The organism is Blastococcus sp. TF02A-26, from assembly GCF_003319125.1.
Classification (GTDB): Bacteria; Actinomycetota; Actinomycetes; order Mycobacteriales; family Geodermatophilaceae; genus Trujillonella.
Genome location: NZ_QOHG01000008.1, coordinates 56,002 through 111,216, shown reverse-complemented (window position 1 = coordinate 111,216; position 55,215 = coordinate 56,002). Strand labels below are relative to the sequence as shown.

Sequence of the window (55,215 nt, the reverse complement as noted above, 5' to 3'; positions counted from 1 at the left end):
GGGTTGGTCGTCCACCCCCGGGCACCGCCGTGTCTCAGGCCGCGGCGTCCGGTCGACGGGTGCGCCGGGTGGGGGTCCGGGTCACCCGACGATGTCCTCGATCTCGGTCATCGCCTCGTCGAACGCGTCGTCCGGACTGGTGTCCTGCGTGGCCACGTTGGTGAGCGCGGAGCTGAACGCCTCCTGGATCTGCGTGTCGTACCGACTGATCGGGGTGAACCGCAGCTCGGCCGCGGCCTGCCCGAAGATCTGGCCGACCGGCGCGCCGTTGAAGTACTCGTTCGTCGCGCCGGAGACCTCGGGGTCCTCGGCGGCCACCCGGCTGGACGGGAAGTGCGCCTCGCGGGTGAACATCTTGATCTGCTGCTCCGGCGCGGTCAGCCACTGGACGCGCGCGATGGCCTCCTCGCGGTGCTCGGCGGACTCGGGGACGCCCAGCCAGGACCCGCCCCAGTTGGTGCTGCCGCCGGGCAGCGTCGCGACGTCCCACTGGCCCGAGGCGTCGTCACCGGCCTGGGAGGTGATGTAGCCGAGCATCCAGGCCGGGCAGGCCACGGTCGCGAACCCACCGTTGGCGAAGGCGCTGTTCCACTCGTCGCCGAACTGGGTCAGCCCGGCGGTGAGCCCCTCCTCGGCCGCGGCGCTCGCGTCCTCCCAGGCGGCCTGCACGCCGTCACTGGTGTCCGGGATCGGCTGCCCGTCCTCGTCGGCGTAGGCGAACTCGCCCTGGTAGACCGCCGCCGAGAAGATGCTGGCCGGGCTGTCGACGAACGACGTCCCCTCCGCCCGGCCCGGCGCGGCCGCGTACCGGCGGCCGAGCTCCAGATATCCGTCCCAGTCGGCCCACAGGGCGCTGAGCTCGTCCCGGTCGGTGGGCAGGCCGGCCTGCTCGAACAGGTCGCGGCGGTAGCACATCCCCTCCGGACCGGCGTCGGTGCCGAGCCCGATCACCCGGCCGTCCTCGCTGGTGGCCGGCTCGACCTTCCAGTCGTAGAAGTGGCCCAGGGTCTCGTCGGCGCCGTCCAGGGCGGCGAAGTCCACGAAGGCGTCGGCGTGGTTCTCGGTCAGGTCGGCGACGAACCCGATCTCGATGCCCTGGACGTCGGCCAGGCCGGAGTTGGCGGCCAGGCGGGTCTGCAGCGTCCGGTAGTAGTCGGCGGAGCGCTCGACGGAGGTCTCCTCGATGCGGATGTCCGGGTTCAGCTCCATGTACTCGTCGTAGAGCCCGGCCTCCTCGAAGCCGAACGTGCCGAACAGGCCGACGTTCAACGTGATCCGGCCGTCGTCCTCGGCGTCGGAGCCGCCGCACCCGGTGGCGAGCAGGGCGACGGCGAGTCCCACGCCGAGCGCCGCCCGGGACTTCCTGAGAACGGTCATCAGACCTCCTGGTCGTTCCCCGCGGACCTCTGCGTCCGCTGTGGGCTGAAGTGTGAGAGCGCTCTCACGAGGTCGGAGCACAGAGTGATGCGAGTCACTCAGCCGTGTCAAGAGGACCGGGCAGAGAGGTGGAGGAGGTTGCGTCGACGTGCCAACCTGTCCCCGCCGTGTCCTGTCCGGGGCACCCCGGCCGGGGAGGAGGAACCGCCCATGACGATCGGTGGACGCACGTCGCCGACGCTGGACGAGGTCGCCGAACTGGCCGGCGTCTCGCGCGCCACCGTCTCCCGCGTCATCAACGACTCGCCCCGGGTCAGCCCCGAGGCCCGCGAGGCGGTGCACAGCGCCGTCGCGCAGCTGCGCTACGTCCCCAACCGGATGGCCCGCAGCCTGGTGACCCGGCGGACCGACACGATCGCGCTGGTGCTGTCGGAGTCCAACAGCCAGGTCTTCACCGACCCGTTCTTCGCCAGCATGGTCCGGGAGCTGTCGGCCCGGCTGTCGGACACCGACCGCGCGCTCGTGCTGCTCGCCGCCCGCGACCGGGGCGAGCAGGAGAAGGTCGGCCGCTGGGTGCGCCAGGGGCACGTGGACGGCGTCGTGCTGGTGTCACTGCACCGCGACGACCTCCTGCCCGGTCTGCTGCGCGAGTCCAACGTGCCCCTGGTGCTGCTGGGCCGGCCGCTGGACGGCGCCGCCGTCAGCCACGTCGACACCGACAACGCGGCGGGGGCGGCGACCGCCACGGCGTACCTGGTCGCCGCGGGGCGGCGCCGGATCGCCACCGTCACCGGCCCCCTGGACATGATCGCGGGGGTCGACCGGTACGCCGGCTACCGCCGCGGGTTGGCCGACGCCGGCCTGCCCCTGCGCGAGGAGCTGGTGGAGGACGGCGACTTCACCGAGGCCGGCGGCGCGCGGGCGATGCGGGCCCTGCTCGAGCGCGCACCCGACCTGGACGCGGTCTTCGTCGCCTCGGACCCCATGGCCGTCGGCGCGCTGCGCGCCCTGCACGACGCCGGGCGCACGGTCCCCGGGGACGTCGCCGTGGTCGGGTTCGACGACGCGGTCGTCGCCGCCACGTCCGACCCGCCGCTGACCACCGTCGCGCAGCCGCTGGACGAGATGACCCGGCTGATGGTGGAGCTCCTGCTGCGTCAGGTCGAGGGCGACGCCGACGAGCCCGAGGTCCGCATCTGCGACACGCGCCTGGTGGTCCGCGCCTCGGCCTGAGCGCCCGTCCCGCCGGTCAGGGGGTCAGCGCCCGCAGGGCCATCGCGGCGTGGAGCGCGGCACCGGTCGGCAGCGGGCCCTCGTCGAACACCGCGAGGTTGGAGTGGTTCGGCGGCGCCTCGTCGGGGTCGACGCCGGCCGGCCGGGCGCCGATCCACGCCATCGCGCCGGGCACCCGCTCCAGCACGTAGGAGAAGTCCTCGGCCCCCATGAGCGGCTCGGCCATCGGCGGGACCGCGTCGGCGCCCAGCATCTCGACGGCGGTCGCGGTCACCTGCGCGGCGACCTCGGCCGCGTTGGCGGTCACCGGGTAGCCGGGGTCGTGCACGAACTCCGCCGGCATGTCGTGCGCGGCGGCCACGAGCTCGGCGACCCGCCGCACGGCGTCGACGACGTCGGCGCGGCGGCCGGCCGACAGCGTGCGGATCGTCCCCTCCAGGAAGGCGCTGTCGGGGATGACGTTGTTGGTCGACCCGGCCGCGATGTGCGCGACGGTCACGACGGCGGGGTCGGTGACCGGCACGCGGCGGGTGACCATCGACTGCAGCGCCAGCACGATCTCCGCGGCGACCGGGATCGGGTCCCGCGTGCGCGCCGGCTCCGACGCGTGCCCGCCCCGGCCGTGCAGGGTCAGCGTCCACTGGTCGGCGGCGGCCATGATCGGGCCGGGCCGGACGTGCACCGTCCCGCCGGCCAGCGTCGACGACGAGTGCAGCGCGAATGCCCCGGACACCGGCGCTTCGGGGACGACGTCGAGCAGCCCCTCCTCGAGCATGTACCGCGCGCCGTGGAAGCCCTCCTCCCCCGGCTGCACCATGAACACGACCTGCCCGGCGATGAGGTCCCGGCGCTCGGCCAGCAGCCGGGCCGCGCCGACGAGCATCGCCACGTGGGTGTCGTGCCCGCAGGCGTGCATCACCCCGGGGACCTCGGAGGCGAAGGGCAGCCCGGTGTCCTCCTGGACGGGGAGGGCGTCCATGTCGCCGCGCAGCAGGTACGTGGGCCCGGGCCGGGCGCCGCGCAGGACGCCGACGACGGAGGTGGTGCTGCGGCCGACGGTCAGCTCGACCGGCAGCTCGCCCAGCGCCTCCAGCACCGTGGCCTGCGTGCGCGGCAGGTGCAGGCCCATCTCGGGCTGGCGGTGCAGCCGGCGGCGCAGGTCGATCGTGCGGTCGGCGTCGGCCTCGGCGGCGGCCAGGAGCTCGGCTGGAGTCGACATGCGGGTCACTCTGCCCAGGAGGGGCGGCCGGCATCCACCTGCCAGACGACGACGGGGCCGGCGTCGCCGTCCCCGACCGCGATCCGCAGGCCCTCGGGGGCGGGGCCGGTGCCGACCCACAACCGCGCGTCCGGCCGGCCGAGGTCCACCCAGCCCGCGGCCGCGGCGACGACCTCGTGGGCCGCCGGCTCCCCCGGCGCGGCGGTGCGCAGGTAGCACTGCAGCACCCGCGCGCCGTCGTCCCCGGCGACCTCGTCGTGCGCCAGACCGGAACCGGCGCGCAGCACCGCGACGTCCCCCGCGACCAGGTCCGCACCGTCGCCCCAGCGGTGCCGCAGCGACCCGGCGAGGACGACGGCGACGACGTCCACGGCCGTGTGCTCGTGCAGGCCGTACCCGGCGCCGGGGCCCAGCCGGTCGTCGGCGATCCGCAGCAGCGGCCCCAGCGATCCGTCGGTGTTCTCCACCAGGACCCGCGACTCCAGCGCGGTCACGACCGCCGCTCCAGGGCTGCCGGGCCGCCGGGCAGGCCGCCGAGGAGCAGCGCGACGCCCAGCGACCAGCCGATGCCCAGCGCCCAGCCGCCGACGACGTCGGAGAGGAAGTGCACGCCCAGCCACATCCGGGTCAGTCCGACGAGCAGGACCAGCGCGATCCCGGCGGCCAGCGCTGCCCGGCGGGCGGCCGGGGCCAGCCGCGGCCACGCCAGCACGAGGCCCACGGTCACCAGCGTGGCGATCCCCGACGAGTGCCCGCTCGGGTAGCTGAGGCCCCCGTACTCCAGCCCGCCCGCCTCGAACGCCGGCCGGGCCCGGCCGATGAGCTCCTTGAGCCCGCCGTTCAGCGGTCCGATCAGCACGATCGCGGTCAGCACCCACGCGAGCGGGCGCCACCGCCGCTGCACCGCCAGCCAGACGAGGACCGGGGCGAACACCGCGAGGCGGAACCACATCACGCCCGGCGTGGTCAGCACCTCCAGCAGGCCGTCGAGGGCGCCGGACCGGTCGTCGCCGCTGTAGAGCGCGTGGCTGACCGCGGCGTCGAGCCGGACCTGCGGGTCGAGGTCCGCCAGCACGCCGATCCCGAGCGCGAGCACCACCGCGGCGCACGCCCCGACGACGCCGAGCACCCGGCGGCGGACGTCCGGCGGGGCGCCGGCGAGGAGCGACTGCACCGCCCCACTCTCCCCGACTCCCCGGCGCGTGACACGCTGACCGGCGTGGACGACCGCGCCGCCGCGCCCCGGCCCTCGGCCGGCACGCTGCGCCGGCTGGAGCGCGCGTCGGGGGCCATCGCGACGAAGGCCGTGGCGCGGATGGACGACCAGCTTCCCTGGTTCCGCACGATGCCGGCCGACCAGCGGTCCTGGGTGATGCTCGTGGCGCAGGCCGGCATCGCCTCGCTCGTCGAGTGGTGCCGGACGCCGGACCGCCCGCCGCGGCTGACCGGCGAGGTCTTCGGCGCCGCTCCCCGCGAGCTGGTGCGGGCGGTGCCGCTGAAGCAGACCGTGGACCTGGTCAAGGTCACCGTCGAGGTGCTCGACGACCACGTCCGGGAGGTCGCCGAGCCGGGCGACGCCGACGCGCTGCGCACCGCGGTCCTGCTCTTCAGCCGCGAGGTCGCGTTCGCCACCGCCCACGTCTACGCCACCTTCGCCGAGGACCGCGGCGCCTGGGACGCCCGGCTCGAGGCGCTCGTGGTCGACGCGCTCGTCCGGGGGGAGCGGTCGGAGGAGCTGCCGGGCCGGGCGGCGGCGCTGGGCTGGACGACGATGACCCCGGTGACCGTGCTGGTCGGCGGCGCGCCGTCGGACCGGGACGCGCACGCGGCGGCGCGGCGGGCCGCCCGCTCGATGCGTGCCGAGGTGCTGGTCGGGGTGCACGCCGAGCAGCTGGTCGTGGTCCTGGGTGGCGTCGACGACCTGTCGCCGGTCGCCGACCGCGTGGCCGAGGAGTTCGGGCCGGGGCCGGTGGTCGTCGGCCCGGTCGTCGAGGGTCTGGCCCGCGCACCGGAGTCCGCCGCCGCGGCGCTGGCCGGACTGCGCGCGGTACCCGCCTGGCCCGGGGCTCCCCGCCCGTGCCCCGCCGACGCCCTGCTGCCCGAGCGCGCCCTCGACGGTGACCCCCTCGCCCGGGTCGCCCTGGAGGAGCGGATCGCCCTCCCGCTGCAGGCGGCCGGCGGCGAGGTCCTGGAGACCGTCGGCGCCGTGCTGGCCAGCGGCGGCAACCTGGAGGCCAGCGCGCGGGTCCTGTTCGTGCACCCCAACACGGTCCGCTACCGGCTCAAGCGCGCCGCGGACCTGACCGGGTTCTGGGCGACCGACCCGCGCGGGGGCTGGACGCTGCAGGTGGCCCTGGCCCTGTCCCGGCTCGGCGGTGAGCGCTCCCTCTGGGCGTAGAGCCGCAGTGTGCTCTCCACCACGGCGAGCCGCCTGCTGGGGCCTGTCGGCACGCCGTCTTTGGAGGGTTCCTCCAAAGATCACCGGTGTGCTTTCGTGCCGCTCCCCATCCGTGCCGGAGCGCCCGGACTGGCACGGTGGAGGACGTGCTGGCCGTCCTCGCCCCCGGACAGGGTGCCCAGAAGCCCGGGATGCTCACCGAGTGGCTCGAGCTCCCCGGTGCCGAGTCCTTCTTCCGGTGGGCCGGCGCCATCGCCGATGCCGACCTCCTCACCCTCGGCACGACGGGGGACGCCGAGGCGATCAAGGACACCGCGGTCACCCAGCCGCTGGTCGTCGCGATGAGCCTGTTCGTCGCCCGCGAGCTGGGCGGGCTGCCCGGTCCGGTGCAGCACACGCCGCAGGCCGGGCGGGACGTCGTCATCGCCGGCCACAGCGTCGGCGAGCTGACCGCCGCCGCGCTGGCGGGGGTGCTGAGCGTCGAGGCCGCGATCGCGCTGACCGCCGTCCGCGGCCGGGCGATGGCCGCCGCGTGCGCGCTGACCCCGACCGGCATGGCCGCCGTCCTCGGTGGCGACCCCGACGAGCTGACCGCCGCGCTGGACCGGCACGGCCTGGTCGCCGCGAACCTCAACGGCGCGGGGCAGACCGTCGTCGCCGGGCCACTCGACGCGCTGGCCGCCCTCAAGGACGACCCACCGGCCAAGGCGCGGGTGATGCCGCTGTCGGTCGCCGGCGCGTTCCACACCGACTTCATGGCCCCGGCCCGCGAGCAGCTCGAGGGGCTGGTCGGCGGGCTGCGCCCGGCCGAGCCGAGCCGGCTGCTGCTGAGCAACGCCGACGGCGCGGCCGTGACCACCGGCGCCGAGGCGCTCTCCCGGCTGGTCAGCCAGGTCACCAGCCCGGTGCGCTTCGACGCGTGCCTGGCGACCATGCGCGACCTCGGCGTGACCGCCGCCATCGAGCTGCCCCCGGCCGGTGCCCTGGCTGGCCTCGCGAAGCGGGAGTGGAAGGGCTCGGGCGTCGAGGTGCTGGCCGTCAGCGGTCCCGCCGACCTGGACCGCGCCCGCGAGCTCATCGAGGCCGAGCGCGGCCGCGCCGAGGCCCAGTACGCCCCCGACTGGCGGGTCGTGGTCGCTCCCGCCCGCGGCACCGTCGCCCCGGCCGAGATCGCCGAGGGCACGCACGTCCCCGCCGGCGCGCCGCTGGGCTGCATCCGCAGCCGCCGGGAGGAGGTCGGGATGTCCGCGGGCTACGCGGGCGTCCTGGCCGAGTGGCTGGTCCAGGACGGCGACCTCGTCGACGCCGGTGACCCCATCGCCCGTCTCTACCCGGAGGTCACGTCGTGACTGCGATCCAGCTCAAGACGGGCGCCCCCGGCGCGCGGATCCTCGGGTTCGGCGGCTACCGGCCGCGTCGCCGGGTCACCAACGACGAGCTGTCGCAGACCATGGAGACCAACGACGAGTGGATCCAGAGCCGCGTCGGCATCGCCGAGCGCCGCTGGGCCTCCGACGACGAGACGCTCGTCGAGATGGCCGTCGCGGCCGGCGGCAAGGCCCTCGCCGCCAGCGGCGTGGCGCCCGACGACGTCGACATGGTCATCCTGGCCAGCGCCACCCTGGAGCACCCCATCCCGGGGATCGGACCGCAGGTCGCCCACCGGCTCGGCATCACCCGCCCCGGCGCCTTCGACCTCAACGCCGGGTGCGCGGGCTTCTGCTACTCCCTCGAGGTGGCCAGCAACGCCATCCGCTCCGGGTCGGCGCGGCACGTGCTGATCGTCGGCGCCGAGCGGCTCACCGACGTCATCGACCAGACCGACCGGGCCACCGCGGTGATCTTCGCCGACGGCGCCGGTGCCGCCGTGGTGGGCCCCGCGGACGAGCCCGGCATCGGTCCCGTGGCCTGGGGCAGCGACGGCGACCAGTCCTCCGCCATCGAGATGGCCGGCACCGGGCGGATCGCGATGGCCGGCCAGGCCGTCTACCGCTGGGCGACGACGCGGCTCACCGCCACGCTGGAGCAGGCGATGGCCGAGGCCGGCGTCACGGTCGACGACATCGACGTCTTCGCCCCGCACCAGGCGAACCTGCGGATCATCGAGTCGATGCACAAGCGGCTGGGCTTCCCGGAGCGCACCGTCGTCGCGCGCGACATCGTCCGGACCGGCAACACCTCGGCCGCGTCGATCCCGCTCGCGTTGGAGGCCCTGCTCGAGTCGGGCGAGGCGAAGAGCGGCGACCTGGCCCTGGTGCTCGGCTACGGCGCCGGCCTCACCTTCGCCGGCCAGGTGCTGCGGATCCCCTGAGCACGACCCACAGATCCCCCGGTTCACCCCGGGCCGGCACCGGGACCGCCCCGGGCCGACGCACGAACGAGAGAGAGGACCTCAGCGTGAGCGAGGACATCCAGGCTGGTCTTGCCGAGATCCTGGAGGAGGTCGCCGGGGTCGCCCCCGCCGACGCCACCCCCGAGAAGTCGTTCACCGAGGACCTCGACGTCGACTCGCTGTCGATGGTCGAGATCGCCACGGAGGTCGAGAACAAGTTCGGCGTCGCGATCCCCGACGACGAGCTCGCCAACATCAAGACCGTCGGCGACGCCATCAGCTACATCACCGCCAACCGCGGCTGACCCGTTCCTCGGCCGCCCGGTACCGCACACTCCCAGGAAGGACCCGTCATGAGCACCAATGACGACGTCGTCGTCACCGGCCTCGGCGCGACCACGCCGCTCGGTGGCGACGTCGCCAGCACCTGGGACGCGCTGCTGGCCGGGCGGTCGGGGGTCAGCCGCATCACCGACGACTGGATCACCGAGTTCCCGGCCCAGCTCGTCGCGCGGCTGGCCGAGGACCCCGCCTCGACGATCGACCGGGTCCGCGCCCGCCGGCTCGACCGCAGCCAGCAGGTCGCGGTCGTGGCCGCCGAGGAGGCGTGGCGCTCCTCCGGCGCGGCCGACGCGGGCGTCGCCCCCGAGCGGATCGCCGTCGTGTTCGGCACCGGCATCGGCGGCGCGCTGACCCTGCTCGGCCAGGACGACGTCCTGGAGGAGAAGGGCCCCAAGCGGGTCTCGCCCTTCACCATCCCGATGCTCATGCCCAACGGCCCCGCGGCCGCGGTCGGGCTCGCCGTCGGCGCGAAGGGCGGCGTGCACGCGCCGGTCAGCGCCTGCGCGTCGGGCGCCGAGGCCATCCGCTGGGGCCTGGACCTCATCCGGTTCGACCGCGCCGACGTCGTCCTCGTCGGTGGCGCCGAGGCCTGCGTGCACCCGCTCCCCATGGCCGGCTTCGCCGCGATGCGGGCGATGTCGACCCGCAACGACGAGCCCGAGCGCGCGTCCCGCCCGTTCGACAAGGGCCGGGACGGCTTCGTCCTCGGTGAGGGCGCAGCGGCGCTGGTGCTGGAGCGGGGCGACGCCGCCCGCGCCCGGGGCGCCACGATCCACGCCCGGCTGGCCGGCGCCGGCGCCACGGCCGACGGCTACGACCTCGTCGCCCCGCACCCCGAGGGCGAGGGCGCCGGCCGGGCCATCGCCGCCGCCCTGCGCGACGCGGACCTCTCCGCCACCGACGTCGGCCACGTGAACGCGCACGCGACGTCCACGCCGGTCGGCGACACGGCCGAGGCCGCGGCCATCCGCAGCGCCCTCGGCGAGCACGTGCTGGTCACCGCCACCAAGAGCCTGACCGGCCACCTGCTCGGCGCCGCCGGTGCGCTCGAGTCGGTGTTCACGATCCTCGCGCTGCGCGACCAGATCGTGCCGGCCACCGCCAACCTCGACGACCCGGACGACGACGCGGCCGTCCAGGCCCTCGACATCGTCCGCCGCGAACCGCGGAAGGCCCAGCTCACCGCCGCGGTCAACGACTCCTTCGGCTTCGGCGGCCACAACATCGCGCTGGTGTTCACCACCGCCTGAACCCCTGGGGTCCCCGTGACGACGCTCTCCCCCGCCCCGACACTGCCCGCCCCCGACCCGCGTGACCCCGAGGACCGGCTGGCCCGGTTCTTCGACCCCGGCTCGCTGCGACCCCTGGCCGCCCGCGACACCTCGGGCGTCCTCGCCGCCCGCGGGACCGTGGAGGGCTCGCCGGCCATCGCGTTCTGCACCGACGCCACCGTCATGGGCGGCGCGATGGGCCTGGACGGCTGCCGGCACATCGTCGACGCGATCGACACCGCGCTGCGCGAGCGGGTGCCGGTCGTCGGCATCTGGCACTCCGGCGGCGCGCGGCTGGCCGAGGGCGTCACCGCGCTGCACGCCGTCGGCGAGGTGTTCGCCGCGATGGTGCGCGCCTCCGGGCGGATCCCGCAGATCTCGGTGGTGCTCGGCCCGGCGGCCGGTGGCGCCGCGTACGGCCCCGCGCTGACCGACCTGGTGATCATGGGGCCGGCCGGCCGGGTGTTCGTGACTGGGCCGGACGTCGTCCGCTCGGTGACCGGCGAGGACGTCAACCAGGAGACGCTGGGCGGCCCGGACACCCACGGCCGGCGCAGCGGCGTCGTGCACGTGGTCACCGACACCGAGCCGGCCGCCCTGGCCACCGCCCGCCGCGCGGTCGACCTGCTCGCCGCCCAGGGCACCTTCGCCGGGGTGGCCGACGAGCCGGACGAGGACCTCGGGGCGCTGCTGCCCGAGCAGCGGCAGCGGGCCTACGACGTCAAGCCGCTGATCGGCGCGGTGCTCGACGAGCCGGGCCTGGAGCTGCACCCGCGGTGGGCGCCGAACGTGGTCACCGTGCTCGGCCGGCTGGCCGGGCGGACGGTCGGCGTCATCGCCAACAACCCGCTGCGCCTGGGCGGCTGCCTGGACTCGGCCTCGGCGGAGAAGGCCGCCCGCTTCGTGCGGATGTGCGACGCGTTCGGGGTGCCGCTGGTGGTCCTGGTCGACGTGCCCGGCTACCTGCCCGGCGTCGGCCAGGAGTGGGACGGCGTGGTCCGCCGTGGCGCGAAGCTGCTGCACGCGTTCGCCGAGGCCGTGGTGCCGCGGGTGACGCTGGTGACCCGGAAGTCCTACGGGGGCGCCTACATCGCGATGAACTCCCGGTCGCTGGGCGCGACGGCCGTCTTCGCCTGGCCCGGTGCCGAGGTCGCGGTCATGGGCGCCAAGGCCGCGGTCGGCATCCTGCACCGCAAGAAGCTGGCCGCGGTCCCCCAGGCCGAGCGCGACGCCCTGCACGCGGAGCTCGCCGCCGAGCACGAGCGGATCGCCGGCGGTGTCGACCGGGCCATCGAGATCGGCGTCGTGGACGAGGTCGTGGAGCCGGCGCAGACCCGGCGGCGGCTCATCGGCGCCCTGGCCGACGCCCGTCCGGGGCGCGGCGCCCACGGCAACATCCCGCTGTAGGGCGGGCGCCGCACCTGCTGGGATCAGGTGACCTGATCGTGGCGCGTCCTACCTCACGGCAGACGGTGAGGGAGGACGCGCTGCGGTGAGGGAGGACGTCGAGCCCGTCCGTGTCCAGAGGCCCGGACGCACGAAGATCGCCCGGGCGCCGCTTCCCCGACGACGCCCGGACGATCTGTGCTGAGCCTACGACGGCGGGCCGGAGCCCTCACGCCCTCGCGACCGGATCGTGACCCCCGCTCAGACGACCTGGTGCAGCCAGGTGATCGGGCTGCCGTCGCCGGCGTGGCGGTAGACCTCGAGGTCGGCGTCCCAGGCCGCACCGAGGAGCTGGTCGACGCCGTGGCGGAAGGCCTCGGCCGACGTGGCCGTCGCCGCGAGGTGCCGCAACTGCTGCTCGGTGACGATGAGGTCGCCGTTGGCGCTCGTCGGGGCACGGAAGACCCCGTGCCCGGGCACGTACGACATGCGCTCGCCGTCGTTGCCGTGGCTGGCCTCTTCGGTGACCTCGAAGCGCAGCATCGGCCATGCGCGCAGCGCGGCGACCAGCTTGGCGCCCGTCCCGGGAGAACCGGTCCAGGCGACCTCAGCACGGTACGAACCGTGTGCCGCGGGCTGGTCGGCCCACGACAGGGAGACCGGCGCGCCGACGACGCGCTCGAGCGCCCACTCGACGTGCTGGCAGAGCGCCTTCGGGCACGCGTGCACGAAGACGACACCCTGGGTAGACCGTCGCTGCACGAGGCACCTCCATCGACTCGATCTGTCTCGTCTTCCCCAACGGACATATCGATTCGGTGACGCGCTGTGTTCGCGATCGGAGACTCAGGGCTCCGGGCACCAGTGTGCCCGATGGTCCCCCGGTCGCGCCAGTGCGGACGGGGCGGATGGGTCACATGTGACTGTTCGTGACCGATCCGCGCACTCGTCGCAGGTCAGGGGCCATACCACGGCCCGCGGAGCGTCGTCCAGCGGGTCTGCCCTGCGTGCGCGACCCCCACCGTCGCATCGGCACGGCGTGTTCCAAGAACGACACGCCGCGTGGCCTGCGCCCCGCTGCCGGTCACGCTCGGTGATCGGCCGTGGTGTCCCGCGGCGACCAGGCGCCGGCGCCGGCCAGGTCGCGACCCACGCCGTTCCCGCCGGCCGCCTTGGCCCGGTACATGGCCTGGTCGGCCCGCAGGAGGACCTCGTGGTCGTCGTCGCCCGGCCGCACCACGGTCACGCCGACGCTGGCGGTCACCCCGACGGAGCGGCCGGCCCGGGCGACGTTCTCCCGGATGCGGTCGGCCAGCAGCGCCGCGTCGTCCTCCTCGGGGACGGCGGCCAGGACGGCGAACTCGTCGCCGCCGAGCCGCGCGACCGCGTCGGTCTCGCGGACGGCCGCGCCGAGGGCGCCGGTGACCGCACGGAGGACGGCGTCGCCGGCGGCGTGACCGTCGCGGTCGTTGACGCCCTTGAAGCCGTCGAGGTCGACGAGGCACACGACGGCCCGCTCCCCCGCACCTCCGATGACGGCGTGCAGCCGGTCGAGGAACGCCCGCCGGTTGAGGCACCCCGTGAGCGGGTCGGTGGCGGCCAGCGTCTCGTGCGTGCGCAGCAGGGCGGTCTGGCGGTCGTAGGACTCCCACGCGTTGGCCGACGCCAGGGCGCACAGCATCGTGAAGGTCGCCATGACGACGGCGACGAAGAGGCCGGAGACCCGCGGCTCGGGCAGGACGTCGACGGCGAGGTAGGAGACCACCATGAACCCGCCCATGCCGACCACGCCGGCGGGCTGGAAGGCGGCCGACATGAAGCCCAGCGTGAGGAACAGCAGGCAGATCAGGGCGCTGTCGGCCCCGCCGTCGACGCGCGTGCCGATGACGACGAGCACGGTGGTGCCCGCGCTCCAGCCGTAGAAGAGCAACGGCCCCCGGGTGTCCCGCATCATCGCGTGCAGGGGCAGGAGCAGGAGGAACGGGGCTCCGCCGATGGCGAGCGCGGCCGCGGTCAGCAGCGCCGGGTGCAGGTGCCCGGTCGTCGGGGTGAGGACGGCGTAGCCCAGCGAGGCGAAGCCGCCGAGCTCGGTGAGCAGGATCCCGAGGCGCACGTGGTGGACCCAGTAGGCGACGCGGTCGTCGTCCTCGGCGAGGGGGCGGTAGAGGGAGCGCCGCAGGACGGCCCTCACCCGCTCCCCGGCGCGCGGGGGCGCGTCGGCGGCACGCCGTCCCCCGCTGGGTGTGGTCACCCCACCGAGGTCGACGGAACCGGCCGGCAGCTTGACGCCGCTCTCCCCCGCAGGAGGGAGAGCCACGCCACGCCTGACGAGGGCGCGGCCCGGGTAACCGGCGGGCCATGGCGCGACTCGAGGACGCTCCGGGTGGACACGGCATGGCCGACGCGGGCCGCGAGGAGGTCGGCCGGCGGGTGCTGGGCGCCTGGGACGCCTTCATCGCCCAGGTGGAGGCGGTCGACCTGGAGCGGCCCACCCGGCTGCCGGGGTGGCGGGCGCACGAGGTGGCGGTCCACCTCGGCTGCTGGGACGACCACACCGCCCTGGCCGACCTCATCGCCTCGGCGCGGGCCGGGGGCGCGGGCACGCCGCCGGACGTGGACGGCACCAACGCCCGGGTGACGGCGGCCCACCGGGACGCCTCCCGCGACGAGGTGCTCGAGGCCCTGCACCTCAACCGCGAGGCGACGGCGCGCTACCTCGCCGAGGAGCCGGCCGAGCTCGACACCGCCCCGACGGTGGCCACGGTCGGCACCCTGCCGCTGCTGTCGGTCGTGCTGGGGCAGGCCTACGAGCTCGCCGTCCACGGACTGGACCTGGTGCCGCTCGGGGCTCCACCGGTGCCCGCCGAGGTCCTGCAGTCGGGTCTGGCCGCGCTGGCCGACGTGACGGGCGCCCTGGCGTCGTCCTGCGGGATCACCGGCGGCGTGACGCTGACGACGCCCGAGGGCGGCTGGGCGTTCGACGCCGACGAGCGTGGCTGGACCGTGCGCCGGGTGGCCGCCGGGGACCCGCCCGGCACCGCCGTCGAGGCGCCGGCCGCCCTGCTGCTGGAGGCGGCGTCGGGCCGGGTGAACCCGGTGGCGGCGCTGGCCCGGCGGCGGCTGAAGGTGCACGACATCGGCGGGCTGCTCACGCTGGCGCCGATCGTGTCGGCCGCTCCGGGGATCCCCGGCGGTCCGATCCTCTCGCTGGCCGCCCGCACGCTGGGCGGCGCGGGCGGTCTGCTGGGCCGGCTGCGCGGCCGCTGACGACCGTCAGCAGGCGCCGCCCAGCGAGATCCCGACCGAGGACAGCCACGGCACCGGGTTGACCCGGGAGGCGTAGAGCCCGCCGATGTGCACCTCGAAGTGCAGGTGCGGACCGGTGGACTGGCCCCGGTTGCCGACCTCGGCGATCTGCTGCCCGGCCGAGACGACGTCGCCGGCGGAGACGAAGAACTGGTTCACGTGGCCGTAGACGGTGATCGAGCCGTCGGAGTGCTGCACGTAGACCGCCAGCCCGAACCCGTTGGCGGGACCGGCCTGCAGGACGACGCCTCCGGCAGGGGTGAAGACCGGGGTGCCGATCGGCGCGGCGATGTCGACACCGTTGTGCATGGCGCCCCAGCGGCTGCCGTAGCAGGAGGTGACCCGGCCGTTCGTCGGCGCGACCGCACCCGCGGCGGCGGAGAGGTTGCTGGCCCCGGACGCGGCGGCGACCTGCGCGGCGTAGGCGGCCTCGGCGTCGGCCGCGCCCTGCAGGCGCAGCAGCTCGACCTGGGCGTCGCGCAGCCGGGCGTCCAGCTCGGCCTTGCGCGCGCTCACCGCGTCGACGTCGGCCTGCGCGGTGGCGAGGTGCTCGGCCGCGGCGGCCGCGGCGGCGTCCGCGGACTGCCGGGCCTGGTCGAGCTCGGTGACGGCGGCACGGGCGGCGGCGTCGGCCTGGGCGACCTCGGCCTCCGTCGCCTCGTGCTCCCGGAGGACGCCGGCACGCTGGTCGCCCAGGTACTCCAGGGTCGCGGCGCGCTGCAGCAGCTCCTCGGGGCTCTCCGCGTCGAGCAGGACGGCGGCCGAGCCGTACGCGTCACCACCGCCCATGAACACCTCGCGGCCGACGTCGGCCACCTCGTCCTCGGCCTCGACGACGGCCGACTGCGCGGCGGCCAGCTCGGCGGCGGTCCGGTCGGCGGCGACCTGGGCCTCGAGGAGCCGGACCTGGGCGACCAGCGCGGCGTCGGCGGCGGCCTCGGCCTCAACGGTCATCCGTTGCAGCTGCTCCTCGGCGGCACGCACCTCGGCGGAGACGGCCGCCACCTCGGCGGCCACGGCCTCCTGTGCCGCACGGGCCTCGGCGAGGTCGTCGGCGGGGGCCGCGGCGGCCCGTCCGCTCGGGGTGGCGACCAGGACAGCGGCCGCGGCTCCGGTGAGCAGGGCGGCACGGAGGCGGCGGGACAGGACGGGGTGGAACGGGCGGTGCAGGGTCGCCAACGCGGCGGCTCTCCAATTCTGCGGACCACCGGTCGGGAGGACGTCGTCCCCTCCACGTGCCGCTGCCCCCGTGTGCACGCGCGACCCCGGGACGGCGAGTCCCGGCCGTCCCGGCAGGTGGCGGGGACGGATCGGCGGGGCTCGCCGAGGTCCTCGAGGTGCGAGGCGCGTGGCCCGGCGGAGCCGCGAGCGACGGTACGCGAGATCCGGCCCGAGGTCACGGCGAGGTAACGACGAACACGATTCCGCACCTCTGGGTCCGCCGAAGACCTCGCCGCTCCGACCGGCGGCGTGCGTGGCAGGCTGTCGGCGCGGCCGGCCCGGGTCGCACGGGGCGGTAGCTCAGCCGGTCAGAGCATGGGACTCATAATCCCTGGGTCGTGGGTTCGAGCCCCACCCGCCCCACACCGCTACTTGTGTTGTTTCGCCTGATGCTTGACCACGGGGCTTCGGGTGAGGCGCGACAGTGTTGCGGTTGATGGTTGACAGCTGTTTCGGCTGATCCTTGACGCTCCCTCGATGAGGGAGTTGAGCGTGGCGGAACAGCGCTATCTGGCGGTGTTGGCGGTGATCGCCGAGGGCCATCCGGTGAGTTCGGTGGCCCAGCAGTGGGGTGTCTCGCGGCAGACGCTGCATGCCTGGTTGGCCCGGTATGAGGACGGCGGGCTGGAGGCGTTGGCTGATCGGTCGCATCGGCCGGCGTCGTGTCCGCATCAGATGGCGGCGGTGGTGGAGGCGGCGGTGCTGGAGTTGCGGCGTCAGCATCGGGCGTGGGGGCCGCGGCGGCTGGTGGTGGAGCTGGCCCGGCGGCAGGTGACGCCGGTGCCGAGTGAGGCGGGGGTGTATCGGGCGTTGAAGCGGGCCGGGCTGATCGAGCCCGGCGCCCGGCGGCGGCGCAAGGAGGCGTGGAAGCGCTGGGAGCGCGGGGCGCCGATGGAGTTGTGGCAGATGGATGTCGTGGGCGGCATCGGGCTGGCCGATGGGACCTCGGTCAAGGCGCTGACCGGGGTGGATGACCACTCGCGGTTCTGCGTGAGCGCGGTGCTGATGCCGCGGGAACGCACCCGGGCGGTCTGCGACGGACTGGCTTCGGCGTTACGCCGGCACGGGGTGCCGCAGCAGATCCTCACCGACAACGGAAAGGTGTTCACCGGCCGCTTCGGCCATCCGCCGACCGAGGTGCTGTTCGACCGGATCTGTCGGGAGAACGGCATCGAGCACCTGCTCACCGCGCCGCGGTCCCCGACCACCACCGGCAAGATCGAGCGATTCCACCGCAGCCTGCGCGCCGAGTGCCTGACCGGGCAGGTGTTCAGCTCGCTGCGCACCGCTCAGGCCGCGGTCGATGAGTGGGTGGAGTTCTACAACTCGTCCCGGCCACACCAGTCCCTGGACATGCAGACCCCGGCGAAACGCTTCGCGAACGGACCGGCAGCCACCGTGCTGCCCGACCAGCCCGAGCGCACCGGTGAGGACTGGGTGTCTCGCCGGGTGGCCAGCAACCGGGGTCGTCTGCGTGGCCTGGCAGCAGGTCAGCGTCGGCAAGCACCACGCCGGCGCCCGCTGCGACGTGCACGTCACCGACCAGCTCCTGCAGTTCTGGATCGGTAACGACCTGGCCAAGACCGTCGCCCGCACCAGCCGAGGGGAGGTCCGCAAGAAGCGGGCATCGATCCAACGAACGACGTCCTGAGCGTCAAGGATCAACCGACGTAGCTCCGTCAAGCATCAACCGAAGCTGGACAGCCCCACCGGTCCTAACCCCGCCTGTGGAGCACTCGGCGCGAGACCTCCCACCCGGAACTCAGGTGGCGAGATCACCGCCCCGGCTGCACGTCACCCGCCCACGAGCGGTCCGGGCAGTCGCCGGGCGCAGGAGCGCCCGCGCTAGAGCAGCGTCTCGACGTCGGTGAATGTGACCGGCGGGTGTGTGTCGCTGTTCGGGCTGGTCTGGAAAGCGAGCTTCCCGAGCTCAGAGCCCGGCATCGCGACGACCGTGGTGTACGTCGTCGAGGTGCCCGGCACCAGCTGCTGCGGCACGTTGTTGTCCGCGACGGCCCAGGCCCCAGCCTCGTATCGGTTCTCGCCATAGAAGACCTCGTCGGCCACATACAGCGTGCCGTCGGGGAACAGGAACGGCGCTTCTCCGCCGTTCCTGAACTCGACGACGATCGTGACCTGCGTGTCGTCGGGGGGCTCCGGGCCGCCGAACTCAAGGGGGCCGGCGGTCGCAGAGACGATCCGCGCCGTGACGCCGTCGGGCCACTCATACGGGCCGTCGGTGACAGAGACCTCGGCCGGCTCGTTGGCTTCCGCCTCGCCCTCTAGGAGCTCGGCGTCCTGCTCGTCGCTGCAGCCAAAGCCGATGCACTCCTCGGTCGGGCTCGCCGCCGACGGCCTATCGGCGTCGTCGCCGCCACCGCAGCCGCTCAGGACGACCACCGCCGCCAGTGCACTCGCCACAACCAGTCGGCGCATCGGACCCTCCCCCGTGTTGATGAGCGGGACGGTACCGGTCCTCTGCCGGAGACAGCCCGTGCGACTCCGCCTCGGAGCATGTCGGGATCGGCACAGCGGCCAGCTCAGCCGAGCTGGATTGAGGGTCGAGGCGTCAGGTGGGTGGCGACCGGGGCTCATGCCCTGGGCCGGTGACGACCGCTCAGAACCGAACAGTCGGCCAGGCGTCAGTGCCTGCACTGACCAGTTCAGCCGGTGATGGTCGCCCTGCGGCCGACGCTCGGCGAGCCGGTCTCATGATCCCTGGGTCGTGGGTTCGAGCCCCACCCGCTCCACACCGCTACGCGAGCTCCTGGCGGCGGACCATCTCGCCGACCCAGATCGGCACGTACGGCGAGGTGCAGCCCGGGGACGTCGGGTAGTCCTCTAGGACCCGCAGCCGCTCCCCGATGTCGAGCACGCGCGTGCGGTGCTCCGCGTGCTGGATGCCGATGTTCGCCAGGCACTCGTTCATCGCCCACTGCAGCCGGTCCGGGGCGTCCTTCATCTCCGCCTCGATGACGTCGAGCAGCCCAGCCAGATCCAGGCCCTCGGGGCTCTTCCCCACCCGCTCGGTCGTCAGCGCCCAGCCGGCGCTCGCCACCACCGGGTCCGCGTCGGCCAGCCAGGCCACGCGGAGCTCCTCGGCGTGCGGGCTCTTCTTCACCACGTAGTTCACGAGCCAGTCGTGCACCTTGGGCACGCGGGCCTCGCGCAGCATCGCGTCCAGCTCCTCACGACCGAACGCCCTCGGCCGGCAGATCAGCAGCGCCAGCAGCCGCGCCGCGGTGTCGCCGGTCGCCCACAGGTCGACGGCGAGGTCCTGCTGGGTCTTGAGCCGCTTGGCGATCGCGCGCAGGTCGCCGAGCTTCACGCCGTGGTCGTCGCCGTGGCGCTCGTTGACCTCGCGGGTGCGCGGGTCCTCCAGCCCGGCCAGCTCCGCCGTCACCTCGGCCACCGTCGTCCCGGACATCGCGCCCTCCCGTCGTCGGCCGCAGCCTAGGGCCCAGCACTGTCGGTACCAGCGGAGACGATGGGGACATGACCGCCTTCTTCCTCCCGCGCGCCACCGACGACGAGCAGGCGGAGCGGCTGTACGAGGCGCTGGCCGAGTTCGCCGGCTGCGAGCCGGCCCCGCCCGGTCGGCGCGTGCGGTGCGTGCAGTTCGACCAGGACGGCGCCCGCTGGACGGCGGAGGTCGGCGAGGAGCTGCGTGGGGTGCGGACGACGCAGCAGCTGCGCCGGGGCGAGCTGATCGAGCGCACCGAGACGTTGACCTCACCCACCCGCGTGCTGGCGATCTACCCCGGCACGCCGCTCGTCGTGGTCACCGACGCCCAGCCGATCACCGGCGCGTCCTCGGAGTGGGCCAACCCGTTCACCGCCGTCCCCGACCAGGTCGTCCTCTTCACCGGCTGACCGGTCCGACCGGCGGCCGGCGCGGACCACACCGACGATGAGGCGTGCCCATCGACGTCACGTCCGTCCACCCCGCCGCCCCCGCCCGCGTGCACGGCGTCCTCACCGACGAGTCGTTCCTGCGGGAGACGACCACCACGCTCGGCGCCCAGCTGCGCGAGGTCTCCACCGACGGCACGACGACGCGGGTCGCGATGCTCGCCCCGACCGCCGGCATCCCGGCGGTCTTCGCCCGGTTCGTCGCCCGGGAGGTGGCGGTGACCGACGTCCGCCGGTGGCGTCCCGACGGCGACGGCTGGCGCTGCGACCTCGAGGTCCGCGCCGAGGTCTTCGGACGCAGCGTGGAGGTCCTGGGCGAGCGGCGGCTCGAGCCCGTCGGCGACGGCGGCACCCGCTCCCTGGTCACCGCCGAGGCCCGCGTCGACGCGCCGCTGGTCGGCCGGCAGGCGGAGGGCGCGGTGCGCGAGCTCATCCGGGTCGTGCTGCGCCGGGAGGCCGAGGTCCTCGACGCCCGCCTGTCCGCCGGCTGACTCCTCCGGGGACGACGAGGGCCCGGCCGGCGCTGCTGCGCCGGCCGGGCCCGGTGGTCGAGAGGTGGGTCAGTTCGGCGGGCCGACGCAGACGACGGTGCCGTCCTCGCCCTCCTCGCCCTGCCAGAAGGCGCCGATGGTCTCCTCGAACTCGGCGCACTGGCTGAACGGGTCGGACTGGTAGTCGCTGAAGGAGACCTCGTCGTCGCCCAGGCCGATGACCTTGCCGTCGGCGTTGTCGTCGCAGTCGACGATCTCGATCTCGTCGATGCCCTCGGCCTTCACGCAGTCGCCGACCTCGGCCTCGTTGCTGCCGAAGAAGACGAACAGCGCCAGCGCCGCGGCCACCAGGACCACGGCGCCGATGACCGGGATGAGCCACTTCGGCGGGCCGGACTTCGGCTGCTGGAAGGGCTGCCCGGCACCCTGCTGCGGCGGGTACGGGGCGCCGCCCTGCGGCGGGTACGGGGCGCCGCCCGGCTGCGGCTGGTACTGCCCGGCCGGGGTGGCGCCGGGCGGGGTCGCACCACCCGGCGGCGGGGGCGGCGGCGGGTTGTAGCCACCCGAGGACCCGGCCGGCGGCTGGCCCCAGCCGGCTCCTCCGGCTCCCGGCTGCTGGTCGGGGCCGTTCGGGCCCGGCGGCGTGGTCATGCGGTACCTCCTGATCGACGGTGCGGTGCGCGCCACCGTGTCCGGCGGCGCGTCCGTGGCCCGGCCGTCGGACGGCCGGGCGCTTTCCGGGGAGCAGCATCGCAGCAACCCCGGACGACGTCCGCCATGCCTCCGCCCCACGCGCGTCGCGAACCCGCGCCGCAACCCGCCGTCGGGCGTAGCGTCCGCTCCCATGTCGGCCGACGCGGATGCCGGGAACCGCCTGCTGGGCGGCCGCTACGTGCTGACCGAGGTGATCGCCCGCGGGGGGATGGGCGTGGTCTGGCGCGCCACCGACCGGCTGCTGGACCGGCCCGTCGCGGTCAAGGAGGTCACCTACCCGGTGCACGTGACCGAGCACGAGCGCGAGGTGCTCCGCGAGCGGACCCTCCGCGAGGCGCGGAACGCGGCCAGCCTCGACCACCCGCACGTGACCACGGTGTTCGACGTCGTCGAGGAGGACGGCCGGCCCTGGCTGGTCATGGAGCACGTCCCCTCGCGCAGCCTCCAGCAGCTGGTCGAGGAGAACGGGCCGCTGCCGTGGCAGACCGTGGCGCGGGTCGGGCTCGACGTCCTCGCCGGCCTGGTCGCCGCCCACCGGGCCGGCATCGTGCACCGCGACGTGAAGCCGGGCAACGTCCTCGTCGACACCGCCGGCCGCGGGCACCTCACCGACTTCGGCATCGCGACCGCGACCGGCGACTCCTCGCTCACCACCACCGGCACGATGATCGGGTCGCCGTCCTACATGTCCCCCGAGCGCGCCCACGGCACCCAACCGGGAACCGCGTCGGACCTGTGGTCACTCGGCGCGACGCTCTACACCGCGCTGGAGGGCAGGCCCGCGTTCGCCAGGGACGAGCCCATGGCGACCCTCATGGCCGTGGTCTCGGAGCACCCGCCACCGATGCTGCACGCCGGCCCGCTCGAGCCGGTCGTCCGTGGCCTGCTCGTCAAGGACCCCGCCCTGCGGACGACGCCCGAGCAGGCGCAGGCGCAGCTCGAGGCGGCCCTCTCGGGGGCGCCGTCACCGGCGGCCTGGCCCCCACCGCGCCCGCCGTCCCCTGCCCCTGCCCGGCCGGCGGGCGCCGCGGCGGTCGGTGGCGACCGGGTGGAGCGGATCAGTGCCGAGGACCTCAGGGCGCTCGCCGCGGGCTCGGCCGCGCTCATCGGTTCGGTCGCCCGAGACGCCGCCGACCAGGCCCGGCACCTGGCCGACCGGCGCCGCGCCCGGAAGGCCGAACGCGCCGATCGCGCCGATCACCCGAAGCCGTCACGGCAGGCCGCCCCGCCCGTCGCCGCCCCGGCCCGGCCGCGCCGACGACGGTTCCGCTTCCGACGGCGCTGGGTGGTGGTCCCGGTCGTCGTCCTGGTGCTGGCGCTGCTGGCGGTCGTCGTCGGCGCGATCGCGCTCGTCGGGACGGCGCTCGAGCTGTTCTGAGCCCGCGCGCTCCCCCGGCTGCTGCGGCAGGCTCGGGGCATGACGACGCCCGAGCCCGAGCAGCCCCAGCCCCAGCCCCGCGACATCGCCCTGGAGCAGCCCACCCCGGAGCAGCTGGACCAGCTCGAGTCCGCCAGCGAGCCGGAGGAGGCCGACGGCGCCTGAATCAACCGCCGGCGAACAGCCGCTCGCCGGCCAGCCGTTCCCGCGCGACGTAGTACAGGGTCGTCCCGGGCGGCACCGCCCGCTCCCACGGGGGGCTGACCTCGAGCGCGCCCTCCGGGTCGCGCACGGCCAGCAGCGTGGCGCCGAAGCCGCGGCCCAGCCGGGTCGCGACGTCGCCCACGGACATCTCCCCGGCCCCGGCGGGGACCCGCGTCGAGTAGGTGTTGCCGTGCCCGCCGGCGGTCATCAGGTCGTTGTAGACCTGGGTCAGCCCGGGGTCGGCCGCCTCCTCCGACAGCAGGAACGGCATGTGCCACTGCACCACCTGCACGTCGGGGTTGACGTAGCGCAGCGTCTCCCGGCGGCCCAGGTCACGGACCGCGGCCACCAGGTGGATGCCCGGGTGCGCGTGGTCGACGGCGACGGCGATGGCGAGGGTCTCGTTGTCGTCCCGGCCGTCGACCACCGCGGTGCGGGCGCGGTCGACGCAGGCGCGCTCCATCACGTCGACGTGGGTCAGGTCGCCGCGGACGAAGTCGACGTCGGGCAGGTGCGGCAGCGGGTCCTCGGCCACCTCGTCCCACGCGCAGAGCACCACCCGGGTGCGCCGTTCCGCCGTCAGCTCGGCCACGATGCGCTCGGTCCGCCCCGGCGTGTAGCCGAGCAGCACCACGTGCCCTTCCACGTCCAGTGCGACCACTCCTCTCGTGCGCCGGCCCCGCACCGTCTGCAGGGCCGTGGTGAGCTGGGTGAACAGCAACGTCAACGTGACGATCCCGCCGACGATCACGTACGTGCCGACCACGCGACCGCCGGCCGACAGCGGGAAGTAGTCGCCGTACCCGACGGTCGCCGAGGTGACGACGAAGTACCACCAGTAGGCGCCCGGGTCGGCGATACCGCTGCCGGCGGGCTCCACCAGCGCCATCGCCGCCCAGCTGGTCAGGAAGACGAACACGGTCACCGCGAGCGGCAGACGCCAGCTGCGCAACCGCAGGCGCAGCAGCCGCGCCAGACGGGCGAACAGCAGGAACGGCACCGGGCCTCCCTGGTCGACGGCGGGGACGGACAGCAACGTAACCGGCGGCAGGCGTGACCCCGGGCGACAGGGGTACTGCGGGCCGGTGCACAGCAGCGCCGTCCTCACGTATGCCTTCTCCCAGGTGGAGGAGAGCCTCCGCGCCGGCCTGGACGGGCTGACCGCGGCCCAGCTGACCGCGCGCCCCGGCCCCGACGCCAACCCGGTGGCCTGGCTGGCCTGGCACCTGCTGCGCGTCCAGGACGACCACGTCGCCGAGGTCGCCGGCAGCGAGCAGGTCTGGACCGCCCAGGGCTTCGCCCGCCGCTTCGACCTCCCGGTCCACGACGCGGCGATCGGCTACGGCATGTCCGCCGACGAGGTCGCCGCCGTCCGGGTCGAGGACCCGGCCCTGCTGGTGGAGTACTCGGCCGCGGTGCACGCCCGGACGGCGGAGTTCCTCGCCGGCCTCTCCGACGACGACCTCGACCGCGTCGTCGACGAGTCCTACGACCCGCCGGTCACCCTCGGCGTCCGGCTGGTCAGCGTGCTCGGCGACGACCTGCAGCACCTCGGCCAGATCGGCTACGTGCGCGGCCTGATCGGCTGACCTGCGGCGCACCGCTCCCGGCCCTACCGTCCTCTCGTGACCAGCCCTGACTTCTACGCGCTCGAGGACCTCCTGGCGCCGGAGGAGATCGAGATCCGCGACCGGGTGCGCGCCTTCGGCGAGCGCGAGGTCACGCCGATCGTCAACGAGTACTGGGAGCGCGCCGAGTTCCCCGGCCAGCTGGTGCCGAGGCTGGCCGAGCTCGGCATCGCCGGCGGGACCATCGAGGGCTACGGCTGCCCCGGCATGAGCGCGGTGTCGGCCGGGCTGGTGGCCGCCGAGCTGGCCCGCGCCGACGGCAGCATCGGCACCTTCAACGGCGTGCACAGCTTCCTGGCCATGCAGTCGATCGCGATGCTCGGCTCGGAGGAGCAGCGGCAGCGCTGGCTGCCCGCGATGGCGCGGATGGAGACGATCGGCGCGTTCGGCCTGACCGAACCCCGGCACGGCTCCGACGCCGTCGGCCTGGAGACCTCCGCCCGCCGCGACGGCGACTCCTGGGTGCTCGACGGCCAGAAGAAGTGGATCGGCAACGGGTCCATCGCCGACCTCGTGCTGATCTGGGCCCGCGACGAGGACGGCGACGTCGGCGGGTACGTCGTCGAGAAGGGGACGCCGGGCTTCGAGGCCACCGTCATGACCGGCAAGACGGCGCTGCGTGCGGTGTGGCAGGCCGAGATCACCCTGACCGGCGTCCGGGTGCCGGCGGAGAACAGGCTCGCGGAGTGCCGGTCGTTCAAGGACGTCTCGACGGTCCTCGACCGCACCCGGTACACCGTCGCCTGGCGGGCGCTGGGCCTCGCGACCGCCTCCTACGAGCTGGCACTGGCCCACGCGCTGCAGCGGGAGCAGTTCGGCCAGCCCATCGCCGGCTACCAGCTCGTGCAGGACAAGCTGGCCCGGATGCTGGCCGAGATCACCTCGATGCAGCTCATGTGCTGGCGGCTGTCGAAGCTCGCCGACGCCGACCGGATGACGCCGGCGATGGCCTCGCTCGCGAAGATGAACCACGCCGCGAAGGCCCGCGCGATCGTCGCCGACGCCCGCGACATCCTCGGCGGCGACGGCATCCTGCTGGACCACCACGTCGCGCGGCACCACGCCGACATGGAGGCGGTCTTCACGTTCGAGGGCACCGACTCGGTGCAGGCCCTCATCGTCGGCCGGGAGATCACCGGCCTGTCGGCCATCAGCGGCCGACGGAAGAGCTAGACGGCGCGGAGCAGCGGGCCGGACCGGGTGGCCGGCGCGGCGGGGACGGCGGCAGGCGACACCGCGCTCAGCCGTACGCACTCCGGGCAGGCCGTGCGCCCGGTGCCCATGCGCTCCCAGCGCTGCGAGCCCCAGATCTGCACGACGGCACCGCACAGCGCCAGGTCGACGACGCCGTCGAGCTCACGGGCCGGCCGGTCGGCGACGACCGCGTGCCACGGCGTCTGGTCCGACGTCCCGTGCCACGACCACCGGTCCGGCCTGGCGAAACCGACGGCGTAGGTCTCCACGCAGACGTCGTGCCCACGGACCCACCGGTCCAAACCCCCACGGCGGTAACGGGTGTCCGGGTGTGGCCGACCCGACCCCGGGGAACCCCCGGGGCCCCGAGCCCAGGGACCCCCGCTCCCCTCCGGAGAAGCCATGACCGCCGCCCCCGAGCACGACGTCGTCGACCTGCTCAGCGCCGACCACCGCGAGTTCGACCGGCTCTTCCGGGAGCTGGAGGGCCTCCTCGGGCGGACCGGCGCCGACGACCTCCGGCGCAAGCGCGACCTCGTCGACGAGGTCACCATCGGCATCGTCAAGCACGCCGTCGCCGAGGAGACGCAGGTCTACCCGCGCGTGGAGGCCGACGTCGACCGGGAGGAGGCCGAGCGCTCCAAGCACGAGCACGGCGAGGCCGAGGAGACGATGAAGCGCCTCGAGCGGATGGACCCCGAGGACGCCGGCTTCGACGACGAGGTCCGCACGCTCATCCGGGAGATCCGCGAGCACGTGGTGCACGAAGAGGGCCGCATGTTCGCCGAGCTGCGGCGGGCCTTCTCGTCCGAGCAGCTCACCGCGATGGCCCGCGACGTCGAGCGGGTCAAGGCGATCGCCCCGACTCGCGCCCACCCGCTGACACCCAACGAGGCCGGCGTCCGCACGGTGCTCGGTCCGGTCGCCAGCCTGCTGGACCACCTGCGCGACGCCGTGAGCGGACGCGGCAGGCACTCCGGCTGAGGACCGCCGGCGTTACCGTCGGAGGGGACGACGACGACGAGGGAGGGAGCGGCCCGGTGGAGCCGGTGAGCCTGCTGATCGGAGCCGCGCTGCTGGCGGTGGGGTACGGCGCGGGGCTGCTGACCCGTCGCCGGCCGACCCCGCCGCCCCCGGCGCCGCCGCCCACGTGCGGCTGCGGCCACCCGCTCAGTCAGCACGACACCGAGACGAACACCTGCTACGCCGAGCTGCGCCGCGACACCTACGACAAGCGTGGGCGCTGGTCCGGGCACGCCTGGGTGCCGTGCACCTGCCGTCAGTACGTCGGCCCCCGGCCGATCGACGAGGTGTTCCTCCCCCGCCTGCTGCCCCCCGCCGCGGAGTGACCGACTCCCCCGCGGGCCGGCGGCGGGTGCTGCTCGCCGCGACCGAGCCGCTCCGTGCCCTGGCCAGCGCCGGCGGCCTCGCCGCGACCCTCCCGCTGCTCGCGCTGGCGCCGCGCGGGGACCGGCACCCGGTCCTGGTGCTGCCCGGCCTCATGGCCACCGACATGTCGACCACCGCGCTGCGCGGCTGGCTGCGCGCCCTCGGCCACCCGGTGGTCGGCTGGGAACTCGGCCGCAACCGCGGCCCCACCCCCGAGGTGGTCGACGCGCTGCCCGGGCTCGTCCAGCGGCTGGCCGACCGGCACGGCACCGCGGTGAGCATCGTCGGGCAGAGCCTCGGCGGGATCTTCGCCCGGCGGCTCGCGGCGCGGACCCCCGCCCAGGTGCGCCAGGTGATCTCCCTCGGCTCGCCGTTCTCCTCGGTGGTCACCGCCGCCGACGACACCCCGGGCTCCCGCGTCTACCGCCGGTTCGCCCCGCTGCACTCCAGCCGGCGGCTGTCGACAGCCGATCCGGCCCGGCCGCTGCCCGTGCCGAGCACATCGGTCTACTCCCGTTGGGACGGCGTCGTCGACTGGCGCGCCTGCCTGCAGCGGCCCGGGCCCCGGAGCGAGAACGTCGGCGTGCACGCCAGTCACCTGGGGATGGGCCACGACCCCGCCGTCCTGTGGGTCGTGGCCGACCGGCTGGCCCAGCCCGCCGACGCCTGGCGCCCCTTCCACCCGCCGCCCGGGCTCGCCCGGCTCTTCCCCGGCGAGCCCGGGGACCGCTAACGGCGGCGGGCCCGCAGGACGGCGTCGGCCATGTGCAGGTGCTCGCCCTCGTGCGCGCGGCCCATCCGCGGTCGCGCCTCGGCGACCAGCACCTCGAACTCGCCCGCCGGCAGCGCGGCGGCCAGCTGCTCGCCGGTGGCGAACAGGTCGGGGTCCTGGCCGTGCCGCACCGTGTGCAGGTCGCTCGGGTCGTGCTGCGCCACCAGGAGCGTGCCGCCCGGCGCCACTCCCGCGGCCAGCCGGGCGATGACCGCGTCCCGCACCCCGCCGGGCACGTGCAGGAACGCCGTCGTCACCAGGTCGAAGGCATGCCGGGGCGGCGCCCAGGTGGTGACGTCGGCGTACTGCCACCTCGTGCGCTCGGCGACCCCACGCTCCTCGGCCGCGGCGGCCGCGCGGGCGAGCGCGGTGCGCGACAGGTCGACCGCGGTCACCCGCCACCCCTGCTCGGCCAGCCAGAGCGCGTCGCCGCCGGTGCCGCAGCCGACGTCCAGCGCCGTCCCGGGCGGGAGGTCGGCGGTCTCGGCCACGAGCACGTCGTTGGGCCGGCCGCTCCAGTGCGCCTCCCCGGAGGCGTAGCGTTCCTCCCACCACTGCTCGTCGTAGACGGTCACGCGGCACCCACCTCGGTGCGGGCGGCGACGGCCGCGCGGGTCTCCTCCATCACGAGGTCCATGTTGATCTGCCCCGCGGCCGCGAGCCCCTGTGCCGCCGCGACGACCACCTGTGCGCGGACGTCGCCCGCGTTGCCGGCGATCCACACACCGGGCACCGACGTCGCGCCGTCCGCGCCGGTGGGCAGCACGCGGCCGAAGACGACGCCGTTCATCCCGACCTCCTCCGGGACGAGCCCCAGCTCGGCCAGCAGCTCCTCCGGTGCCCCGACCCTGGTCTGGGCGACCAGCGCCCGGCGCGGGACGACGGTGCCGTCGGCCAGCCGGACGCCGGAGAGCCGGCCGTCCGCGGTCTCCAGCCCGACGACCTCGCCGGTCACCACCTCGACGCCGCGGGCGGCGAGCTGCTCCCACTGCTCCTCGGTCGGCTCGGGGCCGGTGTGCAGGAAGAGGGTCACGTCCGGGGTCCACTGGCTCCACAGCAGTGCCGCGTGGGTGCTCATCGCGCTGCCCGACAGGATCCCGACCGGCTGGTCGCGCACCTCCCAGCCGTGGCAGTACGGGCAGTGCAGGACGTCGGTCCCCCACAGCTCGACCAGCCCGGGGACGTCGGGCAGCTCGTCGCGGACGCCCGTGGCCACCAGCAGCCGCCGCGCGACGACCGTGCCGCCGTCGGCCAGGGCCACCTCGAACCCGCCGTCCACGCGCCGCGCGCCGGTCACCCAGCCGTCGCGCACCTCGCCGCCGTACGCGGCGACCTCCGCCCGCCCCGCCGCGACGACCTCGGCCGGCGGCGTGCCGTCGCGGGTGAGGAAGTTGTGCACACCGGCCGCGGGCGCGTTGCGCGGCGTCCCCCCGTCCACCACCAGCACGCTGCGCCGCGCGCGGGCCAGCGCCAGCGCTCCGGACAGACCCGCCGCTCCGCCACCGATCACCAGGACATCGACTCGTTCGCTCATGCCGGCGAGGGTGCGCGCGACGTCGCCGTCTTGACAAACTTCCTTGCTGAAATGGCAAAGTGGACGCATGAGCGACGACGACGTCCTGGCGGCGGTGGGCCCCCGGCTGCGCGAACTGCGGACCAAGCGCGACGTGACGCTGACCCAGCTGTCGGAGACGACGGGTATCTCGGTGAGCACCCTCTCGCGGCTGGAGTCCGGCCAGCGCCGGCCCACCCTGGAGCTGCTCCTCCCCCTCGCCCGGGCGCACTCGGTACCGATCGACGAGCTGGTCGGCGCGCCCTCCACGCCCGACCCGCGGGTCGTCGCCCGGCCCTTCGAGAAGGGCGGCCACGTCTTCTGGCCGCTGACCCGGCGCCCGGGTGGGGTGCAGGCCTACAAGCAGGTCATCCCCCCGCACCACCCGCCCGGGGATCCGGAGCAGAAGACCCACGAGGGCCACGAGTGGCTGTACGTGCTCTCCGGCCGGGTGCGTCTGCTGCTCGGCGAGCACGACCTCGAGCTGCGCGCCGGCGAGGTGGCGGAGTTCGACACCCGGACGCCGCACTGGGTCGGCAACCCCGGCGACGTGCCGGCCGAGATCCTCAACCTCTACGGACCGCAGGGCGAGCGGATCCACGTGCGCGCCCAGCCGGCGCGGGGTACCGGCCGGGGATGAGCGGCAAGACGGCGGAGGACTACGCCGACGACTACACCGACCCGCAGCTGCGCGAGCGGCTCAAGGAGGAGATCAAGGCCGGGGACCGCGGTGGCCGTCCCGGGCAGTGGAGCGCGCGCACGAGCCAGCTCCTCACGTCCGAGTACGAGGCGGCCGGCGGGGGCTACCGGCACGAGGGCGAGCGCACGGACGCGCAACGGCACCTGCAGCAGTGGACCGGGCAGGACTGGCACACCGCAGACGGCGGCACGGACGCCCGGGACGGCTCGACCACGCACCGGTACCTGCCCGACGCCGCCTGGCAGCTGCTGACCGAGGACGAACGCGCCGCGACCGAGCGCGCGAAGCAGGACGGCGAGGGGCAGCACGTCCCGAACCCCGACGCCGCCCGCGAGGCGCGCGCGGCCGCGGAGCTGCTGGACCTCGCCGCCCCCGAGGCACGCGAGCGGGTGGCCGGGATGGACGCCGGGACCCTCGACCGCGCCGAGCGGGCCGAGCGCGAGGTGGGCCGCGACCGGAAGACGGTCCTCGAGGCGATCGACCACCGCCGACGCGACCTCGCCTGAGCCGTCGGTCCGCGTCGACCCTGCTGACGTAGGTTCCGGAGGGAGGTGCACGCATGAGCACGACCCTCGACCGGGACACCGCGGCGGCCCGCGTCTCGGCGTTCCCGCGCATCGCGGTGGACCGGCCGGACCTCAAGCACGCCGCCGTCGCCGTCTGCGTCGTCGAGGACGACGGCGTCCCCGCGCTCCTGATCACCCGCCGCGCGGCGCGCATGCGCAACCACGCGGGCCAGTGGGCGCTGCCCGGGGGCCGGCTCGACACCGGGGAGACCGCTGTCGAGGGAGCCCTGCGGGAGCTCGACGAGGAGGTCGGGCTGTCGCTGCCGGCGTCCACGGTGCTCGGCCTGCTCGACGACTACGTGACGCGATCGGGCTACGTGATGACCCCCGTCGTCTGCTGGGCCGGCGCGGTCGGCGAGCTCGTCCCGCAGGAGACCGAGGTGGCCCGCATCCACCGGATCCCGGTCGCCGACCTCGACGTCGAGCCGCGGCTGATCCGCATCCCCGAGTCCGAGCAGCCGGTCATCCAGCTCCCGCTGCTCGGCGGGTACGTGCACGCGCCGACCGCCGCGGTCGTGTACCAGTTCTGCCAGGTGGCCTGCCGGGGGCTGGGGACCCGGGTCGCCCACCTCGAGGCACCCGTCTTCGCCTGGCGCTGAGGCCGCGCCCCTCCCCTCCCCGTGGGGCATGGGTACCGATACCTGCGTCCTGGAGACCCGAGACGGGGGTATCGGTACCCATGCCCCGAAGAGGCGGGGTCGGCTACAGGAGCTCGAAGATGGTGGCGTTGGCCTGGCCGCCGCCCTCGCACATCGTCTGCAGGCCGTAGCGGATGCCGTTGTCGCGCATGTGGTGCAGCAGCGTCGTCGCGATACGCGCGCCGGAGCCCCCCAGCGGGTGACCGAGGGCGATGGCGCCGCCGTTGGGGTTGAGCGCCTTGGCGTCGGCGCCGATGTCGGCCAGCCAGGCCAGCGGCACCGGCGCGAAGGCCTCGTTCACCTCGAAGGCGCCGATCTCGTCCAGCGAGAGGCCCGAGCGCTGCAACGCCTTCTCCGTGGCCGGGATCGGCGCGGTCAGCATCATGATCGGGTCGGACCCGGCCAGGACGGCGGTGTGCACCCGCGCGATCGGGGTCAGCCCGAGCTCGCGCGCCTTCTCGCCGGTCGTCATGAGCAGCGCCGCGGACCCGTCGGAGATCTGCGAGGAGTTGCCGGCGGTGATGACGCCGCCCTCGGGCTTGAACACCGTCTTCAGGCCGGCCAGCACGTCGGCGGTCGTGCCCGGACGGATGCCCTCGTCCTCACCGACCACGGTGCCGTCGGGCAGGGTCACCGGGGCGATCTGCGACTCGAAGCGGCCCTCGGACCTCGCAGCGGCCGCCTTCTCGTGCGAGGCCACGGAGAACTCGTCGCACTGCTCGCGGGTGAAGCCCCACTTCTCGGCGATCAATTCCGCGCCGACGCCCTGGTTCGGGAAGGCGCCGTAGCGCTCCATGAACGCCTCGCCGAAGGGGTTCTGGTCCATCAGCGCGGTGCCCATCGGCACCCGGCTCATCGACTCCACGCCACCGGCCACGACGACGTCGTACTGGCCGGCGACCAGGCCGGCGGCGGCGAAGTGGATCGACTGCTGCGAGGAGCCGCACTGGCGGTCGATCGTCACGCCGGTCACGGTCTCGGGCCAGCCCGCGGCCAGCGCGGCGGTCCGGGCGATGTCGAAGGTCTGCTCGCCGACCTGCCCGACGCAGCCCCAGATGACGTCCTCGACGACGGCGGGGTCGACACCCGCGCGCTCGACCAGGGATCGCAGCACGTGCGCGGAGAGGTCGGCCGGGTGCACCCCCGACAGGCCGCCCTTGCGCCTGCCGACCGGCGTCCGGACGGCCTCGACGATGACTGCGTCACGCATGCTGTTCTCCCCTTCGAGAAGTCGTGCCGACCACTCTACGGAGACCGCGGTCACGCCACGGGGGTTCAGCCGACGGGAACGGCTCCCCGCGCCAGCCGGGCCAGCCGGTCGGCCGGCAGCTGGTGCAGCAGCTCCAGCCGCTGGCACGCCGCGCGGCCGGGCACCGCGATGCCCCGCTCCCAGGACCGCACCCGGCGGCCGGTCGTGCCCAGGCGCCGGCCGAGCTCCGCCGCGGAGAGGCCGGCCGTCGCCCGGAGCGCCTCGAGGACCGCGGGCAGGTCTGCGGGCACCCACGCCCGGCGCATCAGGATCGGCGGGACGGGGACCGCACCGGCCCGCAGCACCTCGGCCAGCGGTCGCCGGTAGCACCGGGCCAGCGACCGTGCCGCGGCCAGACCCGGCCGACGACGGCCGTGCTCGTAGCGGCGCAGGGTCCGGACGCTGATGCCGACGTGGTGCGCGGCTTCCTGCTGGCTCATGCCGGCCGCGGTCCTCAGGCGGGCCAGCGCGGGGATGCTGTCGGCGCGGGCCACCGGGGTCGCGCCCCGCTCCAGGAGCTCCGCCGGGGTCAGGCCCAGGGCCTCGGCCACCCGCTCCAGCCGGTCCTCCGGCACGCGGGTGCGGCCGTTCTCCCAGCGGTGCGCGGTCGTGGAGCCGATGCCGACGGCGAGGGCGAACTCCCGCTGCGTCCAGCCGGCGGCCCGGCGCAGCGCACCGAGGCCCGGCAGCGCCGCGCCGTCCCAGCGCCCCGCCGGGGTGTCCTCGAGCAGCCCGTCCAGCTGCTCGGGCGCGACCCGGAGGACCCGCGCCAGCGCCGGCCGATGCTCCGGGCTGGGCCGGCGGCAGCCGTTCTCCCAGCGGGAGACGCTCGCCGGCGTCACCCCGACCCGGTTGGCCACCTGGGTCATGGTCAGCCCGGCCGCGAGGCGGGCCCGGCACAGCGGCGAGGCGTGCCGGCCGCCCGAGGTGCGCTCGGTGCGCACCCGGTCCTCCCCCGCCACCGCGCGGGCCGTCAGGTCGTCCCAGCCGAACAGGCGGGCGAGGGCGGCCAGCTGGAGGGGCTGCGGCCGGCGGCCGAGCTCCCAGTTGCGGACGGTGGTGCGCGCGACGCCGAGCCGGCGCGCGAGGTCGCCGTGGGTCAGCCCGTGCACGGCCCGCCAGTCGCGGACGTGCGCCGCGAGCGTCGGGCCCTCCGGCACGGGGGCGACGGCGACGGGCGGCGCCCAGGGGGAAGCGGTCACGAGGATCGACCCCCGCGTGCGGGGCTCGGGACGATCGGCGGAACGGCGCTCATCGCAGACCTCGCTTCCGGGAGGGGGACCGGATCCCCCGGGGGGACGGGCGGCGCCCGCCGCACATGCTTACCGTAGACGTTTCGACAACTATCATACGGGTGGGCCCGGAGGGAAGGTCCGCCCGTCGACGGACTGCTCCGCACAGGTGGGGACGTCGCTCGACCAGGTGCCGGCCGGGCCCGCCGTGGGCCGGGGGCGATCCGAGCCGGACTAGGCTGGTCGACGCTCCTCGGAAGGAGGCCCGGCGTGTCGTCCACCCCCGCCCCGCAGACCCCCCGCAAGCGCCGTGCGCGCGGGTCGATCAGTGCTGCGGAGATCCTCGAGGGTGCCTACGAGCTCGCGTCCGAGGAGTCGCTCGAGGCGCTGAGCATGCCCCGCCTCGCGCAGCGGCTCGACGTCGGCGTCACCAGCATCTACTGGTACTTCCGCAGCAAGGACGAGCTCCTCGACACCCTCGCCGAGCGCGCGATGGCCGAGTTCGACCGGCGCATCGACATCCCCGACGACCTGCCGTGGGACGAGTACCTGCGCCGCTACTTCCGCAAGCAGCGGCGGATGTTCCGCGAGCACGAGCTGCTCTGCGACCTCATCGTGCTGCGCAGCTCCGGAACGCCCGAGGCGCACCGGCTCTCAGCCGAGCGGATCGACCGGGTGCTGCAGCTCCTCGTCGCCGCCGGCTTCCCGCCGGACGCGGCGATGAACGCCTACGCCGCCCTGTCGGTGTTCACCCGCGGGTCGGCGGCGCTGGCCCGGATCTCCGACGACGGCGCGGCGGTGGCCGAGCCGACCGCGGGGCCGTTCGAGGAGGCCCCCCGGCTGCGCGTGCTCGGTCAGCTGGAGCGGCCGCAGCTGCTGGCCATGACCGGGGACGAGGAGTTCGAGTTCGGCCTCGAGAACACCCTGCGCGGGCTGCGTGCGCTGCTGCAGGACCTGCTGGCCGACGAGCCCTGCACGCGGGCCGCCGCCCGCTGAACGGTCCCGACCCGGGAGGGGCGACCGCGACCGGCGCCTGGTAGGTGTGTCGGGTGACCGACATCCTCGACGTCCTCACCGTGGAACGGCTCGACACCGACGTCTTCCGCGGCCACCCGGTGCCCACGCACATGGCGCGGACGTACGGCGGACAGGTGGCCGGGCAGGCGATGATGGCCGCGGTCGGGACGGTCGAGCCCACCCAGCCGGTGCACTCCCTGCACGGCTACTTCCTCCGGCCGGGCCGGCCGCAGCAGCCGATCCTCCTGCTGGTCGACCGGCTGCGCACCGGACGCGGCTTCAGCACGCGGCAGGTCAACGCCGTCCAGGACGGCGAGACCATCTTCTCGATGTCGGCGTCGTTCCACACCGGCGACGAGGGCCCCGAGCACCAGGAGGCCGCGCCGGTCGTGCCCCGGCCCGAGGAGCTGCCCCGGGAGGACCCGCTGGGCGGCGCCTTCGCCGACGAGTGGCCGAACTGGGACGCCGTCCGGGTTCCCGAGCCCGACGGCGAGCGGGTCGACCGGCGCCCACGCCAGCTGTTCTGGGTGCGCTACCGCCACCGGCTGCCCGACGACCCCGCCGTCCACGTCGGGGCCCTGACCTACCTGAGCGACCTGTTCCTCATCGGGACGTCGACGCAGGTGCACGCGACCGAGCCGGGCCTGCAGTTCGCGACCCTGGACCACGCGCTGTGGTTCCTGCGGCCGTTCCGTGCCGACGAGTGGCTGCTGTACGACCAGGTCTCGCCCTCGGCCGGCGACGGCCGGAGCTACAACCAGGGGCGGATCACCGACCTGCGAGGCCGGCTGGTCGCGACCGTCGTCCAGGAGGGCCTCATGCGCCGCCCTCGGACGACACAGCCCCCGTCGGCCTAGGGCCGACGGGGGCTGTGGGGGTCGTTCCTCAGACGTGGATCAGCACGGCGCCGGACATGCCGCCGCCGGCGCACATCGTCGCGATGCCGTAGCCACCGCCGATCCGGCGCAGGTCGTTGACCAGCGTGGTCAGCATCCGGGCGCCGGAGGCCGAGATCGGGTGGCCCAGGCTGCAGCCGCTGCCGTGGATGTTGACCTTCTCCTCGTCGATGCCGAGCAGCTTGCAGGCGGCGACGGGCACGGAGGCGAAGGCCTCGTTGATCTCCCAGAGCGCGATGTCGGACACCGACAGCCCGGCGCGCTCGAGGACCTTCGGGATGCCGTCCAGGGGCGCCATGCCCGTCCGGCGCGGGTTGGTGCCGGTCGCCGCCCACGCCTTGACGGTGGCGAGGACCGGGAGGCCCTCGCTGCGGGCCAACTCGTCGCTGGCCAGGGTCAGCGCGGCCGCCGCGTCGTTGACGCCGCTGGCGTTGCCGGCGGTGATGGAGAAGCCCTCGATCTCCGGGTGCAGCACCTTCAGCGCGGCGAGCTTCTCCATGGTGGTGCCGCGGCGGGGGTGCTCGTCGACGGAGAAGTCGACGTAGCTGCCGTCCTTCTGCAGCGCCTTGATCGGCACGATCTCCTCGACGAGCAGGCCCGCGTCGATGGCCTCGACGGCACGCTGGTGGGAGCGCAGCGCCCAGGCGTCCATGTCCTCGCGGGTGAGACCGGCCTCGACCGCGGTGTTCCAGCCGACCGTGATCGACATGTCCTTGCTGGGCGCGTCGGGGGCGTCCTTGTGGATCGGCGGGAACCAGTCCACGACGTCCTCGGTGCCGGGCGCGCGGCGGGAGAAGCGCGGCGACAGCGACGACGCCTGGACGCCGCCGGCCACGATCGCGCGGTCCATGCCGGACCGGATGGACCCGGCGGCGATGGCGACCGAGGTCAGGCTGCCGGCGCAGTGCCGGTTGATCGCCAGGCCGGGGACGTGGTCCAGCCCGGCCTCGATGGCGACGTAGCGGGCGACCGCGCCGCCGCCGTACAGCGACTCGGCCAGGATGACGTCGTCGACCAGCTGCGGGTCGATGCCGGCGCGCTCGAGGTTCGCGGTGAGGACGACCTGCGCCATCTCCTCCGCCGTGGTGTCGGCGAGGGTGCCCTTGCGGGCCGTCCCGATCGCGGTTCGGGCGGCACTGACGATGACGGCCTCGGGCATGGGGCACCTCGATGTACTCGGGGGAACAGGTCGATGGGGAACCGGCGGACGTCCCGGAGCCCGTCTCGCAATGTAGAACGGCTTACGGTACGCAACAAGGAGGTCGCCCCGACGGCCTCGTGCACGGCCGCCGCCCCGCCGATCCGAGGGAGTCCGAGATGCAGGCCAGCGACCCGGTCGGGGTCCCGACCGGAGTGCCGACGCTTCCGGCCGCCGACCTCGCCGAGATGCCGCCCCCTCCCCTGGTGCTCGACGGGACCGGCCGCCCGGTCGAGCCGCTGCTGGTCGTCGACGCACGGGAGTTCGCCGAGCTGTCCGCGCCGGCCCGTCGCCGGGCGGTCACGGCGCTGCGCGGGAGCCGTCGCTGCACGGTCGCCGTCGCCACGGGCCGGGAGCGGGTCCCCGGCGAGCTGGCCCAGGCCGTCGACCTCGGGCTCACCGCGAACCCGGACTCGGCCGACGCGCGCACGGTCGCCGTCCCGGACCTCCACGCGGCCCTCGCCGGCCTGGGCGACCGTTTCGCGGCCACCCCGCTGGCCGCCCTGACCTACGTCTGGCTGCTCCGGCAGAGCGCCGGGCTGCCGGTCCCGGCCGCGCTGACCGCGGAGTCGGCGGCCTACTCCACGCTGCTCGCCGGCCCCGAGTTCGCCGGCTGGCTCGATGCCCGGGGGCCGGCCCGCGAGCCGGACGACCGCAGCCGCCGGGTCGTCTCGCAGCGGGTGGGCGACGTGCTGCACGTGCGGCTCGACCGGCCGGCCCGCCGCAACGCCGTCGACGCCGCCATGCGCGACGCGCTGCTCGCCGCGCTCGCCCCCGCCGAGTGGGACCCCCACCTGCTGGTCGAGATCACCGGGGCCGGCCCGGCGTTCTCCGCCGGGGGCGACCTCGACGAGTTCGGCTCGGCGCCGGACCCGGCGCGGGCGCACGTCGTGCGGCTGGGGGCCAGCGTCGCCGAGGCGGTCCACCGGATCCGTGACCGGGTGACGGTGCGGGTGCACGGCACCTGCCTGGGCGCGGGGTTCGAGCTGCCCTGCTTCGCCGGGCGGGTGCTCGCCGCGCCGGACACCCTCCTGGGGCTGCCGGAGCTGGCCATGGGGCTCATCCCGGGCGCCGGGGGCACGGTGAGCATCGTGCGCCGGGCCGGACGCTGGCGGGCGGCGTGGCTGGGCCTGACCGGCTCGCGGGTGGATGCTGCCACCGCCCGGGCCTGGGGCCTGGTCGACGAGGTGCTCGACGCCGTCCCCGTCCCCTTCTGAACGACGACGGCGGCGGCACCGGGATCCGGTGCCGCCGCCGTCCTCGACCGCTCAGCGCGGGGAGGGCTTCTCCGTCTGCCGCGCCCGGCCGGCCGGCGTGCCCGCGGTCCCCTCGCTCGAGGAGTCCTCGCCGAGGCGCCGCTCGAACCCGGCCGGGATGACCAGGTCCTCGCGCGACAGGTCGGCGATCGAGGGGTGACCGAGACCCAGGAGCGCCGAGCCGAGCCCGTCGCGCATCAGGTCCAGGACGTTCTCGACACCGGCCTGCCCGTTGGCCGCCAGGCCCCACAGGTAGGCGCGGCCGATCATCACGGCCCGGGCGCCGAGGGCCAGGGCCTTGGCGACGTCGGAGCCGCGGCGGATGCCGCCGTCGAGGAGCACCTCGACCTGGTCCCCGACGGCCTCCGCGATCACCGGCAGCGCGCGGATCGAGGCCGGCGTCCCGTCGAGGTTGTTGCCCCCGTGGTTGGACACGGAGATGGCGGTGGCACCGGCGTCGATGGCGCGCTTGGCGTCGTCCACCCGCATGACGCCCTTGAGCATGAACGGCGCCTCCGGCCACAGGCTGCGCAGCCAGGCCACGTCCTCCCAGGTCGGCATGGGCGACTGCATCCACTGGCCGTACGCGCCGAAGAACGTCGGCGCCGGGTCCCCGGGGGTGGCGACCATGTTCGGCACGGTCAGGTCGGGGATCTTCCCCGTCTTGACGAAGTCGAGCAGCCAGGCCGGCTTGAGGGCGACCTGCGGGGCGTAGCGGCGCATCGCCTCGAAGTTGATCTTCTCGGGGATGAAGGGGCTGCCCCAGTCCCGACCGTAGGAGAACGACCAGTCCAGCGTGGCGATCAGGCCCGCGGCGCCGGCCCGCTTGGCCCGCTCTACCTTGGCGGCCATGGTGTCCCGGTCACCGACCCAGTAGAGCTGGAAGAAGGTCTTCGGGTTCGCCGCGATGACCTCCTCCATCGGCTTGCTGGCCATCGACGACAGCCCCATCGCGGTGCCGCGGGCGGCGGCCGCGCGGGCGACGGCGACCTCGCCGTCGGGGTGCACCGCCTGGACGCCGGTCGGGCTGATCATCACCGGCAGGGAGATCTCCTGGCCCATCACGGTGGTGGCCATCTGCTTGGCGTTGGCCAGGCCGGCCGAGTGCGGGGCGAACCCGAGCTCGTCGAACGCCGCCAGGTTGTCGGCGGCCGTCAGGCCCTTCTCCGACCCCGCGACCAGGGCGCCGTAGACACCCTTGGGCAGCCGGCGCTTCGCCCGCCGCTGGGCCTCCGCCACCGTCTCGAACCACTTGCCCACTGCACACCCCTGTCGGTCGGTCCCGACCTCTCCCGGTCGGATGGCACTGAGTGCCACGGTAGAGATGCCGACCCCCCGCGTCCAGAGCCGCGAGTGACGCACACCTCCCGAGAGGGTCGTCCGAGAGGCGATCGCGCCTCCGGGGCCCGACGTCGAGCCGGATCAGTGGTTCAATGACTGTCGAACTCATCGCGGAACGGAGCTCCCATGGCCACACGGTCCGACCGGTCCGGTGACGACCGAGAGACACCCGGCGGCGCGAACGCCGACGGGCGCCACCGCGGCGTCGTGATGACCGGTCACGACGGAGACGACGGGACGAAGGCGTTCTACATCCTCATCGAGGCGCGCCCCGGCAAGACCGACGAGGTGCGCACGATGCTGGCCGACATCCTCGCGTGCGTGCAGGAGGAGCCGGCCACCGGTCCCTGGTACGCCGTCCAGCACTCGGCGACCACGTTCGCGATCTTCGAGGTGTTCCCCGACCTGGCCGGGCGACGAGCGCACGTGGCGGGCGGAGGCGGCGACATCTTCCGCGACCTCGACCGCATGAACGACATCCTCGCCGCACCCGCGCACGTGCAGAAGGTCGACGTCCTGCTGAGCAAGCAGGTCTTCACCGCGCAGACGCCGTGACCCGGGACGTCCTGCACCCGGACCTCGACCAGGTCGGCATCGCGGCGGTCCTGCACGGGTTCGCCGACCCGGTCCGCCTGCACATGGTCCGGACGATGCACGAGCTCGGAGAGTGCCAGTGCTCGCTGGTCTACGCCGGGCTCGGGCTGAGCAAGTCCAACGCCTCGCACCACTTCCGGGCACTCCGGGAGAGCGGCATCCTCCGGCGCACTCAGCGGGGCAGTCAGCAGTACGCGGCACTGCGCGCCGAAGAGCTCGAGGACCGCTTCCCGGGCCTCCTCGCCTCCGTGCTCGCCAACATCGACGCCGCGGAGCCCCGGGCGAGCGATCCGCGCACGACGTAGCGCAGGTCCCTCGTCACCACCAGGACAGGTCCTGGCGCCGTCGGCCGTGCCGCGCACTAGCGTCCGCCTCGACCTCACCACCGAGCCGCACCGGGAGCCACGCCGTGTCCGACCGCGGAACCGACTGGGCGGCGAGCGGGGTCGTCGCCCTGACCGGTGCCGCCGACGGGCCGCCGCTGCTCCCCCCGGGCCGGGCGGCGACCGTGGCCCGCGAGCTCGCCGACGGCATCGCGGCGACCACGTCCGGCACCGCGCACCCCGTGGTGCTCGACGGCGCCCGGCTGCTGTCCGAGCGCGCCGCGCTCACCGGCTCACCCCGCGCGGGCCGGGTCTCCGCCGGGGGCAGCTGCCGGCTCCTGCCCACCCTCGACGGCTGGGCGGCGGTCTCCTCCGCCCGCCCGTCCGACCCGCCGCTCCTCGGCGCCCTGGTCGAGCAGGAGGTCGGCGGGGACCCCTGGCCGGCGGTCGCGGGGTGGCTGCGGCACCGGACGGGCGCCGAGCTGGCCGCCCGCGCCGAGCTGCTGGGCGTGGCCGCCGCCCCGGTGCGCCCGCCGGACGTCGCGCCACCGCCCCTCCCCCGCCACCCGCCGCGGTCGGTGGAGGGACTGCTCGTCGTCGACTTCAGCGCGTTGTGGGCCGGACCGCTGGCCGCCTCGCTGCTCGGCCTCGCCGGTGCCCGGGTGGTCAAGGTCGAGGTCCCGGACCGGCTCGACGGCGCCCGCCGCGGGAACGCGGCGTTCTACCGGCTCCTGCACGCCGGGCACCGTTCGGTGCTGCTCGACCCGTCCACCCCCCGCGGCCGCGCCGCGATGGCCGCCCTGGTCGACGCCGCCGACATCGTGATCGAGGGGTCCCGGCCCCGCGCCCTCGCCGGCTTCGGGCTCGACGCCGAGGCCGCCGTCGCCGCGGGGACCACCTGGGTGTCGCTGACCGCCGGCGGGCGCTCCTCGGGCCGGGTCGGCTTCGGGGACGACGTCGCGGCCGGCGCCGGGCTGGTGGCCCGCGACGCCGACGGGGACCCGGTGTTCGTCGGCGACGCGATCGCCGACCCGCTGACCGGCCTCACCGCCGCCGCGCTGGCGATGACCGCCCCCGCGGACGGCTCCGGCGTGCTCTGGGACGTCGCCATGGCCGACGTCGTCGCCGCCACGCTCGACCGCGAGCTCACCGGGCCCTCCCCGGCCGCCCGCCGCTCCGGCGACGGGTGGGTGCTCGACAGCGCCAGCGGTCCCGTGCCGGTCGCCGACCCGCAGCCGCGCACGGTCGCCGGGCAGGCACCGGAGGCCGGCGCGGACACCACCGCGGTGCTGGCGGAGCTGGGGATCGCGTGAGCGGGCTGCTGTTCCGCGAGGTCACCCTGCTGGACGGGCGGCGGGTCGACGTCCGGGTGCGCGGCGACCGGGTCGTCGAGGTGGGTCCGGGCCTGGACGGCGCCGGCGAGGACGTCGTCCCCGGTGCCGGCGGCACGCTGGTGCCGGGGCTGGTCGACCACCACCTGCACCTGCACGCGATGGCCGCCGCCGAGCGGTCGGTGGCCTGCGGTCCGCCGGCGGTGGACGGGCCCGACGCCCTCCGCCGCGCACTGGCAGCGGCGCGGCCGGGCGCCGACGGCTGGGTGCGCGGCACCGGGTACGTGGAGTCGGTCGCATGGGACCTGGACGCCGCCGGCCTGGACCGGCTGCACGCCGGTCGCCCCGTGCGGCTCCAGCACCGCAGCGGCGCGCTGTGGACGGTCAACTCCGCCGGGGCCGCCCTCCTCGACCTCGCCGCGGCGACCCACCCCGGGGTCGAGCGCGACGCGGGCGGGCGCCCCACCGGTCGGCTGTGGCGCGCCGACGACTGGCTGCGCGACCGGCTCGGCGCCGACGGCCCGCCGGCGCTGGACGCGGTCGGCCGCCGGCTGACCGCCCTCGGCATCACCGCCGTCACCGACGCGACGCCCGACCTCTCCCCGGCGTCGGTGGCCGCGCTGGCCGCCGCCCGCGCGGACGGGACGCTCCTCCCGTCGGTCCACCTGCTCGGCGCGCCCCTGGACGCGGACCTCCCGGCCGGGCTCACGGCGGGGCCGCTGAAGATCGTGCTGGCCGACTCGGGACTGCCGGAGTTCGATCCCCTCGTCGAGCGCATCCGGGCCGCCCACGCCGCCGGCCGGCCGGTCGCGGTGCACGTCGTGAGCCGCGAGGCGCTGGCGCTGCTCCTGGCCGCCCTCGACGTCGCCGGGGGCCGGGCCGGTGACCGCATCGAGCACGGCGCGCTGGTCCCGGCCGACGTCGTGGCCGACCTCGCCCGGCGTGGCCTGCGGGTGGTCACCCAGCCGGGCTTCCTCGCCGACCGGGGCGACGACTACCTGCGCGACGTGCCGGCCGCCGACCACGACGACCTCTACCGCGCCGCCTCGCTCGCCGCGGCCGGCGTCCCGCTCGCCCTCTCCAGCGACGCCCCGTACGGCCCGCTGGACCCGTGGCGGGTCATCGCCGCCGCGGTGGACCGGCGCACGCGCTCCGGCGCGGTGGTGGCACCGGCCGAGCGGCTCGGCGCCGCCGCCGCGCTGGCCGGGTACCTGGCCCCGCCGGCCGACCCGGGGGGTGCGCCCCGGTCCGTGGCGGTGGGTGCGGGAGCCGACCTCGTGCTGCTGACCGGCACGCCCGACGACGTCCTGGACGCCCCCGCCGCCGAGCGGGTGCGCCTCGTCGCGGTGGCCGGGAGGACCGCGCACGCCTCCTGAACGACGCTCAGGAGTGCCTGTCTGCATCGACAGTTCCACATGTATGTTCCGACGTGGTGGCGTCGCCGTCGGAGCGGCCCGCGAGAGGAGCACCCGTGAGCGAGCTCGGACTGGTCCGCCCGGACATGGCAGCGATCGTCGGGCAGCCCTTCGGCGTCATGGAGTCCTATCCCGTCACGGCGTCGGACATCCGGCGCTGGGCGATCGCGGTCTACCACCCGGAGCAGCCGCCCGCGCACTACCTCGACCCGGCCGCGGAGGCGGAGGGCCGACTCGTGGCCCCCTTGGACATCAGCGTCTTCGCGTGGGCCGTGGCGCACCGCGAGCCCAACGCCCGGCAGATCGAGGTCGACCCGAAGTACACGGCGGTCGGCGCGATGGAGCACAACCTGGGCGTGCAGCCGCCGGACCTCTTCCGGGCCCTCAACGGCGGGCTGTCGGTGGACTACACCGGCGTCCGCATCCGGCCGGGCGACGTCATCCGTTCCTCGACGGTGATCGAGCGCTACGAGGAGAAGGAGAGCCGCCTCGGCGCCATGCTCGTCACCCACAACGCCACCACGTGGACCAACCAGGCGGGCGAGGAGATCAAGACCGCCCGCATGGCCCTCATCCGCTACTGACCGCGCCGACCGAGGAGCACCGATGACCGACGCCACCACGGAGGCGCCCGCCGGGGAGTTCGAGGTCGGGGCGGCGATCCCGCCGTTCACCCGTCCGGCCGGCTTCCACGCCTGGAACCGCTACGCCGCCGTCAACTACGAGTTCGTCGACATCCACATGGACGACGAGGCCGGCCGGGCCGCGGGCATGCCGGGCGCCATCGGCATGGGCAACCTCATCTGGGCGTGGATGCACTGCGCCGTCGAGCAGTGGGTCGGCGACCGCGGCCTGCTCGAGCACCTCGAGTGCCGGTTCAAGCAGCCTGCGCTCAAGACCGACACCATCACGATCACCGGCACGGTCACCGGGCGCAGCACCGCCGACGACGGCAGCACGCTGCTCGAGCTGGAGCTGTGGAGCGAGAACCAGACCGGCACCCGGACCGCGCCCGGTACCGCGCGGGTCCGCCTCCACCCCGGGAACTGAGCCGGACCTCGAGGACCCCCCACGCCCCGGCCTCGGTGCAGGGGCCCGCGCCGAGCGTGCGAGGCGTGGGGGGCAGCGAGGTCCTTACCGGATGAGGGTGCCGAGGTCGACCGGCAGCTGGACGCCGGTGATGTGCCGCGCGTCGTCCGAGGCCAGGAACGCGACCGCGGCCGCGATGTCCTCCGGCTGCGAGATGAAGTCCGGCAGCGTGCCCATGAAGATCGGGCCGAGCGTGTGCGCGTTCTCGGTGATGAGCTCGCTCATCCGGGCCGGCTGCATGCCAGTCTGCACGCCGTGCGGGTGCACGGTGTTGACCCGGATGTTGTGCTGGCCGAGCTCGTTGGCCATCGACTTCGCCATGCCGACGACGCCGTGCTTGCTCGCCGCGTAGTGGGCGAGGAACGGCAGCCCGCGGAGGCCGGCGACGGAGCTGGTGATGATGATCGATCCACCGGTCCCCTGCTGGATCAGCGTCGGGATGGTCGCCTTCATCGTGTAGAAGGTGCCGGTCAGGTTGACGTCGATCGTCTCCTGCCACTGCTCGACGGGGATCTCCCACGACCAGTTGGCCGGGCAGATGCCCGCGTTGGCGACCACGATGTCGAGCCGGCCGAGCTCCGCGACGCCGTCCTGGACCAGCTGCTCCAGTGCCGGCAGGTCACGGATGTCCACCTTGCGCGAGACGATCCGGCGGTCCTGCGCCTCGACCAGGCGGACGGTCTCGGCGAGGTCCTCCTCGGTCGGACCGGCGTAGTCGGTGGTCTGCGCGGTGACGCAGTTGTCGAGGGCGATGATGTCGGCACCCTCGGACGCCAGCCGGACGGCGTGCGCCCGGCCCTGGCCGCGGGCGGCGCCCGTGATGAGCGCGACCTTGCCGGCGAGCCTGTTGGCGGTCATGCAGTTCTCCTGTCGTGGTCCGGTGGCCGCGGCCGGACGATCCGGCCGCGGCAGAGGGGGTCCTTCTTCAGCCGTTGACCGCGGTCGCCGCATCGGACTGGGCCAGCACGCTCTCCCGCGAGGCGCCCTCGGCGATCATCGCGCGGTAGCGGACCAGCTTCGCCGGGGCTCCGAAGCCGACGACCCCCACGAGCACGCCGCCGGCGAAGTAGCCGACGACGGTGCCCTTGACCGGGCCGCCGTCCATACCGGTGCCGTGCAGCTGCACGACCTCCTCGGCCAGGTCCGTGCGGCCGAAGGTCTGGATCTTCATCCCGAACTGGTCGGACCAGACGTAGGGCACGGCCGGGGGCGGCGGCTGCTCACCGAGGATGTCGCAGGCGATGACGGCCGACTGGTCCACCGTGGTGGTCCAGTGCTCGTTGCGGTGGAACCGGTTGCGGGAGGCGTCCCACCAGGCGGCGATGTCGCCGAGCGCCCAGACGCCGCTGGTACCGAGGACGCGGCCGTTCGCGTCGCAGGCGACGCCGTCCTGGGTGTCGAGGCCGGCCGCGTCGAGCCAGCTGACGTCGGGCAGCGAGCCGATGCCCACGAGCACCAGGTCGGCGCCCAGGGTGGTGCCGTCGGAGAGCTCCACCGTGCGCTCGTCGACGAACCGGGCGATGCGGGTGTCGCAGCGCAGGTCGATGCCGGCCTCGGTGAACAGGCGGGCGGCCAGCGCACCGACCTCCCGGCCCAGCGCCCGCTCCACGGGGACGGGCAGGGCCTCGAGCACCGTCACCTGCACGTCCTTGGCGTGGGCGGCGCAGGCGACCTCCGCGCCGATGAACCCGGCACCCACGACGAGCAGCGACTGCAGCTGGTCGAAGGCGCCGCGCAGCGCGATGGCGTCGTCGAGGGTGCGCAGGGTGACGACACCGGCCGGCTGGTCCGGCAGCGTGCGGGCGGTGACGCCGGTGGCGAGGACGACGACGTCGCCGGCGAGCGAGGTGCCGTCCTCGAGCTCGACGGTGGTGCCGTTCAGGCCCACCGCGCGCGTCCCGAACACCGTCGTCACGTCGAGCGCGGCGAGGGCCTCGGCGTCCTTGAACGTGGCCTTCGTCGGCTCCCACGTGCCGTTGAGGATCTGCTTCGACAGCGGGGGCCGGTCGTAGGGCAGGTGCACCTCCGCGCCGACCAGGGTGATGCGGCCGGCGTGCCCGCGGGCGCGCAGCGCCTCGACGGTGCGCAGGCCGCCCAGGCCGGCACCGACGACGACGACGTGCTCGGGGATCTGCGACATCGCCGGGCGCCTCAGGCCGCGACCGGCTTGCGCCAGAAGGTGGCGAGCTGGGCCGCGGCGCCGCCGATGCCGAGCCCGGCGGCGAACAGCGCCGCGCGGGGGCCGGAGAACCGGTCCGTACCCAGCGCGCGGTCGACGCTCCAGCCGCCGGGACCCAGCGCCGCGAGGGCGACCGAGGCCACCGAGAGGTTGGCGACGTACTCCCAGCCCTCGGAGGTGATCCAGAAGCCGTTGGGGATGTGCACCGAGCGCGCGGCCACCGCGAGGGTGCCGACGACGGCCGAGGCCGCCAGTGGCGTGGCGGCACCGGCGACCAGCGCGGCACCCGAGCCGATCTCGACGACCGCGCTGGTGCGGGCCTGCAGCATCGGCTGCTTGAAGCCGATGGAGCCGAACCAGCCCGCGGTGCCCTTCAGCGTGCGGCCGTGCTTCACGCCGTGGGCGATCATCGTGCCGCCCACCGCGGTGCGCAGCAGGAACCGGGCCACTCCGACGCCGGTGCTGCCTGTCCTGTCCTTGCGGGCCACCGGACCCTCCCTCTCCGCGACCGGTCGCCCCGCGGGGGCCCCGGCCGTCGACATCGTTGGTGTACTGCGGCGTCGGCGACGCCGTCGGTGCGCGGCGACCGCGCCCGATCGGCCGCGGCGGGACCCCTCGCGATCCGGGAGGGGTCCCGCCGCAGGGCTCAGTCGGAGGCGGGCAGCGGCTGGGCCGTCTTCTGGGCCAGCGGGGTGCCGTTGACGGCGACGGCGTAGTCGCCCGGCTTCACGCACAGCAGCTCCAGGCCCAGGGCCTCGTCCGCGTAGCGCTTGCCCATGAGCACGCCGTTGCCGGCCTCGCCCTCGGCGGTGGCGCCGGCGGCGGGCGCCTCGCCCGGGCCGGTCATCGGCGCGCCACCGCAGGTGATGGTCACGTCGTCCTCCGGAGCCCGCACCACCACCAGCGACGTCGTGTCGACCGCGCTGCTCAGCGTCTGTCCGACCTTCAGCTTCATCAACCCACTCCTCGTTCGGTGTGCCACTGCTGCCCCGGCGGCGGACTCGCGGGTCGGCACCGCCGGGCGACGTCCACGACGTCGGTCTGTGTGTCCCGTCCCGGGACCGTTCCTCAGGGGACGACGAGCCCCACGAGCTTGACGTCGAGGTACTCGTCGATGCCCTCCGCGCCGCCCTCGCGGCCCAACCCGCTGACCCCGACCCCGCCGAAGGGCGCGGCCGCGGCCGTCGGGTTGATGTCGTTGACCCCGACGATGCCGAACCGCAGCGCCTCCGAGACCCGCACCGCGCGGCCGAGGTCCTGGGTGTAGACGTAGGACGCCAGCCCGTACTCGGTGTCGTTGGCCCGCTGGACCGCCTCGTCCTCGTCGTCGAACGGGATGAGCGCCGCCACGGGCCCGAAGGTCTCCTCGCGGTAGATGACCATGGACTCGTCGACGTCGGCGACCACGGTGGGGGCGAAGAACCGGCCGTCGGCGAACTCGCCCTCGGCGAGCCGGTTGCCGCCGGACAGCAGCCGGGCGCCCTTGGCGACCGCGTCGTCGACCTGCCGGGCCACCTTGTCGACGGCGGCCTCGTCGACCAGCGGGCCGATGCCCACCCCCTCGACCGTGCCGGCGCCGACCTTGAGCGCGGCGACCCGCGCGACGAGCGCCTCGGCGAAGGTGTCGAAGATGCCGCGTTGCACGTAGATCCGGTTGGGGCTGATGCACGCCTGGCCGGTGTTGAGGAACTTGACCAGGGCCGCGCCCTTGGCCGCGTGCACGGGGTCGGCATCGTCGAACACGATCATCGGGGCGTGGCCGCCGAGCTCCATGGAGACGCGCTTCATGGTCGCCGCCGCCCGCGCCGCCAGCGCCTTGCCCACCTCGGTGGAGCCGGTGAAGGTCAGCTTGCGCACCACCGGGGAGTCCAGCAGCCGGTCCCCCACCGCGGCCGGGCGGCTGGTGGTGACGAGGTTCGCCACGCCGCCGGGCAGGCCCGCCTCGGCCAGGACGTCGAAGACGGCGACGGCGCACAGGGGGGTCTGCTCGGCCGGCTTCAGCACGATGGTGCAACCGGCGGCGATGGCCGGGGCGACCTTGCGGGTGATCATCGAGATCGGGTAGTTCCACGGCGTGATGCCGGCGACCACACCGACCGGCTGGTGCATCACCATCAGCCGCTGCTCGGGGCGCGACGAGGGGATGGTGCTGCCGTAGACGCGCTTGGCCTCCTCGGCGAACCAGCTGAGGAAGTCCGCGGCGTAGCGCACCTCGTTGCGGGCGGCCTTGAGCGGCTTGCCCTGCTCGGCGGTCATGAGCGCGGCGAGCTCCTCGGCCCGCTCGGTCATCAGCCGGTGGGCGGTCCAGAGCACCTCGGCACGCTGGTAGGCGGTGGTCCGGCTCCACGAGGCGAAGGCGGCATCGGCAGCGGCGATGGCACGGTCGGCCTCGGCCGCCCCCGCGTCGGCGGCCCGGCCGATGACCCGGCCGTTGCTCGGGTCGGTGACGTCGAACGTGCGGCCGTCGTCCGCCGGGAGCCACTTCCCGTCGATGAAGAGCGTGTCCCCGTCGTGCGCCATGCCACCCATCCATGTTTTCAAAGGCATCACATCATCGGGGAGCATACGGCCCCACCGCCCCCCGGTCGATAGCCCGACCGGCGGGCAGCGGGGTCCTCCCTCAGGTGTCGGCGCGCAGGAGCAGGACGCCGCTGGGGGTCAGCCCGCCGCTGCTGACGACGGCGACGCGGGCGCCGTCCACCTGCCGCTCGCCGCCCTCGCCGCGGAGCTGGACCACCGCCTCGTGCACGAGGCCCATGCCGTGGGTGCGGCCGTGGGACAGCTGACCGCCGTGGGTGTTCAGCGGCAGGATCCCGTCGCGGGCGATGTTCTTCCCGCCCTCGAGGAAGTCCTTGGCCTCGCCGACGCCGCAGAAGCCCAGGCCCTCGAGCCAGGACAGACAGTTGAAGGTGAAGCCGTCGTAGAGCAGCGCCACGTCGACGTCGTCCGGGCGCAGGTCGGTCCGCGTCCACAGGTGCGCCGCCGGGCCGAAGACCTGCGGCTCGTGGGTGGAGGTGCTCTGGTCCCACTCCATGCGCTCGATGAGCTGGGTGCCGACCGCCTCCACGCGCACCGGCGGCTTCGCCAGGTCTCCGACGGCGTCGGCCGCGGAGACGATCACCGCGATGGCCCCGTCGACCGGGACGTCGTTGTCGTAGAGCCCGAACGGCGTGGTGGTCAGCCGGGCACCCAGGTAGTCGTCCATCGTCATCGGGTCCCGGTAGACCGCGGCCGGGTTGAGCGCGGCGTTGGCCCGCTGGTTGAGCGCGATCCAGCCCAGGGTCTCGCGGGTCGCGCCGTACTTGTGCATGTACCGGCCGGCGGTCTGCGCGAGCAGGTGCGCGGCGGACGTGGCGCCGAACGGCATGCCCCAGCCCATGTCGCCGCTCATCCGCCCCATGCCCGGCTTCAGGTAGCCGGTGCGCATGAGGGTCTCCTGGCTGGACTGCCACAGCGTGCGGAAGCACAGCACGTGGCGGGCCAGCCCGGCCGAGACCGCGGTCATCGCGGCGATCACCGAGCCGCCCGGGCCGAAGGTCTCGCCGCCGCCGTTGTACCAGGTGGGCCGGATCCGCAGCGCCGCCTCGAGGGCGGTCACGCCGCCCTCGCTGAAGCCGCTCTCCATCCCACCCCCGGGGTAGGTGGACAGCCCGTCGATGTCGTCCATCGTGAGGCCCGCGTCGGCCACCGCCTGCCGGCAGGCCTCGATGGTCAGGCTCAGCGGGTCGACCATCTGGCGGCGGGCGATCGTGGAGGCGCCGATGCCGGAGAGGACGGCGTCGTCCTCGAACTTGCGCGTGCCCAGCCGCGGGCGCACCAGGGAGCGCACCTGCTCGGCGGTCACCTCGTCCTCGGCCAGCGGCGCCGGCTCGGCGGGCTGCTCGGCGGCGGGCCGGAACAGCGGCAGCCAGACGTCCTCCTCCTGCTGGAAGACGACCTCCACCGCCATGCCCAGGCGCAGGGTGTCGGGCTCGGCCTCGACGATCCGCGTGGTCAGCTTGACCTGCGGGTCCTCCTCGAGGGACACCTGGGCGATCGGGAACGGGTTGCTCACCCCGGGGAACGGATAGTGGTGGTTCACCGTGAGCCCGAAGAGCGTGCCGCGGCCGGACACCTCGCGCACGGCCAGGTCGGTGCTCCGGCAGGAGGGGCAGATCGGCTTCGGTGGGTGGATCAGGCCGGAGCAGGAGGAGCACTCCTGGATCCGCAGCCGTCCGTCGGCCCCGGACTTCCAGTAGAACTCGTTCCAGGGCAGCACCAGCGGCAGCAGCGCCATCGGACGTCCTCTCTCTTTCCTCGCGGTCGGTGCTCGGGGGACGGCGGTGGGGGCCGCCGCCGGGGATCAGTCCTCGGCCGGCCGGGGCGGCAGTGCGGTGACCTCGGCCAGGTCGGGCACCGTGCCCTTGGGGAGGTTCACCGAGCCGCCCGGCGCGCCCACGCCGGTGAAGAAGGCGGCGTTGAACGCCGTGTACGTGGCCCACTCCTCCGGGAGGTCGTCCTCGTAGTAGATGGCCTCGACCGGGCACACCTGCACGCAGGCGCCGCAGTCCACGCACTCCTCGGGCTGGATGAACGCCATCCGGCCGCCCTCGTAGATGCAGTCGACGGGACAGGCGTCCACGCAGGAACGGTCGAGGACGTCGACGCAGGGCTCGGCGATCACGTAGGTCATGGGAGTGCTCCAGCTGAGTAGGAGGACCTCGTCCTCCTCACCCCTCGCACGCTCGGGATGAGCCTCTGGACGAGGCCGTGTTCGATGGGTGTCGGCGCGGCGACCGGGCCCGGGGGAACTCCTCCCCCGGGCCCGGCCCCGCGTCGGACTCGGCTTCAGCCGAGCTGTGCGCGCTCCTTGCGGACGGTGATCGGCTCGGCGAGACGCTGCTCGTCGACGACCCGCTGCAGGTTCGCGATGGTCTCCTCCAGCCCCGGGCCCTGGCGCTGCCCGGGGGTGAAGGTGGCCGGCAGGTGCCGCATGCCGTTGATGACCTGGGTCGTCTCGTAGTGCACCGTCCCCGCGGGGTCGCACACGTAGTCCGGCATCCGGTCGAGGACGGCCTTGGTCATCGTCTTGAAGCCGGCGCGGGCGACGTTCGAGCCGATGCACCGGTGGACCCCGAGGCCGAAGCTGGCGTGCCGGTTGCCCGTGCGGTCCAGCTTGATCTCGTGCGGGTCCGGGAACACCTGCTCGTCCCGGTTGGCCATGGCCCAGGACAGCCACAGCCGGTCACCCTCGCGGAACTGGACGCCGTCGATCTCGACGTCGTCGGACACCGTGCGACCGTCGCCCTGCGCCGGCGTGTAGTAGCGCAGGAACTCCTCGGTCGCGCTGTCGCGCAGGGTGTCCCACTCCCGGTGCAGCCGCTCGCGCTGGTCGGGGTGCTCCCCCAGCCACTCGAGGGCGTGGGCCGTGAGCGCGGTGGTGGTGTCGAAGCCACCGCCGATCAGCAGCATGACCACACCGACGATCTCGAGGTCGTCCTCGGGTCGCTCGCCCCCGAGGTCGGCGTTCATGATCGCGCTCAGCAGGCCCGGACGCGGGTTGGTCCGGGCCTCCTGGATCCGCCCGAACAGCGACATCCCCATCTGCATCGACAGCTCGCGGACGCGCGGGTAGTCGGGCGAGTGGATGGGCGTGTAGACGCTGGCGTGCGCCGGCTCGTTGTAGACGACCCAGTCCTCCAGCGGCAGGCCCAGCAGTGCCATGGTGAGCACCGCCGGGACGATGTTCGCCAGGTCCTCGACGAAGTCGATGGAGCCGCTCTCGATCCTCTCGTCGATCGCGGCCCGGGTGATCTCGTCGAGCACCGGCTGCCACCGCGCCACCGCCGCCGGCGACAGGTAGGGGTTCAGCGCGTTGCGGTAGTACCGCTGGCGCGGCGGGTCCATCTCGAGGAACCCGCCGATGGTCCCGCTGTTGCCCTCGGGCGGGGGGATGTTGATCCCCTTGTACCCGCGCCGCCGGTTGTGGATGTCGTGGTCGTTGGACAGCACGTCCGACCGGCGGGCCACGTCGAACAGCTCCTGGTTGCCGTTGACGAACCAGTAACCACCGTGGGTGTCGTTCCACGCGATCCGCGGCCCGGCGTGCAGACGCTGCGCCCAGTCGACGAACTCGGTCCGGTACTCCGGACCGTGCCGGTCCAGGACGATGCGCCGCCCCTCCTTGCGCGCGGCGTCGTCGGCGCGCGCGGTGGTCGTCTCGTCGATGCTCATCGGCCTGCCCTCCCCGCCGCCGTCACTCGGTGATGACGATGGCCTGCTCGGGACACGAGCGGGCGGCCTCGCGGGCGAGGTCCTCCTGCCCGGCGGGGACGTCCTCGTTGATCGCCCAGGCGTGGCCGTCCTCGTCGCTCAGCGCGAACAGGTTGGGCGCCGTCATGGCGCACAGGGTGTGGCCCTGGCAGATCTCGCTGTCGACACGGACCTTCATGGGGGTACTCCTCGCGGTTCGGACGTGCGGTCAGGAAGGGGTCAGACGTGGAAGTCGTGGAACTTCAGGTAGGAGCCGGCGTCCACCCGCAGCTGGAGACCGGTCACGTAGCGCGACTCGTCCGAGGCGAGGAAGAGCACCGCGTTGCTGATGTCGATCGGCTCGACGTAGGGCACCGGGAGCAGCTGCTGGGCCGGGAAGGCCAGCAGGGCGTCCTCGCGGGTGGGGTTCTCCAGGTCCGGCCGGAACGCCCGGTACATCGGGGCGCTGTTCAGCATGTTCGTGTTGCAGTTGGTCGGGTGCACGACGTTGGCGCGGATCATCCGCGGGGCGACGTTGCGCGCGATCTCGTGCATGAACTCCGACAGCTGCAGCTTGGCGTAGCTGTAGCCGGCGCCGCCGGGGTTCTCGCCGGCCTGCGCGATGCCCGCACCGGTCATGAAGGCCGCGGCCGAGCCGGTCGCGATGATCGAGGCGCCGTCGGGCAGGTGCGGCAGCGCGGCGTGGACGGCGTTGACGACACCCAGGAAGTTGGTGTCCACGACGTCGGTCCAGGCCTGCAGCTTGGGCTCGCCGCCCAGCGGCATGATGCCGGCGTTGGCGACGACGACGTCGACCTTGCCCAGCTCCGCGATGCCCTGCTCGAGGGCGGCGGCCAGCTGGCTGCGCTCCCGGACGTCGGCCTCGACGGTGACGATGCGGCGGTCGTGCGCCTCGACGAGCCGGGCGGTCTCCTTCAGGTCGTCCGGCGTGGACAGCGCGTACTCGTTGGTCGCGATGTCCTTGCAGATGTCGACCGCGATGATGTCGGCACCCTCCTCCGCCAGTCGCACCGCGTGGCTGCGACCCTGGCCGCGGGCGGCACCGGTGACGAAAGCGACCTTGCCCTCAACACGTCCCACTGGGATGTCTCCTGTTCTCGTTCTGATCGGTCTGCTGGCCCTGCGGTCAGTCGACCGCGGGGAAGGCGATGGTCTTGACCTCGAGGAAGTCCTCGAGACCCTCGGCGCCCCACTCGCGGCCGAGGCCGCTCTGCTTGTAGCCGCCGAAGGGGGACTGGACGTCGAACCACTGCGCGCCGTTGACGCCGACCGTGCCGGTGCGCAGCCGGCGGGCCACGCGCAGGGCGCGCTCGGGGTCGGCGCTGTAGACGGCGCCGGAGAGGCCGAAGATCGTGCTGTCGGCGATCCGGATCGCGTCCTCCTCGTCGTCGTAGGGCAGCACGACGAGGACCGGGCCGAAGATCTCCTCCTGCGCGACCGTGGACTTCGGGTCGACGTCGGCGATGAGGGTCGGCGGGACGAAGTAGCCCCGGTCGCGGTCCAGCGGCTCCCCGCCGTAGGCGATGCGGCCGCCCTCGTCCTTGGCCGACTGGATGTAGCGCATGATGCTGTCGCGCTGCCGGGCGTTGACCACGGGACCCATGACGGTGCCGGGCTCGGTCGGGTCGCCCCACGGGATGTGCGGCATGACCGCGGCGGCGATCGCGATCGCCTCCTCGTAGCGGGCGCGCGGCACCAGCATGCGGGTCAGCTGGGCGCAGCCCTGCCCGGCGTGCGCGCACACCCCGCCGGCCATCATCGGGATGATCGCCGGGAAGTCGGCGTCCTCGAGCAGGATCGCGGCGGACTTGCCACCGAGCTCGAGGGTGACCCGCTTGACCGTGGCGGCGGCCGCGGCCATGACCTTGCGGCCGGTCGCGGTGGAGCCGGTGAGGGTCACCTGGTCGACGTCGGGGTGGGTGGCCAGGATCTCGGCGACCGAGTTGTCGCTGGTGGTGACGACGTTGAGCACGCCGGCCGGGATGTCGGTGTGCTCGGCGGCGATGGCGCCGATCGCCAGGGCGCTCCACGGGGTGTCCGGGGCCGGCTTGAGCACGACGGTGCAGCCGGCGGCCAGCGCCCCCGCGATCTTGCAGATGTTCAGGTAGAAGGGGTAGTTCCACGGCGTGATCGCTGCGACGACGCCCGCCGCCTCGCGCCGGATGACCCGGTCGACCCGCGTGCCCATCAGTTCCTTGGTCGGGACCGGCCGCTCGAACTCGTAGGTCTCGAGCATGTCGATGTAGTGGTCGAAGAAGCCGATCGGCGCCTCGAGCTGGATGCCCTGGGTGAGCATCACCGGCGAGCCCGTCTCGGCGACCACCTGCCCGCGGAGGGTCTCCACCTCGGCGCGCAGCGCGTCCCGCAGCTGGACGAGGCAGCGCCGGCGCAGCTCCGTGTTCGTCGACCAGTCGGTGGTGTCGAACGCGCGCCGGGCCGCACCGATCGCCCGCTCGACGTCGGTGGCGTCGGCGTCGGGGACCGAGCCGATGACCTCCTCGGTCGCGGGGTTCACGTTGTCGAACGTCCGGCCCGTCCCGGCGGGCACGAGCTCGCCGTCGACGAGCATGCGGTCCACGGCGTAGGTCCCGGTGCTGGCCATGTCGGTCTCCTCCTCCAG

58 protein-coding genes, 1 tRNA gene and 1 pseudogene are annotated in these 55,215 nt (G+C 74.5%); 31 read left to right on the top strand and 29 right to left on the bottom strand.

What is annotated here, in order from left to right; all coding sequences use genetic code 11:
• Positions 1-81: 81 nt before the first annotated feature.
• Positions 82-1,377 (bottom strand): extracellular solute-binding protein, encoded by a 1,296-nt coding sequence (locus DQ240_RS11120; protein WP_113839673.1) that lies wholly within the window; start codon positions 1,375-1,377, stop codon positions 82-84.
• Positions 1,378-1,587: 210 nt separating this feature from the next.
• Here DQ240_RS11120 and DQ240_RS11115 point away from each other — a divergent pair, with 210 nt between their 5' ends.
• On the top strand, positions 1,588-2,610 hold the full coding sequence (locus DQ240_RS11115; protein ID WP_113839672.1) for a LacI family DNA-binding transcriptional regulator: 1,023 nt from the start codon (positions 1,588-1,590) through the stop codon (positions 2,608-2,610).
• A 16-nt stretch (positions 2,611-2,626) separates the two neighbouring features.
• Here DQ240_RS11115 and DQ240_RS11110 read toward each other — a convergent pair whose 3' ends face one another.
• The 3 genes from DQ240_RS11110 to DQ240_RS11100 are packed head-to-tail and all read right to left on the bottom strand — an operon-like array spanning position 2,627 to position 5,003.
• Positions 2,627-3,829, bottom strand: a complete 1,203-nt coding sequence (locus DQ240_RS11110; protein WP_113839760.1) for a M20 family metallopeptidase — start codon at positions 3,827-3,829, stop codon at positions 2,627-2,629.
• 5 nt (positions 3,830-3,834) lie between these two features.
• A complete protein-coding gene (locus tag DQ240_RS11105) occupies positions 3,835-4,323 on the bottom strand; it encodes a pirin family protein (protein ID WP_113839671.1) in 489 nt (162 codons plus the stop codon).
• Positions 4,320-5,003 carry a phosphatase PAP2 family protein gene (locus tag DQ240_RS11100; RefSeq protein WP_199589245.1) on the bottom strand — a complete coding sequence of 228 codons (684 nt, stop codon included), beginning with the start codon at positions 5,001-5,003 and terminating at the stop codon, positions 4,320-4,322. The genes DQ240_RS11105 and DQ240_RS11100 overlap by 4 nt, the downstream gene beginning before the upstream one ends.
• 45 nt (positions 5,004-5,048) lie before the next feature.
• Between DQ240_RS11100 and DQ240_RS11095 the strand changes: the two genes are divergently transcribed.
• From DQ240_RS11095 to DQ240_RS11070, 6 genes are all read left to right on the top strand, one after another.
• Positions 5,049-6,227, top strand: a complete 1,179-nt coding sequence (locus DQ240_RS11095) for a CdaR family transcriptional regulator (RefSeq protein WP_113839670.1) — start codon at positions 5,049-5,051, stop codon at positions 6,225-6,227.
• 146 nt (positions 6,228-6,373) lie between these two features.
• On the top strand, positions 6,374-7,576 hold the full coding sequence (locus DQ240_RS11090) for an acyltransferase domain-containing protein (protein WP_113839758.1): 1,203 nt from the start codon (positions 6,374-6,376) through the stop codon (positions 7,574-7,576).
• The gene (locus DQ240_RS11085) at positions 7,573-8,538 is read left to right on the top strand and encodes a beta-ketoacyl-ACP synthase III (protein ID WP_113839669.1); all 966 of its coding nucleotides are present in this window, start codon (positions 7,573-7,575) and stop codon (positions 8,536-8,538) included. Before DQ240_RS11090 ends, DQ240_RS11085 begins: the two co-directional genes overlap by 4 nt.
• Positions 8,539-8,624: 86 nt before the next feature.
• The gene (locus DQ240_RS11080) at positions 8,625-8,864 is read left to right on the top strand and encodes an acyl carrier protein (protein ID WP_113839668.1); all 240 of its coding nucleotides are present in this window, start codon (positions 8,625-8,627) and stop codon (positions 8,862-8,864) included.
• 48 nt (positions 8,865-8,912) lie between these two features.
• Positions 8,913-10,151 carry a beta-ketoacyl synthase gene (locus DQ240_RS11075; RefSeq protein WP_113839667.1) on the top strand — a complete coding sequence of 413 codons (1,239 nt, stop codon included), beginning with the start codon at positions 8,913-8,915 and terminating at the stop codon, positions 10,149-10,151.
• A 15-nt stretch (positions 10,152-10,166) separates the two neighbouring features.
• Positions 10,167-11,579: an acyl-CoA carboxylase subunit beta gene (locus DQ240_RS11070; protein ID WP_113839666.1), complete on the top strand. Its 1,413-nt coding sequence runs from the start codon at positions 10,167-10,169 to the stop codon at positions 11,577-11,579.
• Positions 11,580-11,819: 240 nt separating this feature from the next.
• Here the strand turns inward: DQ240_RS11070 and DQ240_RS11065 are convergent, their stop codons facing one another.
• The gene (locus DQ240_RS11065) at positions 11,820-12,320 is read right to left on the bottom strand and encodes a DUF3145 domain-containing protein (RefSeq protein WP_113839665.1); all 501 of its coding nucleotides are present in this window, start codon (positions 12,318-12,320) and stop codon (positions 11,820-11,822) included.
• A gap of 322 nt (positions 12,321-12,642) precedes the next feature.
• The gene (locus DQ240_RS24410) at positions 12,643-13,875 is read right to left on the bottom strand and encodes a diguanylate cyclase (RefSeq protein WP_158548638.1); all 1,233 of its coding nucleotides are present in this window, start codon (positions 13,873-13,875) and stop codon (positions 12,643-12,645) included.
• Positions 13,876-13,952: 77 nt separating this feature from the next.
• Between DQ240_RS24410 and DQ240_RS11055 the strand changes: the two genes are divergently transcribed.
• Positions 13,953-14,825 carry a maleylpyruvate isomerase N-terminal domain-containing protein gene (locus DQ240_RS11055; RefSeq protein ID WP_233498638.1) on the top strand — a complete coding sequence of 291 codons (873 nt, stop codon included), beginning with the start codon at positions 13,953-13,955 and terminating at the stop codon, positions 14,823-14,825.
• Between the two features lie 6 nt (positions 14,826-14,831).
• Here the strand turns inward: DQ240_RS11055 and DQ240_RS11050 are convergent, their stop codons facing one another.
• Positions 14,832-16,043 carry a M23 family metallopeptidase gene (locus DQ240_RS11050; protein WP_233498637.1) on the bottom strand — a complete coding sequence of 404 codons (1,212 nt, stop codon included), beginning with the start codon at positions 16,041-16,043 and terminating at the stop codon, positions 14,832-14,834.
• 331 nt (positions 16,044-16,374) lie between these two features.
• Here DQ240_RS11050 and DQ240_RS11045 point away from each other — a divergent pair.
• Both DQ240_RS11045 and DQ240_RS11040 read left to right on the top strand, forming a co-directional pair.
• Positions 16,375-16,448, top strand: a tRNA-Ile gene (locus tag DQ240_RS11045).
• A gap of 114 nt (positions 16,449-16,562) precedes the next feature.
• Positions 16,563-17,736, top strand: a pseudogene (locus DQ240_RS11040) (IS481 family transposase).
• A gap of 194 nt (positions 17,737-17,930) precedes the next feature.
• Here DQ240_RS11040 and DQ240_RS11035 read toward each other — a convergent pair.
• Together DQ240_RS11035 and DQ240_RS11030 are read right to left on the bottom strand one after the other, a co-directional pair.
• A complete protein-coding gene (locus DQ240_RS11035) occupies positions 17,931-18,521 on the bottom strand; it encodes a hypothetical protein (protein ID WP_113839662.1) in 591 nt (196 codons plus the stop codon).
• Positions 18,522-18,840: 319 nt separating this feature from the next.
• On the bottom strand, positions 18,841-19,512 hold the full coding sequence (locus tag DQ240_RS11030) for a DNA alkylation repair protein (RefSeq protein WP_113839661.1): 672 nt from the start codon (positions 19,510-19,512) through the stop codon (positions 18,841-18,843).
• A gap of 68 nt (positions 19,513-19,580) precedes the next feature.
• Here DQ240_RS11030 and DQ240_RS11025 point away from each other — a divergent pair, with 68 nt between their 5' ends.
• Positions 19,581-19,958 carry a hypothetical protein gene (locus tag DQ240_RS11025; protein WP_113839660.1) on the top strand — a complete coding sequence of 126 codons (378 nt, stop codon included), beginning with the start codon at positions 19,581-19,583 and terminating at the stop codon, positions 19,956-19,958.
• A gap of 44 nt (positions 19,959-20,002) precedes the next feature.
• Positions 20,003-20,488, top strand: coding sequence for a DUF2505 domain-containing protein (locus tag DQ240_RS11020; protein ID WP_113839659.1), 486 nt, complete (start codon positions 20,003-20,005; stop codon positions 20,486-20,488).
• Between the two features lie 69 nt (positions 20,489-20,557).
• Here DQ240_RS11020 and DQ240_RS23265 read toward each other — a convergent pair whose 3' ends face one another.
• On the bottom strand, positions 20,558-21,139 hold the full coding sequence (locus tag DQ240_RS23265; RefSeq protein ID WP_113839658.1) for a hypothetical protein: 582 nt from the start codon (positions 21,137-21,139) through the stop codon (positions 20,558-20,560).
• A gap of 193 nt (positions 21,140-21,332) precedes the next feature.
• On the opposite strand from DQ240_RS23265, the gene DQ240_RS11010 reads away from it, so the two are divergent.
• On the top strand, positions 21,333-22,580 hold the full coding sequence (locus tag DQ240_RS11010; protein WP_113839657.1) for a serine/threonine-protein kinase: 1,248 nt from the start codon (positions 21,333-21,335) through the stop codon (positions 22,578-22,580).
• A gap of 39 nt (positions 22,581-22,619) precedes the next feature.
• On the top strand, positions 22,620-22,745 hold the full coding sequence (locus DQ240_RS24265) for a hypothetical protein (protein WP_255410893.1): 126 nt from the start codon (positions 22,620-22,622) through the stop codon (positions 22,743-22,745).
• 1 nt (position 22,746) lies between these two features.
• Here the strand turns inward: DQ240_RS24265 and DQ240_RS11005 are convergent, their stop codons facing one another.
• Positions 22,747-23,784 carry an ion channel gene (locus DQ240_RS11005; protein ID WP_113839656.1) on the bottom strand — a complete coding sequence of 346 codons (1,038 nt, stop codon included), beginning with the start codon at positions 23,782-23,784 and terminating at the stop codon, positions 22,747-22,749.
• A gap of 85 nt (positions 23,785-23,869) precedes the next feature.
• On the opposite strand from DQ240_RS11005, the gene DQ240_RS11000 reads away from it, so the two are divergent.
• The gene (locus DQ240_RS11000; protein ID WP_113839655.1) at positions 23,870-24,373 is read left to right on the top strand and encodes a DinB family protein; all 504 of its coding nucleotides are present in this window, start codon (positions 23,870-23,872) and stop codon (positions 24,371-24,373) included.
• A 36-nt stretch (positions 24,374-24,409) separates the two neighbouring features.
• Positions 24,410-25,585 (top strand): acyl-CoA dehydrogenase family protein, encoded by a 1,176-nt coding sequence (locus tag DQ240_RS10995; protein WP_113839654.1) that lies wholly within the window; start codon positions 24,410-24,412, stop codon positions 25,583-25,585.
• Here the strand turns inward: DQ240_RS10995 and DQ240_RS10990 are convergent.
• The gene (locus DQ240_RS10990; RefSeq protein WP_199589244.1) at positions 25,582-25,875 is read right to left on the bottom strand and encodes a hypothetical protein; all 294 of its coding nucleotides are present in this window, start codon (positions 25,873-25,875) and stop codon (positions 25,582-25,584) included. The two genes, DQ240_RS10995 and DQ240_RS10990, sit on opposite strands and share 4 nt — an antisense overlap.
• Positions 25,876-26,008: 133 nt before the next feature.
• On the opposite strand from DQ240_RS10990, the gene DQ240_RS10985 reads away from it, so the two are divergent.
• The 3 genes from DQ240_RS10985 to DQ240_RS10975 all read left to right on the top strand — a co-directional run bounded on the left by DQ240_RS10985 (position 26,009) and on the right by DQ240_RS10975 (position 27,728).
• Positions 26,009-26,590: a hemerythrin domain-containing protein gene (locus DQ240_RS10985; RefSeq protein WP_113839653.1), complete on the top strand. Its 582-nt coding sequence runs from the start codon at positions 26,009-26,011 to the stop codon at positions 26,588-26,590.
• 65 nt (positions 26,591-26,655) lie between these two features.
• Positions 26,656-26,955, top strand: coding sequence for a hypothetical protein (locus DQ240_RS10980; RefSeq protein ID WP_233498636.1), 300 nt, complete (start codon positions 26,656-26,658; stop codon positions 26,953-26,955).
• Complete coding sequence (locus DQ240_RS10975; RefSeq protein WP_113839651.1) at positions 26,952-27,728, top strand: triacylglycerol lipase; 777 nt, start codon at positions 26,952-26,954, stop codon at positions 27,726-27,728. Before DQ240_RS10980 ends, DQ240_RS10975 begins: the two co-directional genes overlap by 4 nt.
• On the opposite strand, the gene DQ240_RS10970 is transcribed toward DQ240_RS10975, so the two are convergent.
• Positions 27,725-28,342, bottom strand: a complete 618-nt coding sequence (locus DQ240_RS10970; protein ID WP_113839650.1) for a bifunctional 2-polyprenyl-6-hydroxyphenol methylase/3-demethylubiquinol 3-O-methyltransferase UbiG — start codon at positions 28,340-28,342, stop codon at positions 27,725-27,727. The genes DQ240_RS10975 and DQ240_RS10970 overlap by 4 nt on opposite strands.
• On the bottom strand, positions 28,339-29,301 hold the full coding sequence (locus tag DQ240_RS10965; RefSeq protein ID WP_113839649.1) for an NAD(P)/FAD-dependent oxidoreductase: 963 nt from the start codon (positions 29,299-29,301) through the stop codon (positions 28,339-28,341). Before DQ240_RS10965 ends, DQ240_RS10970 begins: the two co-directional genes overlap by 4 nt.
• A gap of 67 nt (positions 29,302-29,368) precedes the next feature.
• Here DQ240_RS10965 and DQ240_RS10960 point away from each other — a divergent pair, with 67 nt between their 5' ends.
• Genes DQ240_RS10960 through DQ240_RS10950 form a run of 3 tightly spaced genes read left to right on the top strand, consistent with a single transcriptional unit; the run spans position 29,369 to position 31,184 of the window.
• Positions 29,369-29,959, top strand: a complete 591-nt coding sequence (locus tag DQ240_RS10960) for a helix-turn-helix domain-containing protein (protein WP_113839648.1) — start codon at positions 29,369-29,371, stop codon at positions 29,957-29,959.
• Entirely contained in the window at positions 29,956-30,525 is a 570-nt protein-coding gene (locus tag DQ240_RS10955; RefSeq protein WP_113839647.1) for a hypothetical protein, read from the top strand. Before DQ240_RS10960 ends, DQ240_RS10955 begins: the two co-directional genes overlap by 4 nt.
• 53 nt (positions 30,526-30,578) lie before the next feature.
• On the top strand, positions 30,579-31,184 hold the full coding sequence (locus tag DQ240_RS10950; RefSeq protein WP_113839646.1) for a CoA pyrophosphatase: 606 nt from the start codon (positions 30,579-30,581) through the stop codon (positions 31,182-31,184).
• Positions 31,185-31,287: 103 nt separating this feature from the next.
• On the opposite strand, the gene DQ240_RS10945 is transcribed toward DQ240_RS10950, so the two are convergent.
• A complete protein-coding gene (locus tag DQ240_RS10945; protein ID WP_113839645.1) occupies positions 31,288-32,433 on the bottom strand; it encodes a thiolase family protein in 1,146 nt (381 codons plus the stop codon).
• 65 nt (positions 32,434-32,498) lie between these two features.
• The gene (locus DQ240_RS10940; protein ID WP_113839644.1) at positions 32,499-33,674 is read right to left on the bottom strand and encodes a helix-turn-helix transcriptional regulator; all 1,176 of its coding nucleotides are present in this window, start codon (positions 33,672-33,674) and stop codon (positions 32,499-32,501) included.
• Positions 33,675-33,974: 300 nt separating this feature from the next.
• Between DQ240_RS10940 and DQ240_RS10935 the strand changes: the two genes are divergently transcribed.
• Positions 33,975-34,700, top strand: coding sequence for a TetR/AcrR family transcriptional regulator (locus DQ240_RS10935; RefSeq protein ID WP_113839643.1), 726 nt, complete (start codon positions 33,975-33,977; stop codon positions 34,698-34,700).
• 53 nt (positions 34,701-34,753) lie between these two features.
• Positions 34,754-35,578, top strand: a complete 825-nt coding sequence (locus DQ240_RS10930; RefSeq protein ID WP_113839642.1) for an acyl-CoA thioesterase II — start codon at positions 34,754-34,756, stop codon at positions 35,576-35,578.
• 28 nt (positions 35,579-35,606) lie between these two features.
• On the opposite strand, the gene DQ240_RS10925 is transcribed toward DQ240_RS10930, so the two are convergent.
• Positions 35,607-36,776: a thiolase family protein gene (locus DQ240_RS10925; protein ID WP_113839641.1), complete on the bottom strand. Its 1,170-nt coding sequence runs from the start codon at positions 36,774-36,776 to the stop codon at positions 35,607-35,609.
• A 158-nt stretch (positions 36,777-36,934) separates the two neighbouring features.
• Between DQ240_RS10925 and DQ240_RS10920 the strand changes: the two genes are divergently transcribed.
• Positions 36,935-38,032 carry an enoyl-CoA hydratase/isomerase family protein gene (locus DQ240_RS10920; RefSeq protein ID WP_199589243.1) on the top strand — a complete coding sequence of 366 codons (1,098 nt, stop codon included), beginning with the start codon at positions 36,935-36,937 and terminating at the stop codon, positions 38,030-38,032.
• A gap of 51 nt (positions 38,033-38,083) precedes the next feature.
• Here the strand turns inward: DQ240_RS10920 and mftD are convergent, their stop codons facing one another.
• Positions 38,084-39,331, bottom strand: coding sequence for a pre-mycofactocin synthase MftD (gene mftD / locus DQ240_RS10915; protein WP_113839640.1), 1,248 nt, complete (start codon positions 39,329-39,331; stop codon positions 38,084-38,086).
• Between the two features lie 207 nt (positions 39,332-39,538).
• On the opposite strand from mftD, the gene DQ240_RS10910 reads away from it, so the two are divergent.
• From DQ240_RS10910 to DQ240_RS10885, 6 genes are all read left to right on the top strand, one after another.
• Positions 39,539-39,967, top strand: coding sequence for a putative quinol monooxygenase (locus DQ240_RS10910; RefSeq protein WP_199589242.1), 429 nt, complete (start codon positions 39,539-39,541; stop codon positions 39,965-39,967).
• The gene (locus DQ240_RS10905; protein ID WP_199589241.1) at positions 39,964-40,311 is read left to right on the top strand and encodes a helix-turn-helix transcriptional regulator; all 348 of its coding nucleotides are present in this window, start codon (positions 39,964-39,966) and stop codon (positions 40,309-40,311) included. The genes DQ240_RS10910 and DQ240_RS10905 overlap by 4 nt, the downstream gene beginning before the upstream one ends.
• A gap of 104 nt (positions 40,312-40,415) precedes the next feature.
• Complete coding sequence (locus DQ240_RS10900; protein WP_113839639.1) at positions 40,416-41,642, top strand: CoA transferase; 1,227 nt, start codon at positions 40,416-40,418, stop codon at positions 41,640-41,642.
• On the top strand, positions 41,639-43,036 hold the full coding sequence (locus DQ240_RS10895; protein WP_113839638.1) for an amidohydrolase family protein: 1,398 nt from the start codon (positions 41,639-41,641) through the stop codon (positions 43,034-43,036). Before DQ240_RS10900 ends, DQ240_RS10895 begins: the two co-directional genes overlap by 4 nt.
• 95 nt (positions 43,037-43,131) lie before the next feature.
• Entirely contained in the window at positions 43,132-43,659 is a 528-nt protein-coding gene (locus tag DQ240_RS10890) for a MaoC family dehydratase N-terminal domain-containing protein (RefSeq protein WP_113839637.1), read from the top strand.
• Between the two features lie 22 nt (positions 43,660-43,681).
• Positions 43,682-44,125, top strand: coding sequence for a MaoC/PaaZ C-terminal domain-containing protein (locus DQ240_RS10885; protein ID WP_113839636.1), 444 nt, complete (start codon positions 43,682-43,684; stop codon positions 44,123-44,125).
• 84 nt (positions 44,126-44,209) lie between these two features.
• On the opposite strand, the gene DQ240_RS10880 is transcribed toward DQ240_RS10885, so the two are convergent.
• The 11 genes from DQ240_RS10880 to DQ240_RS10830 all read right to left on the bottom strand — a co-directional run bounded on the left by DQ240_RS10880 (position 44,210) and on the right by DQ240_RS10830 (position 55,197).
• Positions 44,210-45,022 carry a mycofactocin-coupled SDR family oxidoreductase gene (locus tag DQ240_RS10880; RefSeq protein ID WP_113839635.1) on the bottom strand — a complete coding sequence of 271 codons (813 nt, stop codon included), beginning with the start codon at positions 45,020-45,022 and terminating at the stop codon, positions 44,210-44,212.
• Positions 45,023-45,089: 67 nt separating this feature from the next.
• On the bottom strand, positions 45,090-46,304 hold the full coding sequence (locus DQ240_RS10875; RefSeq protein ID WP_113839634.1) for an NAD(P)/FAD-dependent oxidoreductase: 1,215 nt from the start codon (positions 46,302-46,304) through the stop codon (positions 45,090-45,092).
• 11 nt (positions 46,305-46,315) lie between these two features.
• Positions 46,316-46,831, bottom strand: coding sequence for a DoxX family protein (locus DQ240_RS10870; protein WP_199589240.1), 516 nt, complete (start codon positions 46,829-46,831; stop codon positions 46,316-46,318).
• Positions 46,832-46,989: 158 nt separating this feature from the next.
• Positions 46,990-47,298, bottom strand: coding sequence for a hypothetical protein (locus tag DQ240_RS10865; protein WP_113839632.1), 309 nt, complete (start codon positions 47,296-47,298; stop codon positions 46,990-46,992).
• 113 nt (positions 47,299-47,411) lie between these two features.
• Positions 47,412-48,863 carry an NAD-dependent succinate-semialdehyde dehydrogenase gene (locus tag DQ240_RS10860; RefSeq protein WP_113839631.1) on the bottom strand — a complete coding sequence of 484 codons (1,452 nt, stop codon included), beginning with the start codon at positions 48,861-48,863 and terminating at the stop codon, positions 47,412-47,414.
• Positions 48,864-48,963: 100 nt separating this feature from the next.
• Positions 48,964-50,619 carry an OB-fold domain-containing protein gene (locus tag DQ240_RS10855; RefSeq protein ID WP_113839630.1) on the bottom strand — a complete coding sequence of 552 codons (1,656 nt, stop codon included), beginning with the start codon at positions 50,617-50,619 and terminating at the stop codon, positions 48,964-48,966.
• Positions 50,620-50,685: 66 nt separating this feature from the next.
• Entirely contained in the window at positions 50,686-51,015 is a 330-nt protein-coding gene (gene fdxA, locus DQ240_RS10850; protein WP_113839629.1) for a ferredoxin, read from the bottom strand.
• Between the two features lie 155 nt (positions 51,016-51,170).
• Positions 51,171-52,556: a cytochrome P450 gene (locus DQ240_RS10845; protein ID WP_113839628.1), complete on the bottom strand. Its 1,386-nt coding sequence runs from the start codon at positions 52,554-52,556 to the stop codon at positions 51,171-51,173.
• Positions 52,557-52,578: 22 nt separating this feature from the next.
• Positions 52,579-52,773 carry a ferredoxin gene (locus DQ240_RS10840; protein WP_113839627.1) on the bottom strand — a complete coding sequence of 65 codons (195 nt, stop codon included), beginning with the start codon at positions 52,771-52,773 and terminating at the stop codon, positions 52,579-52,581.
• A gap of 41 nt (positions 52,774-52,814) precedes the next feature.
• Complete coding sequence (locus tag DQ240_RS10835) at positions 52,815-53,675, bottom strand: mycofactocin-coupled SDR family oxidoreductase (RefSeq protein ID WP_113839626.1); 861 nt, start codon at positions 53,673-53,675, stop codon at positions 52,815-52,817.
• A 46-nt stretch (positions 53,676-53,721) separates the two neighbouring features.
• Positions 53,722-55,197 carry an aldehyde dehydrogenase family protein gene (locus DQ240_RS10830; RefSeq protein WP_113839625.1) on the bottom strand — a complete coding sequence of 492 codons (1,476 nt, stop codon included), beginning with the start codon at positions 55,195-55,197 and terminating at the stop codon, positions 53,722-53,724.
• Positions 55,198-55,215 lie beyond the last annotated feature (18 nt).

Excerpts from the sequence above, each read along its gene's own strand:
- DQ240_RS10910 (WP_199589242.1), top strand. The coding sequence starts at position 39,539 with ATGGCCACACGGTCCGACCGGTCCGGTGACGACCGAGAGACACCCGGC.
- DQ240_RS10950 (WP_113839646.1), top strand. The coding sequence starts at position 30,579 with ATGAGCACGACCCTCGACCGGGACACCGCGGCGGCCCGCGTCTCGGCG.
- DQ240_RS11055 (WP_233498638.1), top strand. The coding sequence starts at position 13,953 with ATGGCCGACGCGGGCCGCGAGGAGGTCGGCCGGCGGGTGCTGGGCGCC.
- DQ240_RS11075 (WP_113839667.1), top strand. The coding sequence starts at position 8,913 with ATGAGCACCAATGACGACGTCGTCGTCACCGGCCTCGGCGCGACCACG.
- DQ240_RS23265 (WP_113839658.1), bottom strand. The coding sequence starts at position 21,139 with ATGACCACGCCGCCGGGCCCGAACGGCCCCGACCAGCAGCCGGGAGCC.
- DQ240_RS10960 (WP_113839648.1), top strand. The coding sequence starts at position 29,369 with ATGAGCGACGACGACGTCCTGGCGGCGGTGGGCCCCCGGCTGCGCGAA.
- DQ240_RS10845 (WP_113839628.1), bottom strand. The coding sequence starts at position 52,556 with ATGAGCATCGACGAGACGACCACCGCGCGCGCCGACGACGCCGCGCGC.
- DQ240_RS10865 (WP_113839632.1), bottom strand. The coding sequence starts at position 47,298 with ATGAAGCTGAAGGTCGGACAGACGCTGAGCAGCGCGGTCGACACGACG.
- DQ240_RS10830 (WP_113839625.1), bottom strand. The coding sequence starts at position 55,197 with ATGGCCAGCACCGGGACCTACGCCGTGGACCGCATGCTCGTCGACGGC.
- DQ240_RS10945 (WP_113839645.1), bottom strand. The coding sequence starts at position 32,433 with ATGCGTGACGCAGTCATCGTCGAGGCCGTCCGGACGCCGGTCGGCAGG.
- DQ240_RS10860 (WP_113839631.1), bottom strand. The coding sequence starts at position 48,863 with ATGGCGCACGACGGGGACACGCTCTTCATCGACGGGAAGTGGCTCCCG.
- DQ240_RS11110 (WP_113839760.1), bottom strand. The coding sequence starts at position 3,829 with ATGTCGACTCCAGCCGAGCTCCTGGCCGCCGCCGAGGCCGACGCCGAC.
- DQ240_RS10925 (WP_113839641.1), bottom strand. The coding sequence starts at position 36,776 with ATGCCCGAGGCCGTCATCGTCAGTGCCGCCCGAACCGCGATCGGGACG.
- DQ240_RS10955 (WP_113839647.1), top strand. The coding sequence starts at position 29,956 with ATGAGCGGCAAGACGGCGGAGGACTACGCCGACGACTACACCGACCCG.
- DQ240_RS11115 (WP_113839672.1), top strand. The coding sequence starts at position 1,588 with ATGACGATCGGTGGACGCACGTCGCCGACGCTGGACGAGGTCGCCGAA.
- DQ240_RS10855 (WP_113839630.1), bottom strand. The coding sequence starts at position 50,619 with ATGGCGCTGCTGCCGCTGGTGCTGCCCTGGAACGAGTTCTACTGGAAG.
- fdxA (WP_113839629.1), bottom strand. The coding sequence starts at position 51,015 with ATGACCTACGTGATCGCCGAGCCCTGCGTCGACGTCCTCGACCGTTCC.
- DQ240_RS10920 (WP_199589243.1), top strand. The coding sequence starts at position 36,935 with ATGCAGGCCAGCGACCCGGTCGGGGTCCCGACCGGAGTGCCGACGCTT.
- DQ240_RS24265 (WP_255410893.1), top strand. The coding sequence starts at position 22,620 with ATGACGACGCCCGAGCCCGAGCAGCCCCAGCCCCAGCCCCGCGACATC.
- DQ240_RS11025 (WP_113839660.1), top strand. The coding sequence starts at position 19,581 with ATGACCGCCTTCTTCCTCCCGCGCGCCACCGACGACGAGCAGGCGGAG.
- DQ240_RS10885 (WP_113839636.1), top strand. The coding sequence starts at position 43,682 with ATGACCGACGCCACCACGGAGGCGCCCGCCGGGGAGTTCGAGGTCGGG.
- DQ240_RS10965 (WP_113839649.1), bottom strand. The coding sequence starts at position 29,301 with ATGAGCGAACGAGTCGATGTCCTGGTGATCGGTGGCGGAGCGGCGGGT.
- DQ240_RS10840 (WP_113839627.1), bottom strand. The coding sequence starts at position 52,773 with ATGAAGGTCCGTGTCGACAGCGAGATCTGCCAGGGCCACACCCTGTGC.
- DQ240_RS11030 (WP_113839661.1), bottom strand. The coding sequence starts at position 19,512 with ATGTCCGGGACGACGGTGGCCGAGGTGACGGCGGAGCTGGCCGGGCTG.
- DQ240_RS11010 (WP_113839657.1), top strand. The coding sequence starts at position 21,333 with ATGTCGGCCGACGCGGATGCCGGGAACCGCCTGCTGGGCGGCCGCTAC.
- DQ240_RS10985 (WP_113839653.1), top strand. The coding sequence starts at position 26,009 with ATGACCGCCGCCCCCGAGCACGACGTCGTCGACCTGCTCAGCGCCGAC.
- DQ240_RS10875 (WP_113839634.1), bottom strand. The coding sequence starts at position 46,304 with ATGTCGCAGATCCCCGAGCACGTCGTCGTCGTCGGTGCCGGCCTGGGC.
- DQ240_RS11035 (WP_113839662.1), bottom strand. The coding sequence starts at position 18,521 with ATGCGCCGACTGGTTGTGGCGAGTGCACTGGCGGCGGTGGTCGTCCTG.
- DQ240_RS11120 (WP_113839673.1), bottom strand. The coding sequence starts at position 1,377 with ATGACCGTTCTCAGGAAGTCCCGGGCGGCGCTCGGCGTGGGACTCGCC.
- DQ240_RS10880 (WP_113839635.1), bottom strand. The coding sequence starts at position 45,022 with ATGACCGCCAACAGGCTCGCCGGCAAGGTCGCGCTCATCACGGGCGCC.